This window comes from Streptomyces sp. NPDC026500 (assembly GCF_055567635.1).
The window spans coordinates 112,495-154,010 of sequence record NZ_JBVHQB010000022.1; the positions used below are offsets into that span (position 1 = coordinate 112,495).

34 protein-coding genes, 1 tRNA gene, 1 pseudogene and 1 riboswitch (1 of these 37 running past the window's edge) are annotated in these 41,516 nt (G+C 71.1%); of the genes and pseudogenes, 27 read left to right on the forward strand and 9 right to left on the reverse strand.

Going from position 1 to position 41,516, the window contains the following annotated elements; genetic code table 11:
- From hpnH to ACZ4N5_RS32850, 6 genes are all read left to right on the forward strand, one after another.
- Positions 1-487, forward strand: the 3' end of a protein-coding gene (gene hpnH / locus ACZ4N5_RS32825) for an adenosyl-hopene transferase HpnH (protein ID WP_328552270.1). Its footprint begins 536 nt before the window's first position; 487 of the gene's 1,023 nt are visible here — the last part of the coding sequence; its start codon lies beyond the left edge, outside the window; it ends in the stop codon at positions 485-487.
- A 4-nt stretch (positions 488-491) separates the two neighbouring features.
- Positions 492-1,649 carry a flavodoxin-dependent (E)-4-hydroxy-3-methylbut-2-enyl-diphosphate synthase gene (gene ispG / locus ACZ4N5_RS32830; RefSeq protein WP_467760663.1) on the forward strand — a complete coding sequence of 386 codons (1,158 nt, stop codon included), beginning with the start codon at positions 492-494 and terminating at the stop codon, positions 1,647-1,649.
- Positions 1,650-1,676: 27 nt separating this feature from the next.
- A complete protein-coding gene (gene dxs / locus ACZ4N5_RS32835) occupies positions 1,677-3,629 on the forward strand; it encodes a 1-deoxy-D-xylulose-5-phosphate synthase (RefSeq protein ID WP_467760664.1) in 1,953 nt (650 codons plus the stop codon).
- Positions 3,626-5,026 carry an aspartate aminotransferase family protein gene (locus ACZ4N5_RS32840; protein ID WP_467760665.1) on the forward strand — a complete coding sequence of 467 codons (1,401 nt, stop codon included), beginning with the start codon at positions 3,626-3,628 and terminating at the stop codon, positions 5,024-5,026. Before dxs ends, ACZ4N5_RS32840 begins: the two co-directional genes overlap by 4 nt.
- A gap of 203 nt (positions 5,027-5,229) precedes the next feature.
- Positions 5,230-5,868, forward strand: coding sequence for a helix-turn-helix domain-containing protein (locus tag ACZ4N5_RS32845; protein WP_467760666.1), 639 nt, complete (start codon positions 5,230-5,232; stop codon positions 5,866-5,868).
- Between the two features lie 29 nt (positions 5,869-5,897).
- Entirely contained in the window at positions 5,898-6,014 is a 117-nt protein-coding gene (locus ACZ4N5_RS32850) for a DUF6126 family protein (RefSeq protein WP_356166334.1), read from the forward strand.
- A gap of 23 nt (positions 6,015-6,037) precedes the next feature.
- Here ACZ4N5_RS32850 and ACZ4N5_RS32855 read toward each other — a convergent pair whose 3' ends face one another.
- Positions 6,038-6,835 carry a tyrosine-protein phosphatase gene (locus ACZ4N5_RS32855; protein WP_467760667.1) on the reverse strand — a complete coding sequence of 266 codons (798 nt, stop codon included), beginning with the start codon at positions 6,833-6,835 and terminating at the stop codon, positions 6,038-6,040.
- A gap of 642 nt (positions 6,836-7,477) precedes the next feature.
- A riboswitch (cyclic di-AMP (ydaO/yuaA leader) is annotated at positions 7,478-7,637 on the forward strand.
- A gap of 2 nt (positions 7,638-7,639) precedes the next feature.
- Here ACZ4N5_RS32855 and ACZ4N5_RS32860 point away from each other — a divergent pair.
- Both ACZ4N5_RS32860 and ACZ4N5_RS32865 read left to right on the forward strand, forming a co-directional pair.
- The gene (locus ACZ4N5_RS32860) at positions 7,640-8,536 is read left to right on the forward strand and encodes a M23 family metallopeptidase (protein WP_467760668.1); all 897 of its coding nucleotides are present in this window, start codon (positions 7,640-7,642) and stop codon (positions 8,534-8,536) included.
- A gap of 350 nt (positions 8,537-8,886) precedes the next feature.
- The gene (locus tag ACZ4N5_RS32865) at positions 8,887-9,672 is read left to right on the forward strand and encodes an SGNH/GDSL hydrolase family protein (RefSeq protein WP_467760669.1); all 786 of its coding nucleotides are present in this window, start codon (positions 8,887-8,889) and stop codon (positions 9,670-9,672) included.
- A gap of 593 nt (positions 9,673-10,265) precedes the next feature.
- On the opposite strand, the gene ACZ4N5_RS32870 is transcribed toward ACZ4N5_RS32865, so the two are convergent.
- The 4 genes from ACZ4N5_RS32870 to ACZ4N5_RS32885 all read right to left on the reverse strand — a co-directional run bounded on the left by ACZ4N5_RS32870 (position 10,266) and on the right by ACZ4N5_RS32885 (position 14,468).
- Complete coding sequence (locus ACZ4N5_RS32870; RefSeq protein ID WP_467760670.1) at positions 10,266-10,886, reverse strand: TetR/AcrR family transcriptional regulator; 621 nt, start codon at positions 10,884-10,886, stop codon at positions 10,266-10,268.
- Positions 10,887-11,055: 169 nt separating this feature from the next.
- Positions 11,056-11,475: a hypothetical protein gene (locus ACZ4N5_RS32875; protein ID WP_467760671.1), complete on the reverse strand. Its 420-nt coding sequence runs from the start codon at positions 11,473-11,475 to the stop codon at positions 11,056-11,058.
- A 195-nt stretch (positions 11,476-11,670) separates the two neighbouring features.
- Complete coding sequence (locus ACZ4N5_RS32880) at positions 11,671-12,849, reverse strand: Glu/Leu/Phe/Val dehydrogenase dimerization domain-containing protein (RefSeq protein ID WP_467760672.1); 1,179 nt, start codon at positions 12,847-12,849, stop codon at positions 11,671-11,673.
- Entirely contained in the window at positions 12,846-14,468 is a 1,623-nt protein-coding gene (locus tag ACZ4N5_RS32885) for a 5-guanidino-2-oxopentanoate decarboxylase (RefSeq protein ID WP_467760673.1), read from the reverse strand. The genes ACZ4N5_RS32880 and ACZ4N5_RS32885 overlap by 4 nt, the downstream gene beginning before the upstream one ends.
- 546 nt (positions 14,469-15,014) lie before the next feature.
- Between ACZ4N5_RS32885 and ACZ4N5_RS32890 the strand changes: the two genes are divergently transcribed.
- The 14 genes and pseudogenes from ACZ4N5_RS32890 (at position 15,015) to ACZ4N5_RS32955 (ending at position 27,525) form a co-directional block, all read left to right on the forward strand.
- Positions 15,015-16,235: an MBL fold metallo-hydrolase gene (locus ACZ4N5_RS32890; RefSeq protein WP_467760674.1), complete on the forward strand. Its 1,221-nt coding sequence runs from the start codon at positions 15,015-15,017 to the stop codon at positions 16,233-16,235.
- Between the two features lie 348 nt (positions 16,236-16,583).
- A complete protein-coding gene (locus ACZ4N5_RS32895; RefSeq protein ID WP_467760675.1) occupies positions 16,584-18,644 on the forward strand; it encodes a sensor histidine kinase in 2,061 nt (686 codons plus the stop codon).
- Between the two features lie 62 nt (positions 18,645-18,706).
- Complete coding sequence (locus tag ACZ4N5_RS32900) at positions 18,707-19,141, forward strand: roadblock/LC7 domain-containing protein (protein WP_467760676.1); 435 nt, start codon at positions 18,707-18,709, stop codon at positions 19,139-19,141.
- Positions 19,142-19,143: 2 nt separating this feature from the next.
- Positions 19,144-19,515 carry a DUF742 domain-containing protein gene (locus tag ACZ4N5_RS32905; protein WP_355853829.1) on the forward strand — a complete coding sequence of 124 codons (372 nt, stop codon included), beginning with the start codon at positions 19,144-19,146 and terminating at the stop codon, positions 19,513-19,515.
- Positions 19,493-20,092, forward strand: coding sequence for a GTP-binding protein (locus ACZ4N5_RS32910; protein ID WP_467760677.1), 600 nt, complete (start codon positions 19,493-19,495; stop codon positions 20,090-20,092). The genes ACZ4N5_RS32905 and ACZ4N5_RS32910 overlap by 23 nt, the downstream gene beginning before the upstream one ends.
- Positions 20,089-20,676 (forward strand): GAF domain-containing protein, encoded by a 588-nt coding sequence (locus ACZ4N5_RS32915; RefSeq protein WP_467760678.1) that lies wholly within the window; start codon positions 20,089-20,091, stop codon positions 20,674-20,676. The genes ACZ4N5_RS32910 and ACZ4N5_RS32915 overlap by 4 nt, the downstream gene beginning before the upstream one ends.
- A gap of 336 nt (positions 20,677-21,012) precedes the next feature.
- Complete coding sequence (gene tdh, locus ACZ4N5_RS32920) at positions 21,013-22,041, forward strand: L-threonine 3-dehydrogenase (protein WP_467760679.1); 1,029 nt, start codon at positions 21,013-21,015, stop codon at positions 22,039-22,041.
- A 19-nt stretch (positions 22,042-22,060) separates the two neighbouring features.
- Positions 22,061-23,254 carry a glycine C-acetyltransferase gene (locus ACZ4N5_RS32925; RefSeq protein WP_467760715.1) on the forward strand — a complete coding sequence of 398 codons (1,194 nt, stop codon included), beginning with the start codon at positions 22,061-22,063 and terminating at the stop codon, positions 23,252-23,254.
- A 79-nt stretch (positions 23,255-23,333) separates the two neighbouring features.
- Positions 23,334-24,239: a LysR family transcriptional regulator gene (locus ACZ4N5_RS32930; protein ID WP_467760680.1), complete on the forward strand. Its 906-nt coding sequence runs from the start codon at positions 23,334-23,336 to the stop codon at positions 24,237-24,239.
- 101 nt (positions 24,240-24,340) lie between these two features.
- The gene (locus tag ACZ4N5_RS32935) at positions 24,341-24,913 is read left to right on the forward strand and encodes a helix-turn-helix domain-containing protein (RefSeq protein WP_467760681.1); all 573 of its coding nucleotides are present in this window, start codon (positions 24,341-24,343) and stop codon (positions 24,911-24,913) included.
- Entirely contained in the window at positions 24,913-25,446 is a 534-nt protein-coding gene (locus ACZ4N5_RS32940; protein WP_467760716.1) for a GNAT family N-acetyltransferase, read from the forward strand. Before ACZ4N5_RS32935 ends, ACZ4N5_RS32940 begins: the two co-directional genes overlap by 1 nt.
- Positions 25,447-25,508: 62 nt before the next feature.
- A complete protein-coding gene (locus tag ACZ4N5_RS32945) occupies positions 25,509-25,868 on the forward strand; it encodes an MmcQ/YjbR family DNA-binding protein (protein ID WP_467760682.1) in 360 nt (119 codons plus the stop codon).
- 272 nt (positions 25,869-26,140) lie between these two features.
- Positions 26,141-27,394, forward strand: a pseudogene (locus tag ACZ4N5_RS32950) (MFS transporter).
- A gap of 57 nt (positions 27,395-27,451) precedes the next feature.
- A tRNA-Pro gene (locus ACZ4N5_RS32955) sits at positions 27,452-27,525 on the forward strand.
- A 98-nt stretch (positions 27,526-27,623) separates the two neighbouring features.
- On the opposite strand, the gene ACZ4N5_RS32960 is transcribed toward ACZ4N5_RS32955, so the two are convergent.
- Positions 27,624-29,771, reverse strand: coding sequence for a SpoIIE family protein phosphatase (locus tag ACZ4N5_RS32960; protein WP_467760683.1), 2,148 nt, complete (start codon positions 29,769-29,771; stop codon positions 27,624-27,626).
- 261 nt (positions 29,772-30,032) lie between these two features.
- Here ACZ4N5_RS32960 and ACZ4N5_RS32965 point away from each other — a divergent pair, with 261 nt between their 5' ends.
- The 5 genes from ACZ4N5_RS32965 to ACZ4N5_RS32985 all read left to right on the forward strand — a co-directional run bounded on the left by ACZ4N5_RS32965 (position 30,033) and on the right by ACZ4N5_RS32985 (position 37,039).
- A complete protein-coding gene (locus ACZ4N5_RS32965) occupies positions 30,033-31,850 on the forward strand; it encodes an ABC transporter ATP-binding protein (protein ID WP_467760684.1) in 1,818 nt (605 codons plus the stop codon).
- Between the two features lie 364 nt (positions 31,851-32,214).
- Positions 32,215-33,798, forward strand: a complete 1,584-nt coding sequence (locus ACZ4N5_RS32970; RefSeq protein ID WP_467760717.1) for an APC family permease — start codon at positions 32,215-32,217, stop codon at positions 33,796-33,798.
- A 59-nt stretch (positions 33,799-33,857) separates the two neighbouring features.
- A complete protein-coding gene (locus tag ACZ4N5_RS32975) occupies positions 33,858-35,087 on the forward strand; it encodes an arginine deiminase (RefSeq protein WP_467760685.1) in 1,230 nt (409 codons plus the stop codon).
- 23 nt (positions 35,088-35,110) lie between these two features.
- Positions 35,111-36,112: an ornithine carbamoyltransferase gene (argF, locus tag ACZ4N5_RS32980; RefSeq protein ID WP_467760686.1), complete on the forward strand. Its 1,002-nt coding sequence runs from the start codon at positions 35,111-35,113 to the stop codon at positions 36,110-36,112.
- 3 nt (positions 36,113-36,115) lie between these two features.
- Entirely contained in the window at positions 36,116-37,039 is a 924-nt protein-coding gene (locus tag ACZ4N5_RS32985) for a carbamate kinase (RefSeq protein ID WP_467760687.1), read from the forward strand.
- Positions 37,040-37,090: 51 nt separating this feature from the next.
- On the opposite strand, the gene ACZ4N5_RS32990 is transcribed toward ACZ4N5_RS32985, so the two are convergent.
- The 3 genes from ACZ4N5_RS32990 to ACZ4N5_RS33000 form a co-directional block, all read right to left on the reverse strand.
- Positions 37,091-38,824: a GAF domain-containing sensor histidine kinase gene (locus ACZ4N5_RS32990; protein ID WP_467760688.1), complete on the reverse strand. Its 1,734-nt coding sequence runs from the start codon at positions 38,822-38,824 to the stop codon at positions 37,091-37,093.
- A 139-nt stretch (positions 38,825-38,963) separates the two neighbouring features.
- On the reverse strand, positions 38,964-40,535 hold the full coding sequence (locus ACZ4N5_RS32995) for an oleate hydratase (RefSeq protein WP_467760689.1): 1,572 nt from the start codon (positions 40,533-40,535) through the stop codon (positions 38,964-38,966).
- The gene (locus ACZ4N5_RS33000) at positions 40,535-40,996 is read right to left on the reverse strand and encodes a hypothetical protein (protein ID WP_467760690.1); all 462 of its coding nucleotides are present in this window, start codon (positions 40,994-40,996) and stop codon (positions 40,535-40,537) included. Before ACZ4N5_RS33000 ends, ACZ4N5_RS32995 begins: the two co-directional genes overlap by 1 nt.
- Positions 40,997-41,516 lie beyond the last annotated feature (520 nt).

Sequence of the window (41,516 nt, forward strand, 5' to 3'; positions counted from 1 at the left end):
CATCATCGAGGTGCTCAACTACCTCAATGACGACCTGAAGGTCGACGAGATGATGCTCTCGCCCGCCTACGCCTACGAGAAGGCCCCCGACCAGGAGCACTTCCTCGGCGTCCAACAGACCCGGGAACTGTTCAAGAAGGCCTTCGCGGGCGGCAACCGGCGCCGCTGGCGGCTCAACCAGAGCCCGCTCTTCCTGGACTTCCTGGAGGGCAAGGTCGACTTCCCGTGCACCGCGTGGGCGATCCCGAGCTACTCGCTCTTCGGCTGGCAGAAGCCCTGCTATCTGATGAGCGACGGGTACGTGCAGACGTACAAGCAGCTCCTGGAGGAGACCGACTGGGACTCCTACGGCCGCGGCAAGGACGACCGGTGTGCCAACTGCATGGCGCACTGCGGCTACGAGCCGACCGCGGTCCTCGCGACCATGGGCTCCCTCAAGGAGTCGATCCGGGCGGCCCGCGAGACCTTCACGGAAAGCCGCGGGTGACTACATGACCGCCGTTTCCCTGGGCCTCCCCGAGGTACCGGTCCGGCCGATCTCGGAGCGCCGTCTGTCGCGGCGGATCCAGGTCGGACCGGTGGCGGTCGGGGGCGGGGCGCCCGTGTCGGTGCAGTCGATGACCACGACCCGTACGTCGGACGTCGGTGCCACCCTCCAGCAGATCGCGGAACTGACCGCGTCCGGCTGCCAGATCGTCCGCGTCGCCTGTCCCACGCAGGACGACGCGGACGCGCTCGCGACCATCGCCCGCAAGTCGCAGATCCCGGTGATCGCGGACATCCACTTCCAGCCGAAGTACGTGTTCGCGGCGATCGAGGCGGGCTGCGCGGCGGTGCGGGTGAACCCCGGCAACATCAAGCAGTTCGACGACAAGGTGAAGGAGATCGCGCGGGCGGCCCAGGAGGCCGGAATCCCGATCCGTATCGGAGTGAACGCCGGCTCGCTCGACCGGCGGCTGCTGGAGAAGTACGGGAAGGCGACGCCCGAGGCGCTCGTCGAGTCGGCACTGTGGGAGGCGTCGCTCTTCGAGGAGCACGGGTTCCGGGACATCAAGATCTCGGTGAAGCACAACGACCCGGTCGTCATGGTCAACGCCTACCGGCAGCTGGCGGCGCAGTGCGACTACCCGCTGCACCTCGGGGTGACCGAGGCAGGTCCGGCGTTCCAGGGGACCATCAAGTCGGCCGTCGCGTTCGGCGCGCTGCTCAGCGAGGGCATCGGCGACACCATCAGGGTCTCGCTCAGCGCGCCGCCCGCCGAGGAATGCAAGGTCGGCATCCAGATCCTGGAGTCGCTGGGGCTGCGGCAGCGGCGCCTGGAGATCGTCTCCTGCCCGTCCTGCGGGCGCGCCCAGGTCGACGTGTACAAGCTGGCCGACGAGGTCACGGCCGGTCTGGAGGGGATGGAGGTCCCGTTGCGCGTCGCGGTCATGGGCTGCGTCGTCAACGGTCCCGGCGAGGCGCGGGAGGCGGACCTGGGGGTCGCCTCCGGCAACGGCAAGGGGCAGATCTTCGTCAGGGGCGAGGTCATCAAGACCGTCCCCGAATCGAAGATCGTCGAGACCCTCATCGACGAGGCGATGAAGATCGCGGAGCAGATGGAGAACGACGGCGTCGCGTCCGGAGAACCGGCCGTCACCGTGAGCTGATCAGCACGGACCGAGAGGGGGCCCGACGTGACGATTCTGGAGAACATCCGGGGACCACGCGACCTGAAGGCGCTGTCCGAGGCAGAAATCGGTGAACTGGCAGAAGAGGTGAGGGAGTTCCTGGTGCACGCGGTCGCCAGGACGGGCGGTCACCTCGGACCCAATCTGGGAGTGGTGGAACTGTCCATCGCCCTCCACCGGGTCTTCGAGTCGCCCGTCGACCGCATTCTGTGGGACACCGGCCATCAGAGCTACGTGCATAAATTGTTGACGGGGCGTCAGGACTTCTCCAAGCTGCGCGGCAAGGGAGGCCTGTCCGGCTACCCCTCGCGCGAGGAGTCCGAGCACGACGTCATCGAGAACAGCCACGCCTCCACGGCGCTCGGCTGGGCGGACGGGCTCGCCAAGGCCCGCCAGGTGCAGGGCGAGAAGGGTCATGTCGTCGCGGTCATCGGCGACGGGGCGCTGACCGGCGGTATGGCGTGGGAGGCGCTGAACAACATCGCCGCCGCCAAGGACCGACCGCTGATCATCGTCGTCAACGACAACGAACGCTCGTACGCGCCGACGATCGGCGGCCTCGCGAACCATCTGGCGACCCTGCGGACGACCGACAGCTACGAGCAGGTCCTGGCCTGGGGCAAGGACGTCCTGCTGCGCACCCCCCTCGTCGGCAACACGATCTACGAGTCGCTGCACGGTGCGAAGAAGGGCTTCAAGGACGCGTTCGCGCCGCAGGGCATGTTCGAGGACCTCGGGCTCAAGTACGTCGGCCCGATCGACGGTCACGACGTGAGAGCCGTGGAGTCCGCGCTGCGCCGGGCGAAACGCTTCCACGGCCCCGTACTCATCCACTGCCTGACCGAGAAGGGGCGCGGCTACGAGCCGGCGCTCGCGCACGAGGAGGACCACTTCCACACGGTCGGGGTGATGGACCCGCTCACCTGCGAGCCCCTCGCGCCGTCCAACGGCCCTTCCTGGACCTCCGTGTTCGGCGACGAGATCGTCAGGATCGGCGAGGAGCGCGCGGACGTCGTGGCCATCACGGCGGCCATGCTGCATCCGGTGGGGCTCGGGAAGTTCGCCGAGCGGTTCCCCGACCGGGTGTGGGACGTCGGCATCGCCGAGCAGCACGCCACGGTGTCCGCGGCCGGTCTCGCGACCGGCGGGCTGCATCCCGTCGTCGCCGTGTACGCGACGTTCCTCAACCGGGCCTTCGACCAGCTCCTCATGGATGTCGCGCTGCATCGCTGCGGTGTGACCTTCGTCCTCGACCGGGCCGGGGTCACCGGCGTCGACGGTGCCTCGCACAACGGCATGTGGGACATGTCGATCCTCCAGGTCGTGCCCGGCCTCAGGATCGCCGCGCCGCGCGACGCCGACCAACTGCGGGCCCAGTTGCGGGAGGCGGTCGCCGTCGACGACGCGCCGACCCTGATCCGCTTCCCCAAGGAGTCGGTCGGTCCGGCGATCCCCGCGGTCGACCACGTGGGCGGGCTCGACGTCCTGCACCGGGGCGAGCGCCCCGAGGTGCTGCTCGTCGCGGTGGGCGTCATGGCCCCGGTCTGCCTCCAGACCGCCGACCTCCTGGAGTCCCGCGGCATCGGGTGCACCGTGGTCGACCCGCGCTGGGTCAAGCCCGTCGACCCGGCGCTGCCCCACCTCGCCGCCGAGCACCGGCTCGTCGCCGTCGTCGAGGACAACAGCCGGGCCTCGGGCGTCGGCGCTGCGGTCGCACTGGCCCTCGGGGACGCCGAAGTCGACGTACCCGTACGGCGGTTCGGCATCCCGGAGCAGTTCCTCGCACACGCCAAACGGGCCGAGGTACTGGCCGACATCGGGCTCACCCCCGTCGAGATCGCCGGGCGGATCAGCGCCGACCTGGCCATCAAGGACGAGCGGGCCAAGACCGCGTACGAGCTGTCGAAGGCCGCCGGCCAGCCGGCCGAGCACGAGTTGTCCAAGGAGAAACAGGAATGACCGACCCTGTGGAGAAGGGGGAGTTCGACCTCGGCGCGCTCCTCGCCGAGCGCGGAGCCGAGCGCTACGAACTGCACACGAAGTACCTGAACCACCAGCTCCCGCGCATGCTGCACACCATCGGCTTCGACAAGGTGTACGAGCGGGCCGAGGGTGCGCACTTCTGGGACGCCGACGGCAACGACTACCTGGACATGCTCGCCGGGTTCGGGGTGATGGGCCTCGGCCGCCATCACCCCGTCGTCCGGCGCGCGCTGCACGACGTCCTCGACGCCTCGCTCGCCGACCTCACCCGCTTCGACTGCCAGCCGTTGCCGGGCCTGCTCGCGGAGCGACTGCTCACCCACAGCCCGCACCTGGACCGGGTGTTCTTCGGCAACAGCGGTACGGAAGCGGTCGAGACCGCGCTGAAGTTCGCCCGGTACGCCACCGGCCGACCACGGATCCTGTACTGCTCGCACGCCTTCCACGGGCTGACCACCGGCTCGCTGTCCGTGAACGGCGAGGACGGTTTCCGCGACGGCTTCGCACCGCTGCTGCCCGACACCGCCGTCCCGCTCGGCGATCTCGACGCCCTGGCAAGGGAGTTGAAGAAGGGCGACGTCGCCGCGCTGATCGTGGAACCGATCCAGGGCAAGGGCGTCCACGAGTCCCCGCCCGGATATCTGCGCGCCGCCCAGGAGTTGCTGCACCGGCACAAGGCCCTGCTCATCGCGGACGAGGTGCAGACCGGCCTCGGCCGCACCGGGGACTTCTACGCCTATCAGCACGAGGAGGGTGTCGAACCGGACCTGGTGTGCGTGGCCAAGGCGCTCTCCGGAGGCTATGTGCCGGTCGGCGCGACGCTCGGCAAGGACTGGATCTTCAAGAAGGTCTACTCCTCCATGGACCGGGTCCTCGTGCACTCGGCGAGCTTCGGTTCCAACGCGCAGGCGATGGCGGCGGGGCTCGCGGTGCTCTCCGTGATGGAGAACGAGCAGATCGTCGCCAACGCCCGGATCACCGGCGAACAGCTGAAGTCCCGGCTGGCGGCCCTGGTCGACCGGTACGAGCTGCTCAGCGACGTACGCGGCCGGGGTCTGATGATCGGCATCGAGTTCGGCCGGCCCACGTCCCTCAAGCTGCGCAGCCGCTGGACCATGCTGCAGGCCGCGCGCAAGGGCCTGTTCGCGCAGATGGTCGTCGTCCCGCTGCTCCAGCGGCACCGCATCCTCACTCAGGTCTCCGGCGACCACCTGGAGGTGATCAAGCTGATCCCGCCGCTGATCATCGACCAGCAGGACGTCGACCGGTTCGTGGAGGCCTTCACCGCGGTGATGGAGGACGCGCACAGTGGCGGCGGCCTGATGTGGGACTTCGGAAAGACCCTGGTGAAGCAGGCGGTGGCGAACCGCTGAGACCCGGCCGTTCCGGCGGGCCGCTGTCGTCGCGGCGTGGACGCGGATGCAGGCGCGGCGTCCGACCCGGGTCTGAACGCGGCGTCACCACTGCCGAGGGCTCGGCGTCGACTCGGCCGTAGACCCGGCGTCGACACCGGCGGACTCTTTGCCTCTGGGGCAAGAAAATTGCCCCAGAGGCAATCGTCGGGCTCAATGGTCATATGAGCCCTGTGGATCCAGGGGCGGTCGACGAGCCGCCCGCCGAGCTGCACGCCGTGGCGCCCCAGCTGCGTGCGCTGCGCCGCAGCGCCTCCCTCACGCTGGAGGCCGCCGCCCGCGCAGCCGGACTCTCGCCCGCCCACCTCTCCCGTCTGGAGACCGGGCAGCGCCAGCCCTCGCTGCCGATGCTGCTCACGCTGGCCCGTGTCTACGGTACGACGGTCTCCGAACTGCTCGGCGAGACGGTCGCCGACCGTGACGCGATCGTGCGGGCCGCCGACATGGAACCGGCCCCGGCGGGCGGCTGGACCTACTGGCAGGCCGGTGCCGCCGGCCGCGGTATGCAGGCGCTGCGGGTGCACGTTCCGTACGGCTCGCAGGGCGACATCGTGCGCGTCCATCCGGGCGAGGAGTGGCTGTACGTCCTCCAGGGGCGGCTCAGGCTGCGCCTCGGGGACACCATGCACGTTCTCGCGCCCGGGGACAGCGCCCACTTCGACTCGCTGACCCCGCACCGCATCGCCGCCGCCGAGCGCGACGGAGCCGAGCTCCTCTTCGTACACACCCTGCTGCAGAGTCCCGTCGCCGCGCTGTGCCTCGGCCCGGCGACGGGCCACCCCACCTCGGGAGAGACGTCATGACCGAACCCACAGAACCCCGCCGCCGGTCCATGGAGGAGAAGTTCCCGCGCGCCCTGTGGGTGCGGCTGATCATCTACGTCGCCGTCGGCCACCTCTTCGCGGCCTTCATCTACCTGCTCTTCACGCTGGGCGCGCAGAACCAGTAGAAACCGCGGGCCGGACGCCCGGCTCAGGCCAGCAGCCGCTCGCGCAGGCGCTCCCGCAGCTCCGGCGTCATCCCCAGCCCCTGCTCCAGGTAGGCGTCGACGCTACCCCAGGTCTCCTCGATCGTCTCGAAAGCGGCCGTCAGGTACTCGGCACGTGCGTCGAAGAGCGGGCTGAGCAGTTCCATCACCTCGGGGGAGTACGCGGAGGCCGAGGTGTTGTTGCGGTGCACCCGGTAGCGGCGGTGCGTGGCGTTCGACTCCAGGTAGTCGGCCACGATCGCGTCCCGCTCGACGCCGAGGGCGAGGAGGGTGACGGCGATGGACAGCCCGGCGCGGTCCTTGCCGGCCGCGCAGTGCATCAGCGCGGGCACGCTGTCCTCGGCCAGCGCGTGCAGCACCTGGGAGTGCTCGGCCGTGCGCTCCTTGATGATCGTGCGGTAGGAGCGGATCATCCGGTTCGCGGCCTTGCCGTCGCCGAGGATCGCGCGCAGCTGGTCGAGATCGCCGTCGCGGACCATCTTCCAGAACTCGCTGCCGTCCGCCGGGTCGCTCAGCGGAAGATTCACGTTCCGTACGCCCGGCAGTTCGACGTCCGGGCCCTCCAGCTTCTGGTCCGCGGCATTGCGGAAGTCGAAGATCGTGTGGAGTCCCAGGGAGGCGAGGAACGTGGCGTCCTCCTCCGTGGCGTGGGCGAGGTGGCCGCTGCGGAACAGGTGCCCGTCACGCACTCGCCGGCCGTCCGCGGTGGGTAGGCCACCCACGTCGCGGAAGTTGCGCACTCCGCCGAGATCGGGCTCGGTCGACGGGACCTGCTGCGTCACGGGGGGCTCCTCTCATTCGGCCGCCGGCGTCGCCGGGCTGGACTCGGCGTCGCTCGTCGGCAGTTGTGTCCGGCTCGCGCTCTCGACGATACGACATGGGTTCCTGAGGCAATGAGTTGTCCACAGGCGTCACCTCCCAGGCGGGACACGGCGGGACACCCTTGGTGACGTTGCTCCACGGGCACGCATGTTCGAATTTAACGAGAGGTCGGCCGACCCTCCGACCGCACGGTCCTGGCGGGGCGAATTATGCCGAGATGCGGCATTACTGCATGCCGTTTTGTGCGCTTACCGGCTCAGAGGTCCTGATGTGATGGTTGTCCGCCGAAGTCGCATCTGGCGGTTCTGTCCGAATTGGTGCCTTCATTCCAACTGGCCCTGGAATAAAGCACCCTGGGCCGAGTCGCGTGAGGAGCGTCATATTCGTGACGATGCGTTGCCGTCCTCATTTCTCAACCCGCACGCATTTCCGGGCGAGTTGAGCGGTCCGAAAGATCGTCATTCCACAGAGTGTGACGGCAATTCCCGCATGGATCAAGAAAGGTGAGCGCGCAGATAAGGCACATAGTTGTCGACGCGCTCTCATCTCGCTTACGTTCTGCCTCAATCCGGACGGACGCCCAATCCTGCCGCCGCCCGGAATCCGCACACTCACCCGTACACGGCAGGAGCGGGGGACCCACAGGTTCCGTGCCTGATCCGGTCTCCGGAACAGGCTAGGGGTAAAGCCGCGCAGCAGCGCGGCCGGGCATCTCCAGCCCGCACCCGACAGCTCACCCCGCAGGCGCCGGAGAGGAAATCGTCATGCCCGCGAAGGGTAAGCACCGCCGTCCCAAGTCCTTTCGTTTCACCCGCTCGATAGCCGTGGCCGGAACCGGTGGCGCGGCGCTCGCGCTGCCTCTGTTGGGTGCCACGGGCGCCCACGCCGCGACCCCGGCCACGGCCGTCACGCAGCACGTCGAGAAGGCCGCGACCACCGCTCCCGTCGTCAAGAAGTCCGCCACGACGAAGACGAAGACGTACGCGGTGAGGTCCGGCGACTATCTCTCGAAGATCGCCGACGAGCAGAACGTCACCGGCGGCTGGAAGAAGATCTACTCCGACAACCGCTCCGCCATCGGCAGCGACCCGTCGCTGATCCACCCCGGTCTGAAGCTGTCGCTCGGCAAGAAGGCCGCCTTCGCCGGCGCCCACTCGGCCACCCGGACGACGACCTCGGCGGCGAAGACCGGCCACGCGACCCCGGCCACCGGCACCGCTGCCTCCAACGGCGCTTCCACCAGCAGCAGTTCCGGCTACACCCTGCCTGTCGAGGGCGGCACCGTCGGCACCGGCTACAAGGTGGCGGGCAGCATGTGGTCCAGCGGCTACCACACGGGCGTGGACTTCGTGGTCCCGACCGGCACCACGATCAAGTCCATCGCCGCGGGCACCGTCGTCTCCGCGGGTTGGGGCGGCGCCTACGGCAACCAGGTCGTCATCCAGCACGCCGACGGCAAGTACTCCCAGTACGCCCACATGTCGTCCCTGTCCGTCTCGGCGGGACAGACCGTGACCGAGGGGCAGCAGCTCGGCCTCTCCGGCGCGACCGGCAACGTCACCGGACCGCACCTGCACTTCGAGATCCGCACCACGCCGGACTACGGCTCCGACGTCGACCCGGTCGCGTACCTGCGCTCGCACGGTGTCGCCGTCGGCTGACGCCTCCCCTGAGCTCCAGACGCTTGCCCTGCTCCTGACGGCAGGACTGCCTCCGAAGGCCGGACCCCATGATCCCCGGGGTCCGGCCTTCGGTGGTTCCCGCCACCGGGCACGTGACCGTGGTTGAGCGAGGCATGTGACTCCCGCCGAGCGATTCCCCGCCATTTCCACGGCATGGGGGTGATCGCTGCTTCAACACCCTTGATCCGAGCCCTATTCCAGAGTTGACCAATGCTTGGCGAGTGGCTTATCTCACCGTCCGTCAACCCTTCCCTACGGTCGCGTAGCTCACATCCGAAGGTGAATCATGGGTCGATGTGGCAGACGATTCGAAGAGTGACAACAGATCAGTGATCGGGTCGTACGTGGCGGTGGGGGACAGCTTCACCGAGGGCGTCGGCGACCCTGGGCCCGACGGGGCGTTCGTCGGTTGGGCCGACCGGTTCGCGGTACTTCTCGCCGACCGGCGACCCGAGGGCGATTTCAACTACACCAATCTCGCGGTGCGCGGCAAACTGCTCGACCAGATCGTCGAGTCCCAGCTCCAGAGGGCCAAGGAACTCGGCCCGGACCTGGTCTCGTTCTGCGCGGGCGGCAACGACATCATCCGCCCCGGCACCGACCCCGACGAGGTCGCGGAGCGCTTCGAGCGTGCGATCGTCGACCTCACCTCCGCCGTCGGCACCGTCATGGTGACGACCGGCTTCGACACCCGCGGCGTCCCCGTGCTCAAGCATCTGCGCGGCAAGATCGCCACCTACAACGGACATGTGCGGGCCGTCGCGGACCGCTACGGCTGTCCCGTCCTCGACCTCTGGTCCCTGAAGACGATCCAGGACCGCCGCGCCTGGGACGGAGACCGGCTGCACCTGTCGCCCGAGGGGCACACCCGGGTGGCGCTCCGTGCCGGACAGGTACTCGGTCTCGATGTGCCCGCCGACCCGGACCAGCCCTGGCCGCCCCTTCCGCCGCGCGGCACGCTCGAAATGCGCCGCGACAACATCCAGTGGGCCCGCGAATATCTGGTCCCGTGGATCGGACGGCGGCTGCGCGGGGAGTCCTCGGGCGATCACGTGGCGGCCAAGGGGACCCTGTCACCGGACGACATCAAGCTGCGCATCGAGTCGGTGGCCTGAGACGGGACCGCTCCGGTCACGCGGCCACGGGATCATGGGTTCCCGGGATCACGGGCCACCCTGGTCACGTGGCCACGGGACCAGCCCGGTCAAGGCACCACGGCCCACTCCGGTCGCGGCGTCACGGGCAGCGCGGGTCCGGGCCGGCGCGACCGGCCGGGATCCGTGCCGCGTCCGGGGCGGTCCGGGCTCGACCGGTGAGGTGACAGCGCGGGAGTGGCGCGGGGCGGAGCACGGCCGACGCTGCCGGGACGGCCGCGAACCGCCCCGAGTCCCGTGGGGCGGGTCCCGAAGGATCTCCAGGGAGCCCCCGTATGCCCGTCCGTCAGCCTTCCACCGCGCCCGCCGGTTCGCGCCGTACGCCGTCTGCGGGCGGCAGGTCCGCGCGCACGTTTGTCGCTCGATCGAGGCCCCGGCATTCGTCCGCAGCGCGCGCCGTTTCCCTCCGGGCCTCCGCCGTGCTCGCCGTGACGCTGCTCGCCCTCACCCTTCCGCAGACCCCCTCCGCGTCCGCGCTCGCGAGGCGTGCCCGACAACGCGGCGGGGTGCGGTGCCGGGCGCCGCGGGCCCGGCGGGAACGGTTCAGACGGGCCCTAGCGCACTGCCGCCATCAACGCCTCGCGCTCAAGGCCCAGTTCACGGGCGAGGGCCTCGTCGGCCCACTCCTGGGTCCGCGCCCGTGACACGGCTCCCGAGTACGCCGTCATCTGGACGGCCAGTCCGTCCAGCAGCGCCGTCAGCCTGAGGGCCGCCGTCGTGGGGTCCGGGCACCGGAACTCGCCCGCGGCCACGCCCTCCGCGATCACCTCGGTCATCGCGGCCTTCCACTGCCTGTCGAGATCGCGGGTGACCTCGCGCAGCGCGGGCTCGCGCAGGGCGACCGCCCAGCCCTCGATCCACAGGCGCCAGCCCTTCGCCTGCCCCGTCGGGGCGTACCAGCGCACGGCGGCCCGAAGGCGTCGCAGTGCCGTCGTACGGCGGCCGAGCAGCTTGCGCAGATGGGCGAGATCGTCCTCGGCCGCGTACGTGAACGCGGCGGCGACCAGCTTCTCCTTGGTCGAGAAGTGGTACAGCACCAGCGCGTTGCTCACGCCGAGGGACGAGGCCACGTCGGCGATCCGTACCGCCGCCACGCCCCGCGCCTCGATCTGTTCGACGGCGGCCCGCAGCAACTCCTCACGCCGCTCCGCCACGCTCAACCGCACTCTCGCCACGCGGCAACCCTACACAGCCCTTTGAGGACGGGCCCGACAGGAGTTGACGCCTCCCTCGGCGCCGCGCCCTGCGCGCCCCGGCGAGAGACGGCCGGGCCGCCCGGCCGACACCTGTTCGGCCTACGGGGCCGACCGGCTCCCATCGGCTCCCGTCGGCCGTCGGTCGCCGTCAGTCGACGAACTGATAGTCGGCCTTGATGCGACCGTCCTCGTCCAGGACGAGGAACTCCAGCCCGCCGCCCGAGATCTGTCCGTCCCCGATGTGGAAGGACTCCCAGCGGAACGTGATCACGTCGTTCAGCCGGCGGGCGGACTCCTGGATCCGGAAGCCGTACGTCCCAGGAGCCACGAACTCCTCGTAGGCACGCGTCACGCGCGCGTGCAGCTCGTCGTGGCCCCTTGCCTCCAGTACAGCGGTGCCGAAGCCGAGGGACACGGCCCTGTCGTGCATCTCCTGCGGCGGGCGCAGGAGATGGACACCGTCCTCCGCCCACAGCTCGTGCACGGTCTTGCGACGGATCTCGGGGTCGGGTTCGTTCCAGACGCCGATGTAGCGCTCGATCAGGTCCTGCGCGTCGATGGCGGACATGCTGCTCCTCGTGCGGGTCGGTGCGCGCTTCCGCGCGGGTTCCTCTGACGACACCGACTCTGCTTCGACCCGGCCCGCGCCTCAATTCCCGCCAGGGAATCGCCGTCATCGGGGCGGACGCACCGCGTGGCCGAGCGGCGGCCCGGCACCGACCCGGCGAGTTCGCGGTGGCGGGCGGTCAGCGGCTCCGGTCCCTCACCGGTACCACCCGAACCGCTCCGCGATGACCGGCAGCCGGTCGGTGACGATGGCGTGGGCGGCGGCCCGCGGCGTCGTGCCGTCGGCCTCCGCGCGCGCGAGGGTCCGGTCGATCAGGGCGCGCATGGAGCGCCGGGTGTGGGCGAAGGCCTCGTCCGCGTCGGCGCCGATGTCGCCGAACAGGGTCCACCACCACCAGGCGTTCGTGCCGGAGTTGACCACGACGTCCGGCAGGACGGTGACCCCGCGCGCGGCGAGCAGCAGCTCCGCGTCCGCCAGGACGGGCATGTTGGCCGCCTCGACGATCCAACGGGCCCTGATCCCTCGCTGGTTCGCCGTGTCGATCGCGTACGAGACCGCGGCGGGCACCAGCACCTCGACGTCGGCGGACAGCCAGGCGTCACCGGGGAGTTCACGGTCGGCGTGGCGCAGCACCGCGCGGTCGACCGTCCCGTACGCGTCCCGTGCCCCGAGCAGTGCCTCGATGTCGAGGCCGTCCGGGTTCGCGATGGTTCCCTTGACGTCGGCGACGGCCACGACCTTGAGCCCCGCGCGCACGAGGAAGCGCGCCGTGGCCCCGCCCATGGTGCCGAGTCCCTGCACGGCGACGCGCGTTCCCGCGTACTCCACCCCGGCCCGGTCCAGGGCGGCGAGCACCGATTCGGCGACGCCGCAGCCGCCGACCAGTTCGTCGAGGCCGATGCCGTCCACCTCGACCGCGAAGGCGTCCGCGAGCCGTTTCCGGGCCGCCGTCTCGTCGTCGAGCAACGGGTACACGGCCTGGATGGACGAGACGAGCCCGGCCTCCTCGGCGGCCCGGTCGAGCAGGTCCTGGCTGAGCCCGAGATCCTCGCCGGTGGTCCAGAAGGCCTCGATGTAGGGGCGCATGGCGCGCAGATAACGCACCAGCAGGCCGTACGCCGCCGGGTCCTGGGGATCGCAGTCGATACCGCCCTTGGCGCCGCCCAGCGGGATGTAACGGCCCTCGGGGTTGTAGTGCAGGGCCTCCTTCATGGTCATGCCACGGGCGAGCCCGGCGACCTCCTCCAGCGTGCAGCCGGGCCGCATCCGCAGACCACCGCTGGAGACGCCGCGCACGAGCCGGTCGACGACGAGGTAGCCCGGGCGGCCGGTGACATGGTCCGTCCAGGTGAGCGTCATCAGGGGGGCGGTCATCGGGTCTCCTCGGGGATGGCGATCAAGGTGGGGCCGGGGGTGCGCAGTGCCTTGGTGAGCGCGGCGGTCAGCTCGTCCGGGCTGTACGCGTGCGTGCCCTGTCCTCCGTAGGCGCGGGCCAGGGCGGGCAGGTCGACCGGAGCGAGGTCGACGGCCGTGGGGGTGTCGCCCCGGGCGGCCATCTCGTCGCGGATCTCCCCGTAACCGCCGTTGTCGAACACCACGACGGGCAGCGGGAGACCGAGCTGTGCCGCGGTCGCCAGTTCCTGCACCGTGAACTGGAGGCCGCCGTCCCCGCTGAGCGCCACCACCTGGCGGTCGGGGAATGCCGCCTTGGCACCGATCGCCGCGGGCAGCGCGTAGCCGAGCGTGCCGAAGCCGGTCGGGTGAAGATAGCGGCCCCCGGGGCCCAGCGGGAGGTGGGGGAGCGCTCCGTAGTAGCAGCACTGGGCGCTGTCCGAGGTGATCACGGCGTCGTCGGCTAGGACGGAACGGAGGGCCCGCAGGTACGGGATCCAGCGGGCGTCGCGCCCGGCGGTCTCGGCGTTGCGCGCGGCCCGCAGGGCTTCGGCACGCCGGACGGGGTCCGCGTCCGCCCCGAGCGCGTGACGGCGCACACAGCCCGGCGTCTCGACGGCGGCGAGCAGGGCTGTCAGGGCGAGCCGCGCGTCGCCGACGACGGCGATGTCCGCGGGGAGGCCCGCGTACATCTGGTCCGGATCCAGGTCCACGCGGATCAGCGTGCCGTTCAGGGCGGGCGGCGCGGACCACAGGTCGGACTCGGCGAGTTCGGTGCCGACGGCGAGCACGGCGTCGCGTTCCGTGAGCCAGTTCTGGACCGAGGGGCTGTGCAGGGACACGCCGAGGGACAGCGGGTGGGTCTCGGGGACGATCCCCTTGCCGTTGGCCGTGGTGACGACGGGAGCGCCCAGCTCCTCGGCGAGGGCGAGGCCCGGGGCGGCCGCGCCGCGTGCTCCGCCGCCGAGCACGAGCGCCGGACGGCGTGCCGTGAGCAGGGCTTCGGCGGCCCGCTCCACGGCCGCCGTGGCCGGGGCGGGGGGAACGGCAGGAGGAGCGAGGCGGACGGGGCCGGTCTCCTCGGCGGCCTCCAGCAGATCGAGGGGGATCTCGATGTGCGCGGGGCGCGGGCGACGGGTGCGGAACAGCGTGAAGGCGCGTGCCACCGCCGCGTCGATCTCCGCGACCGAGGACACGCGATGGCTGAACGCGGCCACGCCCCGCAGGGCCTCCGTCTGGCTGCGCGTCTCGTGCAGCAGACCGGTGGCGAGCCGCGGATGGCGCAGTGGCATCCCGGGGGAGACGACGAGCAGCGGCACGCTGTCCGAGTACGCCTGGCCGACGGCCGCCGCCGCGTTCAGCAGGGCGGGTCCGGTCGTCGTGATCACGACACCCGGGTGCCGGGTCACGCGCGCGTAGCCGTCGGCGGCGTATCCGGCGCCCTGCTCGTGGCGCGTCAGGACGTGCCGGATGCCGTACGCGGACAGGTGGCGGTAGATCTCCAGGTTGTGCGTTCCGGGGATGCCGAAGACCCGGGTCACGGCGTGGCCGCACAGGGCACGGACGAGGGCCTCGCCGCCGGTGAGCGCCCCGGCCGTCACAGGTACCGCGCGAGGTCGCGCCGCACGATGTCCGAGGCGCCCTCGGTCGTCGCCGGTGCGGCGGGGAGGTCGGACACGGTGTCTCCAGGGGTGGACGGGCCGGCGCGGCCCTCGGGCCACCGGGACGATTGCCGGTCTACTGAATCACGAGTCAGTATCGGAAGGGGTGCCGGGGGATGTCAACGCACTGGATCGATCGACAGCAGAGGTGTCGACAGCGGAGGTGCCGCGGGCGCCCGAGCGTGACAGTCGCGAGCGGGACGGTCCCGAGCGCGACGGTCCGAGCGCGACAGTACGGAAGAGCGCGGGTCCGCTCGGTGAACCCGGGCCGTACCGGACGTGCTCGCACCGCGACCGGTCACCGCGGCCATCCGGGGGCGCGGTGGCGCCCAGAACGTTGCCCTCACCCGGAAGAAGCGCGGGCGCGCCGGGGTTGAGCACATACAGACCCAGGGCCACGGACATCGCTTTGTGACCGGGGCGACCCGGCGCTGTCAGAGGCGACGACGATAATGAAAGCCTGACCGACTCCATCTGGAGGTATCCGTGACCGGTTTCCGTACGTTGAGCTCCGGGCTCCGCGCGCTGCGGCCCGCCGCCTTCGGCGCGGATCCGGGCGGTGCGCGCATGCAGCGCATCCGCAATTCGCCGAACTTCGCGGACGGTGTCTTCCAGAACCCAGAGACCGCCCGCACCCGCCCCGACGGATCGATGCTGGAGTTCGCGAAGGTCTACTTCCGCAGCGAGGAGCGCGCCCACCGCTCCCCGGTCGGGACGGTGCCGGTGCACGCGACGACGCTCGCCGACTTGGCCAGGCCCGCCCCGACCGGCCTGCGGCTCACCTGGATGGGGCACTCCAGCGTTCTCGCCGAGATCGACGGCCACCGTGTGCTGTTCGACCCGGTCTGGGGTGAGCGCTGTTCTCCATTCGCCTTCGCCGGTCCCAAGCGACTGCACCCCGTGCCCCTGCCGCTGGCCGCGCTCGGCCCGGTCGACGTCGTGGTGATCTCGCACGACCACTACGACCACCTCGACATGCCCACGATCAAGGCGCTGGCCGGCACGGACACGGTGTTCGCGGTGCCGCTCGGCGTCGGAGCCCATCTGGAGCACTGGGGTGTCTCGGTGGACCGGATCCGCGAGCTGGACTGGCAGGAGTCGACCAAGGTCGGCGGGATCACCCTGACGGCGACTCCGGCGCGCCATTTCTGCGGTCGCGGTCTGCGCAACATCCAGCACACCCTCTGGGCCTCCTGGGTCGCCGAAGGGGACACGCACCGGATCTACCACAGCGGCGACACGGGCTATTTCCAGGGCTTCAAGGACATCGGCGCCGCGCACGGCCCGTTCGACGCCACGATGATCCAGATCGGCGCGTACAGCGACTTCTGGCCCGACATCCACATGACGCCCCAGGAGGGGATGCGCTCCCACCTCGACCTCCAGGGCGGGGAGCCCTCCGGAGTGATGCTGCCGATCCACTGGGGGACGTTCAACCTCTCCACCCACGCGTGGTCCGACCCGGGCGAGGGCACACTGGCCGCCGCCCGCGCGGTCGGAGCGCGCGTCGCGCTGCCCCGCCCCGGCGAGCCCTTCGAGCCGACGGCCGAGACCGTCCCCTCCGAGCCGTGGTGGCGTGGTGTGGCCCGTACGCCGAAGGGGGGCTGGCCGGTCGTCGAGGAGACCGTCGCCGCCGATACGCCGGGTGACGTCGCCGACAGCTCGACGGAGGGCACCGGAGAGCCCGAAACGGTGTCTGCGGGCTGATCAACGGATCTACGGCGAGGGCCGAGGAGCGCAATGCTCCTCGGCCCTCGCCGTTTGCTTGTGACCGCTTCTGACCAGCTCTGATCGGGTCCAGGGTTCGATGTGAACGTGTGTCCGACGGGGTTATCGGTCAGCCGTGCGACGCCTCATACCAGAGCGGGACGCTGCCTGGGGGAGTTTGTCAACAGCCCACCGCACATGATGCGTTGGCGACTACTGTCAGTTGCCGACGGGCGACGCAGGGCCGATTTTTTCGGCTCTCTCGACCGGCACCGCGATGGCACACGCCCGAGTCGCGCAGACCCGCGGGAGCCCCGTGCCCCCGACGCATCCAGTACGAGGACGCCGATGTCTCACCTTCGCGCACCGGCCGCACGCGCAGACCGCCGTGAGGGCGGGCGGCACGGACGACCGGTCGCCCGTGCCACCGCTTCGCTGCCCGAGAGGCACCTGCGGCCCCAGCTGCTGCGCCTCGCGGTCCTGCCACCGACCGCGGTGGCCCTCAGCGCGTGCGCCGCCGTACTGTTCACCGTCCGCTCCACCGGCGCCCGGCCCGGCCCGGTCCTGTGGGCCGTCCTCGCCGGGGCGGTGGGCGTCGCCCTGGCCGGCATCCTGATCGCCGCCGTGGCCGCCGATCGCGCCGCCACGTCCGTACGGGAACGCATAGGAGCCCTGCGCCGCACCAGCGCCCGCACCGAGACCGATCTTCGCGCCGTCGTCGAGGGGCTGCGCCGCGGCGAGGACCCGCCCGCGCGCAAGACGCGCCGCCGTCCTCCCGCGGACGCCGACGACTTCGAACTGCTCGCCGCGGACATCTCCCGTGCCCACGACGGAGCCGTCGCGGCCGTCGTGCAGGCCTCGCAGCTCTCCAGCCACGCGGGCAGCGAGCAGAAGGTCGAGGTCTTCGTCAATCTGGCCCGGCGTCTGCAGTCCCTCGTGCACCGCGAGATCTCCATCCTCGACGAGCTGGAGAACGAGATCGAGGACCCGGACCTCCTCAAGGGGCTCTTCCACGTCGACCACCTGGCCACCCGCATCAGACGCCACGCCGAGAACCTGGCCGTGCTCGGCTGCGCCGTCTCGCGCCGTCAGTGGAGCAACCCCGTCTCCATGACCGAAGTGCTGCGCTCCGCGATCGCCGAGGTCGAGCAGTACTCGCGGGTCAAGCTGGTGCCCCCGATCGAGGGCACCCTGCGCGGCCACGCGGTCGCCGACGTCATCCATCTGCTCGCCGAACTCGTGGAGAACGCCACGGTGTTCTCCGCCCCGCACACCCAAGTGCTGCTGCGGGTCGACCTCGTCACCTCGGGGCTGGCCATCGAGGTGGAGGACCGCGGGCTCGGCATGCAGGCCGCCGAACAGGACAGGATGAACGCCCTGCTCGCCGACCCCGACCAGGTCAATGTCGCCGGTCTGCTCCAGGACGGGCGCATCGGTCTGTTCGTTGTCTCGCAGCTCGCCCGTCGGCACGGCATCCACGTACGGCTCCAGAGCAACATCTACGGCGGTGTCCAGGCCGTGCTCGTGCTCCCGCAGGGGCTGTTGGGCTCAAGGCCGGGAGCCCTCGACGACGGGGACGTGACGCAGGCGCCGCCGCACGAGACGAACGGGGGGCACCGGCCGGCCATCGGACCCGGGCCCACGCAGTCGGCGCCGGGCCAGGTTCCGGCCCTTCCCGGGGGCCGCATGGTGGCCCCGGTCCCTCGGCAGTCGCCGCGGGAGCCGGCCAGGGGGGAGCAGACGTCTCCGCGGGTCGCGCCGGTCGCGGGTCGCGGCGGTGCCACTCTGCTTCCTGTGCGCGGCGCACGTGCGGAGCGGCCCAATCCGGCCGAAGCCGTACCCGGCATCCGCCCCGAGGACCGGCTCGCCGCGGCCGAGAACGCGGCCGTGCCGCCGACACCCCGCACCGGCGTCGTGCGCGGCACCATGGAAAGGCCCCACCTGCCCAAGCGGCGCGCTCAGGAGCACATCGTCCCCCAGCTGCGCGAAGGACCCGCACCCCGCCCCGACACGGAGTATCTCGTCGGGCACGACCCGGGTCTCATGGCGGCGTTCCAGCGCGGGATCGGGCTCGCGGAGGCCGCCGACGCGGATCGGGCGGGCCGGGAGCAGTCGGAGCCGTCCCGCAGGGTGTCGCCGACGGCCGAGTCGGCCGCCCCTGCGTCGTTCCCGGACCGGGCGCGCCTGGAAGCACAGCGCAGGGACGGCGTGGTCCGGGCCCACGGTGAGCTGTCCATGGGCACCCCTGCCGGCGGCGGCGCCCCCCTGGACGTACCCCTGAAGGACGGCACGACGGCCCACCCGGGCGAGGCGCGCACGACGCACGCACAGGCGCCGCAGGGGGCCCGCGACACCGCGGCCGGACACGACCGCACCATCCGGCACGACGGGAGCGCACCGGCCGGATGACCACCCCCACACCCACCCCCACCGCTCCCGCAGACCTTCGTACCTCAAGGAGTCGATCCCCCATGGCGAGCGATGCGCCGACCGGCCACGTATCCGATCTCGACTGGCTGATGAGCGGCCTCGTCCAGCGCGTACCGCACACCACGAGCGCGGTGCTGCTCTCCTGCGACGGGCTCGTGAAGTCGGTCCACGGCCTCGACCCGGACAGCGCCGACCACATGGCGGCGCTGGCCTCCGGCCTCTACTCCCTCGGACGCAGCGCGGGCGTGCGCTTCGGGGACGGCGGCGACGTGCGCCAGGTCGTCGTCGAACTCGACTCGACCCTGCTGTTCGTCTCCACGGCCGGCTCAGGAACCTGTCTCGCCGTGCTCGCGGGCCGCGAGGCCGACGCGGCCGTGCTCGGCTACGAGATGGCGATGCTGGTCAAGAGCGTCCGGCCCTACCTGGTTACCGCGCCCCGGCAGCACACCGTCGAACCCTCGGCGATGAGGTCTTGAGCGTGGCCGCGGCCGGCGACGGGCCCTGGCTCGATGACGCGGCGGGACGCCTGGTGCGCCCCTACACCGTCAGCAACGGCCGGACCCGGCCGACGACCGCGCTCGACCTCCTCTCCCAGGTCATGGCCACCGGAGCCACGCCCCTCGGCTACCTCGGCCCCGAGCACGGCCAGGCGCTCGAACGCTGCCGGGCACCCGTCTCGGTCGCGGAGGTCGCCGCCCATCTGAAGCTGCCGGCGGCGGTCACCAAGGTGCTGCTGTCCGACCTCGTCGACTGCGGGGCGCTCACCACGAAGCCCCCGGAGTTCCACCACAACCCCACTGACCGGTCTCTTCTGGAGGCAGTGCTCGATGGATTACGACGACAACTCTGACCCCTTCCCCACCGCACTGAAGATCTTGGTGGCGGGAGGGTTCGGGGTCGGCAAGACAACGTTCGTCGGCGCGGTGAGCGAGATCGCGCCGCTCAGTACGGAGGAGCTGCTGACCACGGTCAGCGCCGCGACCGACAGGCTCGACGGCATCGAGAACAAGGTCGAGACGACCGTCGCGATGGACTTCGGCCGCATAACCCTGGATCCGGAACATGTGCTCTATCTGTTCGGCACACCCGGGCAGGAGCGGTTCTGGTTCATGTGGGACGAGCTCTCCGAAGGCGCACTCGGCGCGGTGATCCTCGCCGACACGCGACGCCTGGAGGACTGCTTCGCGGCCGTCGACTTCTTCGAGCAGCGCGGTCTCGCGTTCATCGTCGCGGTCAACGAGTTCGACGGCTCGTTCCGCTACGACCCGGCCGAGGTGCGCGCGGCCATCGACCTCGGCCCCGAGATCCCCGTCGTGTGCTGCGACGCCCGGATCTCCAGCTCGGGAGTGCAGACCCTGCTCAGCCTGGTCCGGCACCTCCTCGCCCACGCGCCGGCCCACTCCCCGAGCCACGGAGCCCGTACATGACCTACGACCCGCCTCGGCCGGCCGGTCGTCTGCTGCTCACACCGGAGGACAAGGACGCTCCGGCCCGGGTGCGACGGCTCCGCCGGCTGGGTCTCGGTGAGCGCTCCGAGCCCGGCTTCGACGCCTTCGCGGACCGCCTTGCGGAGGTCGCCGCGGCGCCCTATTCGATGGTCAACTTCATCGACGAGTCGCAGCAGTTCTTCGCGGGCCTGCACACCCCGGACGGTGGCGGCAGGGGCACCGACCTCGCCGCGAAGGCGGACCGCAGCGCGCTCGAACCGGGCCGCTACATGGCCCGGGACCACGGCTTCTGCCCTCATGTGGTGGTGCGCCGCAAGGCGCTCGTCCTGGAGGACGTCTGCGACTACCCGCGCTTCGCCGGGAATCCGGTCGTCGACGAGTTCGGCGTCCGTTCCTACCTCGGTGCCCCGCTGATCGACCGGAGCGGCATCGCCCTCGGCACGATCTGTGTCGTGGACGTCGAGCCGCGCCCGTGGGGAAGAGCGGGCCTGGAGACCATCAAGTCGATGGCGGCCGAGCTGGTCGGGCAGCTCGAACGGCGGGAGGAAGTCCACGGCATCTGACGATGTGCCGGGACGCGGGAGACCGGCCTTGCCTCGCCGGGAACCCACCCTTGATGTATGTGATGCGCCCCCACGGGACGGGTGTCATACATGTCCACGTAGTCACCTCCGATCCCGAAGTCCCCCTCTTGGGCCACTCCGGCGGTCCGACATCCGACCCCGGGCAGGGCTAGGGAGAACTGGGGTGTGAAGGAAAGCTGGGGCCGCGCTTAAGAAATCCTCGATGGACCAGGGGCACCGTCGTACGGCAGATTCCTGGGTGAATTCACCCCTCTCCCCGGTGCGGGCCTCCTTCGGCGTGCCGTTTCCCGGGATCTCACGCACAGGAGCCGTCGAGTGAAGGCGCTGGTCAAGGAGAAGGCGGAGCCCGGACTCTGGCTCACGGACGTTCCGGAGCCCCAGGCCGGCCCCGGTGAGGTACTGATCAAGGTCCTCAGGACCGGGATCTGCGGCACCGACCTGCACATCCGCAACTGGGACGGCTGGGCGCAGCAGGCCATCAAGACGCCGCTCGTCCTCGGCCACGAGTTCGTCGGCGAGGTCGTCGAGACCGGCCGCGACGTCGCCGACATCACCATCGGCGACCGCGTCAGCGGCGAGGGCCACCTGGTCTGCGGCAAGTGCCGCAACTGTCTCGCCGGGCGGCGTCACCTCTGCCGTGCCACCGTCGGCCTCGGCGTCGGCCGCGACGGCGCGTTCGCCGAGTACGTCGTGCTGCCCGCCCAGAACGTGTGGGTGCACCGGGTCCCGGTCGACCTCGATGTCGCCGCGATCTTCGACCCGTTCGGCAACGCCGTGCACACCGCGCTGTCCTTCCCGCTGGTCGGCGAGGACGTCCTGATCACCGGCGCCGGCCCGATCGGCCTGATGGCCGCCGCGGTGGCGCGCCACGCGGGCGCCCGCAACGTCGTCATCACCGACGTGAGCGAGGAGCGCCTGGAACTGGCCCGCAAGATCGGTGTCAGCCTCGCCCTCAACGTCGGAGGCTCGACGATCGCCGACGGGCAGCGCACGCTCGGCCTGCGCGAGGGCTTCGACATCGGCCTGGAGATGTCCGGCCGCCCCGAGGCGATGCGCGACATGATCGCCAACATGACCCACGGCGGGCGGATCGCGATGCTGGGCCTGCCGTCCCAGGAGTTCCCGGTCGACTGGTCCCGGATCGTCACCTCGATGATCACGATCAAGGGCATCTACGGCCGCGAGATGTTCGAGACGTGGTACGCGATGTCGGTCCTCCTGGAGAGCGGCCTCGACCTCTCGCCCGTGATCACCGGCCGTTACGGATTCCGGGACTACGAGGAAGCGTTCGACGACGCGGCCGGCGGCCGTGGCGGCAAGGTCATTCTCGACTGGACCCTCTGAGGACTCTAAGGAACTGATGATGTTCGACTCCGTGCGCGACGACCTCCGCACCACCCTCGACGAGATCCGCGCCGCCGGGCTGCACAAGCCCGAGCGGGTCATCGGCACCCCGCAGTCCGCGACCGTGAGCGTCACCGCGGGCGGCCGCCCCGGTGAGGTCCTCAACTTCTGCGCGAACAACTACCTCGGTCTGGCCGACCACCCCGAGGTCGTCGCCGCCGCCCACGCGGCGCTCGACCGCTGGGGTTACGGCATGGCCTCCGTGCGCTTCATCTGCGGTACGCAGGAGGTGCACAAGGAGCTGGAGGCGCGGCTGTCCGCGTTCCTCGGCCAGGAGGACACGATCCTCTACTCCTCCTGCTTCGACGCCAACGGCGGAGTCTTCGAGACCCTCCTCGGCGCCGAGGACGCGGTCATCTCCGACGCGCTCAACCACGCCTCGATCATCGACGGCATCCGGCTGTCCAAGGCGCGCCGCTTCCGGTACGCCAACCGTGACATGGCCGATCTGGAGGCCCAGCTCAAGGAGGCCTCCGACGCGCGCCGCCGCCTGATCGTCACCGACGGCGTTTTCTCGATGGACGGCTATGTCGCTCCCCTGAAGGAGATCTGCGACCTCGCCGACCGTTACGACGCGATGGTCATGGTCGACGACTCGCACGCCGTGGGCTTCGTCGGCCCCGGCGGCCGTGGCACCCCCGAGCTGCACGGGGTCATGGACCGCGTCGACATCATCACCGGCACCCTCGGCAAGGCCCTCGGCGGCGCCTCCGGCGGTTACGTCGCGGCCCGCGCCGAGATCGTCGCCCTGCTGCGCCAGCGGTCCCGGCCGTACCTCTTCTCGAACACGCTCGCCCCGGTGATCGCCGCGGCCTCGCTGAAGGTCCTCGACCTGCTGGAGTCGGCCGACGACCTGCGTGTCCGGCTCGCGGAGAACACGGCGCTGTTCCGCTCCCGGATGACCGCGGAGGGCTTCGACATCCTCCCCGGCGACCACGCGATCGCCCCCGTCATGATCGGTGACGCGTCCGTCGCCGGCCGGATGGCGGAGCTGCTCCTGGAGCGCGGCGTGTACGTGATCGGCTTCTCCTACCCGGTCGTCCCGCAGGGCGCGGCCCGTATCCGCGTACAGCTGTCCGCGGGACACTCCACCGAGGACGTGAACCGGGCCGTGGACGCCTTCGTGGCGGCGCGGGCGGAACTCGACGCCTGACGGCGTGTGCGCCCCCGCGCCGGGGGCGCACACCGGACTGATGGCCGGAAAACGCGTGTGACCTGAGAGAATCGGTCGCATGATCGAAGCGCGGCGGCTCCACATCCTCCGTGCGGTGGCCGACCACCGCACGGTGACGGCGGCAGCCGCCGCGCTCTATCTCACGCCCTCGGCGGTCTCGCAGCAGTTGACCGCCCTGGAGCAGGAGACGGGCCACCGGCTCGTCGAGCGCGGCGCCAAGGGCGTACGGCTGACGCCCGCGGGCGAGATCCTGCTCGGCCACACCAACGCCGTCCTCGCGCAACTGGAGCGCGCGGAGGCCGAGTTGGCCGCGTACAGCTCGGGCTCGGCCGGTACGGTCACGGTGGCCTCCTTCGCGACCGGCATCGGTCTGGTCGTGGCCCCCGCCCTGGCCCGCCTCGCCGTCACCTCGCCCGGCATCCTCGTCCGCGTACAGGACGCCGAGGGCGACGCCAGCCTGCCGATGGTGCTCGACCGGCAGGTCGACATCGCGGTGGCCGTCGAGTACCGGGGCGCCCCGGACGCGGACGACCCGCGGCTGACGCACGTCCCGCTCTACGCCGAGCCCTTCGACGCGGTCGTCCCCGTCTCCCATCGCCTGGCCGACGCCGAGGAGGTGCCGCTCGCGGAGCTGGCCAAGGACCCGTGGATCGGCCCGTACCCGGGCAACCCCTGCCATGACGTGGTCGTCCTGGCCTGCGAGAACGCCGGATTCCAGCCGCGGCTCGAACACTCCTCGGACGACTTCCGTGCCGTTGTCGCCCTCGCCTCCGCCGACGCGGGCGTCGCCCTGGTGCCGCGTTCGGCGCTGCGCGGCATGGAGCTCACGGGTGTGGTCGTCCGCCCCGTCGACGGCATCGCGCCCACCCGCCGCGTCTTCGCCGCCGTGCGCCGTGGCGCGGAGGGCCATCCGCTGATCCGGCCCGCTCTGGAGGCGCTGACGCGGGCGGCCACGGACGACTGAGCCCGTCGAGCCTGTCGAGTCCGTCCGTCGAGCAGCGCGTCGAACCCGGCGGACCGTCGGCGCTTTCCCCTGTTTCCCTAATATGGGATATCCTCCCGGATATGGGAATCGACGGTGATGGCGAGGTCGACGTCCGGCTCGGGGCGCGACTGGCCGAACTGAGGGCCGAACGGGGCTGGACCCTGGGCGAGTTGGCGGAGCGCAGCGGGATCAGCAGATCGACCCTCTCCCGTGCGGAGCGCGCCGAGATCAGCCCCACGGCCTCCCTCCTGAACCGCCTCTGCCATGTGTACGGGCGGACGATGTCGCACTTGCTCAGCGAGGTCGAACGGGGATCCGCGCTCCTGGTCCGCGCCGCCGACCAGACGGTCTGGACGGACCGGGCCTCCGGATTCGTCCGGCGATCGGTGTCGCCGCCGCACCCCGGACTGCGCGGCGAACTGGTCGAGGGACGGCTCACGGCCGGCGCGGACATCGCGTACGACAGGCCCCCCGTGCCCGGCCTCGAACAGCACATCTGGGTTCTCGACGGAAGGCTCGACGTGACAGCCCAGGACGTCGAGCACCACCTCGACGCCGGCGACTGCCTCCGGTTGCGGGTGTGGGGGCCGACGCGTTTCCACTGCCCCGGTCCCGCGGACGTGCGGTACGCGCTGGCGGTGGTCCTGCCGTGATCACCGTCACGCGCCTGACCCCGGCCGAACTCCACGCCGAATCCGATGAGTTGGCGGATCTGCTCACCGACACCGTAGACGGCGGCGCCTCGATCGGATTCCTCGCCCCGCTCTCCCACGGCGAGGCCGTCGCCTGGTGGCGCGAGCGCGGGGACGCGGTCTCGGCCGGCCACCACATGGTCTGGGCGGCCCGCGCCGACGGCCGGCTGCTCGGCACCGTCGCCCTCTCCTTCCCGGACAAGCCCAACAGCCGCCACCGCGCCGAACTCGTCAAGCTGATGGTCCACCGCGACGGCCGCGGCCAGGGTGTGGGCCGTACGCTCCTCGCCACCGCGGAGACGGCGGCGGCCGCCGCCGGAATCACCCTCCTCCACCTGGACACCGAGACCGGCAGCCCCGCCGAGTCGCTGTACCTGTCGGCGGGCTGGACCCGGATCGGCGCGATTCCGGACTACGCGGCGGCGCCGTCGGGCGAACTGCGGCCGACGACGATCTTCTACAAGCGGCTCGGAGCGCACGCGGACGGCGCCTGACGTCGTACTTCCCCGGGGCCTTCGCCGCGTCGATGTCAGTGGCATTGGCTAGCGTGCGTCTCATGCCGGATGCAGAAGACGTACGACGTATCGCCCTTTCCCTGCCGGACGCGACGGAGAAGATCGCCTGGAGCATGCCCACCTTCCGGGTCGCGGGAAAGATGTTCGCCACGCTGCCCGAGGCGGAGACCTCCATCGCCGTGCGCTGCCCGAAGGAGGAGCGCGACGAACTGGTCCTGGCCGAGCCCAGGAAGTTCTGGATCGCCGACCACGAGGCCGGCTTCGCCTGGGTCCGCGCCCGGCTCGCCGCCCTGGAGGACGACGACGAACTCCGCGCCATCCTCGCCGACTCCTGGCGCCAGGCGGCCCCGCCCCGACTCGTCGACGCCCACCCCGAGTTGGGCCTGCCGTCCGCCGACTGAAACGGCCTCTGCGCCGCCGATGCCCCGTGGCATGATCCGAATCGGGAGTGATCCGGGCACGGACGCGACCCGAAGCGGGAACGAAGCGTGGGACGGGCGGCTTCGTGGGGGAGCCGCCAGGGGCAGGGGGAGGGGCACGAGCGGGATGACCATGACGTCTTCGGGCCAGGAGCCGCAGGACGGGGTGCCGTGCGAGGGACCGGGCCCGGGCCGGACCCGGAGCGGTCCGCTCGACGAACGGCTGCCGGCCCGTCTGGTCACGGGACTTCGCCCTGTTCTTCGTCGCGCGGGCCCTCGCCCGGCTCGGCGAGACCATGCTGCCGGTGGCGCTCGCCGCGGGACTGCTGCGGTACGGGGTCGGAGCCGTCGGCCTCGCCATGGCCGCCTCCGCCGCCCCCTTCGCCGCCCTGGTCGTGTTCGGCGGAGTGATCGCCGACCGGTTCAGCACCCGCCGACTGATGATCGGCGCCGACCTCGTACGGCTCGTGGCCCAGTCGATCGCCGCCGCCCTCTTCTTCGCCGGCCATGTGGTCCTCTGGCAGGTCTGCGTGATCGGCGCGGTCAACGGCGTGGCCGGCGCCGTCTTCCAGCCCGGCGTCGCCAGCACCGTGCCGCGCCTGGCCGCCGACATCCAGGGAGCCAACGGCGCCATCCGGATCGCCGAGTCCGCCGCCCAGCTCGCCGGCCCCGCCCTCGCGGGGCTGCTGGTCGCGTTCGCCTCCGCCGGAGGGGTCTTCGTGGCCCACGCCGGCACCTTCGCGCTGAGCGCCCTGTGCCTGCTCCTGCTCCGTCTGCCCCCGGCCGCCCCCGGAAGCCGCCCCCACGGCGCCGGCTTCAGGGCCGATCTCGTCGAGGGCTGGCGAGAGTTCAGATCCCGTACGTGGCTGTGGGCGTCATCGTCATCTGGTGCGTCTACATGATCTCCGTCTGGGGCCCGACCGTTCCCCTGGTGGCGACCGAGGTGGTGCGGGCGCACGGCCCGCGCCTACGGCCTGATCAACTCCGCCCTCGGCGCGGGCACGGTCATCGGCGGGCTCGTCGCACTGCGCCTGCGTCCGCGCCGCATGCTGCGCGCCGGATCCTTCGCGCTCCTGGCGTTCGCCTGCTTCCCCGCGTCCGTGGAGGCGGGGTTCGGTGTGGCGGCCATCTCCGGGTGCGCCGTGATCGCCGGAGCGGGCATCTCGCTCTGGGGCGTGATGTGGGCGACGAGTGTGCAGACGCAGGTCGCACCCGACGTCCTCAACCGCATCCACGCCTACGACGTCGCGGGCTCCCTGGCGATGATGCCCGTCGGCCAGGCACTCGCGGGGCCCGCCGCCGCGGCCCTCGGCGCCGACGACGTCCTGCTCGTGGCCGGCGTTATGTCCCTCGTCGTCTGCGTGGCCCTGCTCTCGGTGCCCGCGATCCGGGACCTCGTACGGGTCGACGGCCCCGTCTCCCGGTCGCCGGACGGGACCCCGGTACCGCTCGAACACGCCGTTCGGCCGTCCGGCCCGCGCGAAACGGGTGCGCGACCACCGGCGTGAGTGCGGTATTGTTTCCGTGCGCGTCCAGCCAGGGGAAACCCCAGGTCAGACGGGCATCGGGACGTGGCGCAGCTTGGTAGCGCACTTGACTGGGGGTCAAGGGGTCGCAGGTTCAAATCCTGTCGTCCCGACTGGAGTCTTCTCTGAAGTCGCAGGTCCGAGGCCGTCCTCTCGTTTCACGAGAGGACGGCCTTCGGCGTCTTCCGGGCCTGCCCCGGACCCGCACGTCTCACGGTGTCCCCGCTCCGACGGGTGCCTGCCTCTCCGGCACCGACGGCGGAGGTGACGGGACGAGGTCCTGTTCGGCCCAGATCGCCTTGCCCCGGCTGACGCCCCGGACGCCCCAGCGGCGGGTGAGCTGTGCGGTGATGAAGAGCCCGCGCCCGTGCTCGTCCGTGTCCAGGGCCCGGCGCAGATGCGGGGCGGTGCTGCTGTCGTCGGCCACCTCACAGGTGAGGGTGTCGCCGAGGATCAGCCGCAGCCGGATCGGTCCCTTGGCGTACCGGACGGCGTTGGTCACCAGCTCGCTGACGATGAGCGCGGTGTTGTCGACGAGATCGGCTTCGATGTCCCACTGGGCCAGTTGGGTGGTCGCGGCCTTGCGTGCCATGGAGACGATCGCGGGGTTGTTGGGAAAGGTCCAGGTGTTGGTCCGGTCGGGGCCGAGCGCGCGGGTGCGGGCCAGGAGCAGGAAGGCGTCGTGGTCGAGCCGGTCGGGAACCAGATCGAGGGCGAGCGAGTCGCACAGCTCCTGAAGGGAGGGGCCGGGCGCGGCCTCGCCGATCCGGCTCGGCAGCGACCGCTCCATGACCGTGGGATCGGCCAGGAGCGCGGTGTTGTAGAGCACCAGGGTGCTGCCCGCGGGCAGGGCACGTTCGGTCGACCGGTACTGGGCGATGCCCTGCCCCAGCGGGGGGCCCGGGTCGACGTCGAGTGCTTCGACGTCACCGCCCGGGTGTACCAGGACGGGTGCCGGGTGTCCCGCGCTCGCCGCCGTGCAGAGCCGGGTGACCGGGTCGTAGACGACGTAGAGGCAGCTCGCCGGGGCGGTGTCGGCCGGGAGGCCGGGCGTGCCGGGCGGGACCGGCTGGGGGCGGCTGGCGAGGTCGTGCAGGCGTTCCAGGATCTCGTCGGGCGGCAGGTCGAGGTCGGACAGCGCCTCGATCGCGGCCCGCAGTTCGCCCATGGCCGCGGGGTCGGCGGCGCCCGCTTCCGCGGCCGTGTCCCCGGCGACGAGCGCGATCCTGGCGCCGGACAGGGGGATGACGTCGAACCAGGCGCCGCCCGTCCCGGCGGGCAGGTAGGTGTGGGCGAGGTCGACCGCGGCGGCTGCGGGCGTTGCCGGATGAGTGAGGCGGCCGGTGAGGATGCGGGCCGTGGAGCGTTCGCGTCCGTACTGGCGGGCGTTGTCCAGACAGAGGGCGGCGTGGGTGGTGAGCTGCTCCGCCAGGGCCAGGTCCTTGTCGTCGAACGGGGTCGGATTGCGCCATCGGTAGAAGCAGGCGAGCCCGAGCACCAGGCCCCGGGCCCGGATGGGGACGAGCAGCATCGAGTGCACCCCGGCCGCCAGGATCCGGGCGTCACGTCGCCGGTCCGGGTCGAGCCAGGTGGCGTCCGGATTCAGCCTGCTGATCAGCCGGGGCGCCAGGGTGTCCAGGGCGGCTCGGTGGGGCGTGGCGGGCGGGTAGGTGGTCACCTCGCCCATGTTGGGCACGCCCTCGAAGTCGGGACCGGCCGCGGAGCGGAATCCCGCGCGCCGCAGGGCTGCCCCCTGGTCGCGGGACTCCGGAGTTGGCGCGTGGCCGCGTATGACGGAGTCGTAGACGTCGACGGTCACGGTGTCGGCAAGACGGGGGACGGCGAGGTCGCTGAACTCAGCGGCGGTGCGGAACACGTCCAGAGTGGTGCCGACCCGGGTGGCCGCCTCGTTCAGCAGGCGCAGACCGGCCTCGGCCCGTACACGGGCGGTGACGTCGGTCAGCGCGGCGGCGACCCCGAGCACGGTTCCGTCGGCGCGCTGGAGCCGGAGAACGGTGGCCGAGGCGACCGCCTCGACGGCGGGCTCGCGTCTGCTGCGGAGCCGGACGAGCAGGTCGAACACGGGGCTGCCGGACTCCAGCACCCGCCGGGCGGTCCGCTCGATGACACCGCGGTCGGAGATGTCGAGGGTCTGGAGTATCTCGGACAGGGAGCGCCCGACCATGTGGTCGATCGGGAAGTCACGCATCATGCGCGCGGCGGTGTTCACCCGTACGAGTCGCAGGTGCCGGTCGTAGACGTGCAGGCCCGCCGGAGAGCGGGAGAACAGCGCGTCCAGGAGCGCCTCCCCCAAATCCTCGCCCGCCGAGTCGGCTTTCGAACCGTATCCATCGGTCACGACGGAACACCTCGATGAGTCGGCAACGATCCGTCGGACCGATCCAACCTCCGCCGGCGGGCTCCTGCCACCGGAGCAAGGCCGCCTCCGCCGGGGCGAGGCCGTCGATGGCCGAGAAAAACGCTTGGACCGTGCGGCCGCCGCCACGGGACGATGTGACTTCTTTGCCTTCCCATGTCCGGACATCGATGCCTTGGGGAGCCGAGGCGACGCGAACCCCGGACGACGCGGTGGGCAGCCGTACGACGACACAGGGTTGTGATGGCATCTCCTGAATCGCGCAAGGCCTTACCGGGCAAGGGCTCGGTCCTCCTCGCACTTCGCTACTACGGAAGGGAGCTGCGCAGGCTCCGCCGACTGGCCGTGCCGGGCATGCTGCTGCCCGCGCTGGGCAACATCGGCATCAGCTACATCGCGCCGCTCGTCGTGGCGAAGCTCGTCGGCCGTATCGCGGGCGACGGCGGCGGTGTCTCCATCGGCGCCGCGCTGCCGTACGTCCTCGTCTTCGGCGGCGTCCTGCTGCTCGCGGAGGCCTTCTGGCGTCTCGGTCTGCACTGCCTGAACCGGCTGGACGCCTTCGGCATCGAGCAGTTGTACGTGGTCGGCATGGACGAGCTGTTCGCCAAGGACGCCTCGTTCTTCCACGACAACTTCGCCGGCTCCCTGACCAAGCGGGTGCTGAGCTTCGCCTCCCGCTACGAGGAATTCGTCGACACGATGACGTTCCAGGTCGTGGGCAGCCTCGTGCCGCTGGTCTTCGGGTCGGTCGTGCTGTGGCGCTACGAACCGCTGCTCGTCGTCGGACTCCTGACGATGATCGCCGTGACCGCGGTGTGCGTGGTGCCGCTCATCCGCCGCCGTCAGGCACTCGTCGACGAGCGCGAGGAGGCGATCGCCCGCGTCTCGGGCCATGTCGCCGACAGCCTGATGAACATGGACACCGTCCGGGCCTTCGCCGCCGAGGAGCGCGAGGCGGCCGAGCACCGCTCCCGGGTCGCGGTGTCGCGGCGGCTCACCCTCCAGTCGTGGGACTACGGCAACCTGCGCATCGACACGTTCGTCGCGCCGATGTCCGTCCTGACCAACGCGCTCGGCCTGCTGCTCGCGATCACGCTCGGCGGGGGCGAGCACGGCGTGGAGGCGGTCGTGGTCGCCTTCACCTACTACGCCAACGCGACCCGGATCATGTTCGAGTTCAACCAGATCTACCGCCGTCTGGAAAGCTCGATGACGGAGGCCGCCCAGTTCACCGAACTGCTGATGACGCCGCCGACCGTGCTCGACCCGGTCGCCCCCGAGCCGCTCCGGGCCGGTGGCGCCGATGTCCGCTTCGAACAGGTGACCTTCACCCATGGAGGCGCGAAGCCGCTCTTCACCGGGCTCGAACTGGCCGTGGCCAGCGGAGCGAAGATCGGTCTGGTCGGCCGGTCCGGCGGAGGCAAGACCACGCTCACCCGGCTGCTGCTGCGGATGACGGACATCGACGGCGGCCGCATCCTGATCGGAGGCCAGGACATCAGCAGGCTGCGCCAGGCGGACCTGCGCAGTCTGATCGCCTACGTGCCGCAGGACCCGGCGATGTTCCACCGGACGCTGCGGGACAACATCGCCTTCGCCCGTCCGGACGCCACCGAGGCGGAGATCCGGCGCGCGGCCGAGGCGGCGCACGTCACGGAGTTCGCCGACGCGCTGCCGGACGGTTTCGCCACCATGGTCGGAGAGCGCGGGATCAAGCTGTCCGGCGGCCAGCGCCAGCGGGTCGCCCTCGCCCGCGCGATCCTGCGCGACGCGCCGATCCTGCTGCTCGACGAGGCGACCAGCGCCCTCGACTCCGAGAGCGAGATCCTGGTCCAGGAGGCGCTGTGGCGGCTCATGGAGAGGCGCACGGCGCTCGTGGTGGCGCACCGGCTGAGTACGGTCGCCACCATGGACCGGCTCGTCGTCCTCGACCGCGGAAAGATCGTCGAGCAGGGCACCCACCAGGAACTGCTCGCTTCGGACGGCGCCTACGCGAAGCTGTGGCGCCACCAGTCGGGCGGCTTCATCGACGACAGTCCCGCCCCGGCCGACCAGCACTGAACGCGGGCCCACCCGGCCGGGCCCGTCGGCCTCGGGGCGCGCCCCCGTCCCGCGCAACGGTCACGCGGACGGGAGCGTGCCGCGAGGCCGGACGGTGGGGCCGTCACGAAGAACCCGGTTCACCGGGAGGGCCGGTCGGCCGGCGGCCCAGGGACCAACGGTCCCGGTCGGGGACATGTGGCCACTCTTCACGGCCGACCGCAGGCAGAAAGATCCATCTCGGATCAACTGCTCTGTTGGAGAAGCCGGAAGAGGGAGTACAGCCATGCCCGCGACGACCAGGGGTCCCGTGCCGGACGGCACGGGACCGGAGCGCGCACCCGCCGTGAAGGCGGCGCTCGGACTTCCGGCGGCGACCGCGCTGGTGATCGGCAGCATCATCGGTACCGGAGTCTTCGCGCTGCCCTCGGCCCTGGCGCCCTACGGTCCGATCTCCCTGGTGGCGTTCGTCGTCGTGAGCGTCGGCGCGCTGGCTCTTGCGCTCACCTTCGGCGCGCTGTCCAAGCGCGTCCCCGGGAGCGGGGGGCCCTACGTCTACGCCCGCCAGGCCTTCGGGGAGTTCGCCGGATTCCTCAACGCCTGGTCCTACTGGATCACCGCGTGGGCCGGGAACGCCGCGATCGTGGTGGCCTGGGTCGGCTACGTCGAGGTCTTCGTCAACACCGGGCACCGCGTCTGGGCCTCGGTCCTCATCGCCCTGGTGGGCCTGTGGATCCCCGCGGCGATCAACCTCTCCGGCGCCAAGAACACCGGCACCTTCCAAGTGGTCACCACCGTCCTCAAGTTCATCCCGCTCGTCTTCATGGCCACCGTCGGTCTCGTCTTCATCGACCCGGACAACTTCGGCGCCTTCAACACCAGCGGACAGTCGGCGTCGGGTGCGATCTCGGCCGCCGCCGCCATCGCCCTGTTCAGCTACATCGGCCTCGAAGCCGCGTCCGTGGTCGCCGGGCGGGTCCGTGAACCGGGGCGCAACGTCCCGCGCGCCACCGTGTACGGGACCGTCGCCTGCGCCGTCATCTACATCCTGGGCACCCTCGCGGTCTTCGGCACCGTCTCCCACGGCCGACTCGGCTCCTCCACCGCGCCGTTCACCGACGCGGCGAACAACATCTTCGGCGGCACCTGGGCGGGCGACGCCGTCGCCGTGGCCGCCATCGTCTCGGGCATCGGCGCCCTCAACGGCTGGACCCTGATCTGCGCCGAGATGCCGTACGCGGCCGCTCGTGACGGACTCTTCCCGGGAGCCTTCGCGAAGCTGCGCGGACGCGGTGGCGTCCCGGTCTTCGGCATCGTCGCCTCGACCGTCCTCGCCTCTCTCATCACGGTGTTCAGCTACACGCGATTCGAGGACGTCTTCACCAAGATCGTGCTGCTGAGCGTGCTGACCGCCGTGATCCCGTACCTCTTCTCGGCCGCCGCCCAGCTGTACTGGCTCCTGGTCCGCGGCCGGGACACGCTGTCGGGCGGGCGTCTGGCACGCGACATCACGGTCTCGGCGCTCGCGATGGTCTTCTCGTACTGGTCGATCCAGGGCAGCGGCTACCAGACCGTCTACTACGGCCTGTTCGTGCTGCTGCTGGGACTGCCCGTCTACATCTGGCTCAAGCGCGACCGCGGTGAGTTCGGGGAGGAGGCAGGTGGCCCGAAGCCCGCCGGAATCCCGCACCCCGCCGACGCTCGGGAAGTCGGCCCGGCCGTCCCTTCGCCCGCTGCCTCTCCCGAGACCGGCCCCCTCGTCCCGCGGCCCGCCGTCTCTCCCGAGGCCGCCCCCGCCGTCCCGGCGCCCGCCGCCGCTCCCGAGGCCGCGGCCGTGCGGGAAGCCCCGGCCGCGTCCCCGGCCCGCACGCCGGAGGCCCCGGATCCGGCCCGGCACACCGTTCGTCACGGCGGGCCCGGTGCGGTCGTCGACTTCACGGAGATCGCCAGACACCAGCACCACGACTGAGCCGTCGCGTCACCCGCCCCGACCCCGCCTGCGCCCGACTCCCCTAGGAACCAGCTGACATGACCACATTCCACGTCGACTCCGAAGTGGGCCGACTGCGCCAGGTGATCCTGCACCGGCCCGGACTCGAACTCTCCCGACTGACACCGCGCAACGTCGACGCGCTGCTCTTCGACGACATCCTGTGGGCCAAGCGTGCCCGCGAGGAGCACGACGCCTTCGCCCAGGCGCTGCGGGACCAGGGGACGCGGGTCCACTACTTCGCGGAGCTGCTCGCCCAGAGCCTCGACCTGCCGGATGCCCGCACCTGGCTCCTGGACCGGGTCGTCACCCCGGCGAACGTGGGGCCCGCCCTGGTGGAGCCCCTACGGACGTTCTGCGCGAGCCTGGACGGCGAGACACTGGCCGGGTACCTGATCGGCGGTCTGCTCAAGGCCGACCTGCCGATCGCCGGCCCGCGCAGTCTCGTATGGAACGCGCTGGAACCCGACGACTTCGCGCTCGCCCCGCTGCCCAACCACCTCTTCCCACGCGACAATTCGTGCTGGATCTCCGACCGCCTCAGCGTGAACCCGATGGCCAAGCCGGCCCGGAGGAGGGAGAGCCTGCACGCCGCGGTGATCTACCGGTTCCACCCGATGTTCGCCGGGTCCGTCAAAGCGCCCCTCCTGGACGGGAGTTCGGCGCGGGACGGGCTCGCCAGCCTCGAAGGCGGTGACGTCCACGTCCTCGGCAACGGGGCCGTCATGGTCGGCATGGGGGAGCGAACCACCGCGATGGCCGTGGAATCCCTCGCGGGCCGACTCTTCGCGGACGGTACGGCCCGACGGCTGATAGCGGTCCAACTCCCCTCCAGCCGCGCCTTCATGCACCTGGACACCGTGCTCACCATGGTCGACCGCGACGCGTTCACCATCTACCCGGGGCTGGCCGACTTGCTCCGCTCCTGGACCCTCCTGCCCGGCGGCGAACGGGAGAGCGGGTTCGACGTCACGGCCAACTCCGACCTGGCGACCGCCCTGGCCGAGGCGCTCGACCTGGACAAGGTGCGCATGCTCTCCGCTCCGCAGGACGTACGCGCCGCCGAACGCGAACAGTGGGACGACGGCAGCAACTTCCTCGCCGTGGCGCCCGGTGTCGTCGTCGGCTACGAGCGCAACGTCACGACCAACACCTATCTGCGCAAGCAGGGCATCGAGGTGATCACCATCGCCGGCGGCGAACTCGGCCGTGGGCGGGGCGGACCCCGCTGCATGAGCTGCCCCATCGAACGCGACCCGGTCACCTGACCACAGCGAGGAGAACCCCCACCATGACCGTCGACCTGCGAGGCCGCTCCTACCTGAGCGAACTCGACTTCACCGCGGAAGAGATCCACCATCTGCTGGACCTCGCCGCGGACCTCAAGGCGACCAAGCGCGCCGGCACCGAACGCCCCCGCCTGACCGGCAGGAACCTCGCTCTGATCTTCGAGAAGACCTCCACCCGTACGCGCTGTGCCTTCGAGGTCGCGGCCGCCGACCAGGGGGCCGCCACCACCTACCTCGGTCCCAGCGACACGCATATGGGTGTCAAGGAGTCCGTGCGCGACACCGCTCAGGTCCTCGGCCGGATGTTCGACGGAATCGAGTACCGGGGCTCGGCGCAGGCCGTCGTCACCCAACTCGCCCAGCACTCCGGCGTTCCCGTCTTCAACGGTCTGACCGACACCGCGCACCCCACCCAGAGTCTGTGCGACGTGCTCACCATGCGCGAGCACTCCCACAAGCCACTGACCGACATCAGCTACTGCTACCTCGGCGACGCCCGCAACAACATGGGCAACTCACTGCTCTCCATGGGCGCCCTGCTCGGCATGGACGTACGGATCGCCGCGCCCCGAGCCCTCTGGCCCGAGGACACCCTGGTGGACACGTGCCGGGCGCTCGCCGAGCGCAGCGGCGCCCGCATCACCCTGACGGAGGACGTCGAAACGGCGGTCCAACAGGCCGACTTCCTGCACACCGACGTCTGGGTCTCCATGGGGGAACCCGCCGACACCTGGCGGGAGCGCGTCGAACTGCTCCTGCCCTACCAGGTCGACGCCAAGGCCCTCGCGGCCACCGGCAACCCGGACGTGCGGTTCATGCACTGTCTGCCCGCACTCCACGACCGCGGCACCCGCCTCGGCCGCGAACTGTTCGACACCTACGGCCTCGAAGGGCTCGAAGTCACCGACGAGGTCTTCGATTCACCCGCTTCCATCGTCTTCGACCAGGCGGAGAACCGGCTCCACACCATCAAGGCGGTACTCGTAGCCACCCTGGAGGACTGAACCATGCGTATCGTCGTCGCCCTCGGCGGCAACGCACTCCTGCATCGCGGCGAACGCCCCGACGCGGAGCAGCAGCGCGCCAACATCGACCGGGCGGTCACCTCTCTCGCGGCGCTCGCCCACGAGAACGAACTCGTCATCACCCATGGCAACGGGCCCCAGATCGGACTTCTCGCGGTCGAGAGCGCCGCCGATCCGGCGCTGAGCGCGCCCTACCCGCTGGACCTTCTCGGCGCCCAGACCCAGGGCATGATCGGCTCGATGCTGGCCCGCGCGCTGCGTGCCGCGCTGCCGGGGAGAGCGGTGGCCGCCCTGGTCACCCACACCGTGGTCCGGGCCGACGATCCGGCCTTCGACCGTCCGACGAAGTTCGTCGGACAGGTCTTCCCGCGGGAACTGGCCCAGTCGCTGGCCCGTGCCCGTGGCTGGCACGTCGCGGCGGACACCACGGGCTGGCGCCGCGTCGTGCCCTCGCCCGAGCCGGCCGGGATCGTCGAGACGGACACCGTCCGCGAGCTGCTGGCCGCCGGCACGCTGGTGATCTGCGCGGGCGGCGGGGGCGTCCCGGTCACCGCGGACCGGGACACCGGCGCGCTGACCGGGGTGGACGCCGTCATCGACAAGGACCTCACCGCCGTACTGCTCGCGGAGGAGCTGAAGGCGGACTTCCTGCTCATCCTCACCGACGTCCCGTACGTCTACACCGGCTACGGAACCCCCGGCCGGCGGCCCGTCCTTGACGCCACCCCCGCCGAACTCAGGCGCGGCGACTTTCCCGACGGTTCGATGCGGCCCAAGACCGAGGCGGCCGCGCGGTTCGTCGAGCGCACCGGGGGCCTCGCGGCGATCGGGGCCCTCGACAGCGCGTACGAGATCGTCCACGGGAAGGCCGGGACCCTGGTCAGGCCCGAACTGCCCATCGGCTAGCGGCACAAGCGGGCCTGGCCCGGCAACGGCCGCCGGGGGAGAGCCGGTGGCTCAGGCCGGGTCGGCGTGATGCAGCGGCACCGTCCACTCCAGGACGGTGCCGCCCGGCTCGTTGGGCGTCAGCACGCAGGTGCCGCCGAGGTGGTCGGCGCGGGTGCTGATGTTGCCGAGACCGCTGCGGCGGGTGACGTCGGAGCCGATGCCACGGCCGTTGTCCGCCACCCGCAGCCGCAGTGTGGTGGCGGTGGCCTCGGCGGTGACCTCCACGGCGGTGGCGTGTGCGTGCCGGGCCGCGTTGGACAGCGCCTCGCGCAGCACCGCGACCAGGTGTTCGCGCTGCTCGTCGGACACGTCGGTGTCCAGCAGGCCGCTCATCCGCAGGGCGGGGGCGAAGCCGAGTGTCTCGGACGCGCGGCCCACCTCCGTGACGAGCCGGGCGCGCAGACCGGTGGCGCCCGCCCGGTCGCTCTCCCGCAGCGCGTAGATCGTGGATCGTACGACCTTGATCGTGTCGTCGAGATCGTCCACCACCCGCTGGACGCGTTCGGCCACCTCGGGCCGGTCGGAGAGCCGGTTGAGCACCGACTGCAGGCTGAGCCCGCCGGCGAAGAGCCGCTGGATGGCCAGGTCGTGCAGGTCGCGCGCGATGCGGTCCCGGTCGTTGAGGACGAGCAACCGCTCCGCGTCGCGGCGGTGTTCGGCGATCTCCAGGGCGAGCGCGGCGTGACCGGCGAACCCGGCGATCATGTCGACGGTGGCGTCCGGGAACACGGTGCCGCCCTGCCGGTTCGCGACCTGGAGGACGCCGCGCACCCGCTCCTGGGTGCCCAGCGGAATCACGAACGCCGGGCCGAGTTCGAGAACCGACGCGCTGCCCGTCCCGGTGCGCGGGTCCTCGCTGAGGGACGCACTGACGATTCGCTCGCCGGAGGTGAACACCTTGGCCGCCAGACTCGTCCCGTCCGGCAGGGCCAGCCCCCGTACGAGTTCGGCGTCGCGTCCCTCGGCGGACTCGATGACCAGGTCCGTGGTGCCGGTCACCGGCAGAGCCAGGGTCACCAGATCCGCGTCGGACAGTTCGCGGACCGTCGCCGTGAACGCGTGCAGGACGTCGATCGGATCGGCGCCCGACAGCAGGGTGCGGGTCAGGTCGCTGCTCGCGGCCAGCCAGCGCTCACGGCGCCGGGCGTCGTCGTACAGCCGGGCGTTGTCGATGGCCACCCCGGCCGCCGCGCCGAGCGTGCGCAGCACGGCCTCGTCCTCGGCGTCGAACTCTGCCCCGCCGTGCTTCTCCGTGAGGTACAGATTCCCGAAGATCTTGTCGCGGACCTGTACCGGGGTGCCGAGGAACGTGGTCATCGGGGGATGACCGGGCGGGAAGCCGACGGAGTCCGGGTGTTGGTTCAGGACCGGGAGCCGCAGCGCGTGCGGCTCCCGGATGAGCAGCCCGAGGATGCCTTCTCCCCGGGGATAGTTCCCGATGCGCGCGATGGTCTCCTCGTCGATCCCCACCGTGATGAACTGCTTGATGCCGCCCTCGTCACCGAGGACGCCGAGCGCCCCGTAGCGGCAGTCGACGAGCTGAACCGCGGACTCCACTATCTGCCGCAGGACCACATCCAGGTCCAGGTCGCTGCCGATCGCGAGAACCGCTTCGAGAAGGGTGTGCACCCGGTTCTGGGTGCCTCGCACACGCTGCACCTGCTCCTGCAGGTCCTCCAGCAGGGCATCCAGCCGGAATTGCGGTGCCGAGGGCTCCTCGGGAAGGCTCGCGCACTGGTCCATTCGTGTTCCCCTCAATCGCCGCCCGTCGAAGCCATGATGCCCGACCGGCCGCGCCCGCAGTCGAGCACCTGTGCGGAACGCGGCGGACGGCTTCAGGACGGAAGGGAGGAAACACGCGAAGGTGAGCCGGGAGATGGTGCTACCGGGCGTGCAGGGTCTCCAGCGCTCTGGCGAGCACGTGGGGGTCATGGTGCCCCTTGTAGACCTCCGGCGGCCGTCCGGGGAGCCGAAGGAGCTCGGCCACCGCGGTCCAGGCGGTGCGCACGGAGTACTCGACCGTGAACACCACATCGTCGGGGACCTCGGCGAACTGGCCGATGAAGGCGAGGTTGACCGACCCCTCGGGCACTACCGCCGGCCGGTCGTCACGGCGGCGGACCAGGAACTGACTCGTGATGTACGGCATCACACACGGCACGACGGTGGACGTCTCCCGGACCCGGTCCGCCACGGACGCGTCGAACCGCAGATGGTGCAGGACCTCGTCGAGGATCTCCCGGCCGGAGCACTCGGTCATCGGCTTGCCGGTGAGGTTGCCCGGGCGGTCGGGGAACAGGCCGTAACCCCACCAGACCGAGACGCCCTCGGGCTGGTCGCGGTAGACGGGCTGACGGTTGGCGACGATCGTGAGCAGCCAGTTGGAGGCGGTGAACGTCATCAGACCGCCTCGTCCGGCGGGCCGGCCGCTGAACTTCTCCAGCGCTTCGAGGAACGCCGGGTCCCGGTCGGTGACGGTGAACGACTCCCAGCGGGACTCCTTCACGTTCTTGTCGAAGGCGGCGGGGTTGCCGAAGTCGTCGCGGCCCCGGGCCAGCCGGTTCCAGAGCAGCCACGCGTCGGAGCGGCGCGGCGGCGCGGGGGGTGGCCCGGTGTGCGAACCGAGGCTGGAGGCGTCCGTCATGGAGCCGTTGGTCACCAGGACCAGGTCCTCGGGGGTCACGTCGATCCGCTCGTCCCGGCCGTCGTGGCTCACCCGGATCTGCTCGACCGCGGTGCCGCGATGCCCCGGCGCGAGCCGCAGGTCGGTGACCCGCCACCCCGTCCGGACGATGACGTCCCGCTCGCGGAGCCAGGCCTCCAAGGGGCGCACGATCGAGTCGTACTGGTTGTACCGGGTCCGGTGGATGCCCGTCATGGACGAGAACTCGGGGAACAGGTGGAGGAAGCGCCGGAGGTAGCGGCGGAATTCGATCGCGCTGTGCCACGGCTGGAACGCGAACGTGGTGCACCACATGAACCAGAAGTTCGTCGTGAAGAAGTGTTCGCCGAAGCAGTCCGTGATCCGCATGCCGTCCAGATGCCCCTCGGGCGTGGCCAGGCAGCGGAGCAGGTCGATCCGGTCCCGTTCGGAGAACCCCATCGAGCGGGTGTCGACGATGTCTCCCTGTCCGTCGACGAGACGGGAGACGTCGTCCCAGGCGAACTCCTCGTGGCCGTCGAGAATCTCCCGTGTCACCGAGACCGAGGGGTCGTCGAGGGAGGGGACGGCGGACAACAGGTCGTACGTGCAACGGAATTCGGCCTCGAACATCCTGCCGCCGCGCATGGTGTAGCCGGCCTCCGGGGTGCCGCCCGCGTCCAGGCTGCCGCCGGTTCGCGGCTGTTCCTCGAAGATCTGGATGTCCGAGCCCTCGAACCCACCGTCCCGGATCAGGAAGGCCGCCGCCGCCAGAGCCGCGATCCCACCGCCCACGAGATACGCCTTCGGCATCACAGGGCTCCCTTTGCGTCGCCGGAGGCGCCCGTGCCGCCGTGTCCGGTGCCATCGAGTGCAGTGCCGTCATGGGTCGTCGGGGTGTGCGGGGCCGGGCCGCCCCCGCGCCAAGGCGGGGCCTCCTGGTGATGGGCCGAACATCCGGAGTGCGCGACCTGCTCGGTCCTGCGGCGCAGCCGGTCCTTGAGCTGGTCGACCACCTCTCGGCCGGTGGCCTCCTCGGCGAGGACGACCACCTCGTGGCCCCCGACCCGCAGTTCGGCCGCGGCCGACCAGGGGCGGTCCGCATGATGGACCGCCGATCTCGTGATCCGCACCTCGCCGGTGACGTCGGGCAGGCCGGGCCGTCCCACGACCGCGTCGATCTTCGCCCGCGCGTACGCCAGGGTCTCCTCGTCCACCTCGCCGTCGACGCGCAGCCGCACGTCGGGAGTCGTCCGGGTGTTGTCACTGGTCATGTGAATCCTTCCAAAGATGTGCGAGTGGGTCAGGAGGCTGTGGGGTGGTCGGCCTCGGTGAGGAGGAGGCCGGCGATCAGATCCGGGCACACCGTGCCTCGGGCCGCGGTAGTCCCGCGTTCGCTTCGGCGGCCGGGGCGCCAGGGATTACGCGGGGAAAGGGGATGGGAAGGGGGATCGGGGCCGCGGTCGGCCCCAGAGGCCGGTCCAACGGCGGTCGGGGCCCGGCCGGGCCGGGGCCGTTCGGTCCGCGGCGACGGCCGACCGTTCCTTCGCCGCAGCCGCCGCCGTCGTCCCGGCCGATCGGCCCTTCGTCGGTCGTGGCCCGTCGTCCCGGCCGATCGGTTCGTCGCCCCGGGTCGGCCGGTCATGCCGACCGTTCGACCTTGCCGTTCTTGCTCTTCTTGCTCTTCTTGCCGTCCGTGCCGTCCGTGCCGTCCGTGCCGTCCGTGCCGTCCGTGCCGTCCGTGCCGTCCGTGCCGTCCGTGCCGTCCGTGCCGTCCGTGCCGTCCGTGCCGTC

Bases quoted from the DNA above. Each gene is read 5' to 3' on its own strand.
- ACZ4N5_RS32900 (WP_467760676.1), top strand. From the start codon at position 18,707: ATGGCGAGCGATGCGCCGACCGGCCACGTATCCGATCTCGACTGGCTG.
- ispG (WP_467760663.1), top strand. From the start codon at position 492: ATGACCGCCGTTTCCCTGGGCCTCCCCGAGGTACCGGTCCGGCCGATC.
- ACZ4N5_RS32995 (WP_467760689.1), bottom strand. From the start codon at position 40,535: ATGCCGAAGGCGTATCTCGTGGGCGGTGGGATCGCGGCTCTGGCGGCG.
- ACZ4N5_RS32875 (WP_467760671.1), bottom strand. From the start codon at position 11,475: ATGTCCGCCATCGACGCGCAGGACCTGATCGAGCGCTACATCGGCGTC.
- argF (WP_467760686.1), top strand. From the start codon at position 35,111: ATGACCGTCGACCTGCGAGGCCGCTCCTACCTGAGCGAACTCGACTTC.
- ACZ4N5_RS32985 (WP_467760687.1), top strand. From the start codon at position 36,116: ATGCGTATCGTCGTCGCCCTCGGCGGCAACGCACTCCTGCATCGCGGC.
- ACZ4N5_RS32965 (WP_467760684.1), top strand. From the start codon at position 30,033: ATGGCATCTCCTGAATCGCGCAAGGCCTTACCGGGCAAGGGCTCGGTC.
- ACZ4N5_RS32925 (WP_467760715.1), top strand. From the start codon at position 22,061: ATGTTCGACTCCGTGCGCGACGACCTCCGCACCACCCTCGACGAGATC.
- ACZ4N5_RS32845 (WP_467760666.1), top strand. From the start codon at position 5,230: ATGAGCCCTGTGGATCCAGGGGCGGTCGACGAGCCGCCCGCCGAGCTG.
- ACZ4N5_RS32860 (WP_467760668.1), top strand. From the start codon at position 7,640: ATGCCCGCGAAGGGTAAGCACCGCCGTCCCAAGTCCTTTCGTTTCACC.
- ACZ4N5_RS32975 (WP_467760685.1), top strand. From the start codon at position 33,858: ATGACCACATTCCACGTCGACTCCGAAGTGGGCCGACTGCGCCAGGTG.
- ACZ4N5_RS32935 (WP_467760681.1), top strand. From the start codon at position 24,341: ATGGGAATCGACGGTGATGGCGAGGTCGACGTCCGGCTCGGGGCGCGA.
- ACZ4N5_RS32850 (WP_356166334.1), top strand. From the start codon at position 5,898: ATGGAGGAGAAGTTCCCGCGCGCCCTGTGGGTGCGGCTGATCATCTAC.
- ACZ4N5_RS32840 (WP_467760665.1), top strand. From the start codon at position 3,626: ATGACCGACCCTGTGGAGAAGGGGGAGTTCGACCTCGGCGCGCTCCTC.
- ACZ4N5_RS32945 (WP_467760682.1), top strand. From the start codon at position 25,509: ATGCCGGATGCAGAAGACGTACGACGTATCGCCCTTTCCCTGCCGGAC.
- ACZ4N5_RS32880 (WP_467760672.1), bottom strand. From the start codon at position 12,849: ATGACCGCCCCCCTGATGACGCTCACCTGGACGGACCATGTCACCGGC.
- ACZ4N5_RS32895 (WP_467760675.1), top strand. From the start codon at position 16,584: ATGTCTCACCTTCGCGCACCGGCCGCACGCGCAGACCGCCGTGAGGGC.
- ACZ4N5_RS32910 (WP_467760677.1), top strand. From the start codon at position 19,493: ATGGATTACGACGACAACTCTGACCCCTTCCCCACCGCACTGAAGATC.
- ACZ4N5_RS32915 (WP_467760678.1), top strand. From the start codon at position 20,089: ATGACCTACGACCCGCCTCGGCCGGCCGGTCGTCTGCTGCTCACACCG.
- ACZ4N5_RS32990 (WP_467760688.1), bottom strand. From the start codon at position 38,824: ATGGACCAGTGCGCGAGCCTTCCCGAGGAGCCCTCGGCACCGCAATTC.
- ACZ4N5_RS33000 (WP_467760690.1), bottom strand. From the start codon at position 40,996: ATGACCAGTGACAACACCCGGACGACTCCCGACGTGCGGCTGCGCGTC.
- ACZ4N5_RS32930 (WP_467760680.1), top strand. From the start codon at position 23,334: ATGATCGAAGCGCGGCGGCTCCACATCCTCCGTGCGGTGGCCGACCAC.